42 protein-coding genes (1 of these 42 running past the window's edge) are annotated in these 57,671 nt (G+C 63.1%); 9 read left to right on the forward strand and 33 right to left on the reverse strand.

Annotation, left to right across the window (positions count from 1 at the left end):
• Window positions 1-192: 192 nt before the first annotated feature.
• The 10 genes from HX830_RS29315 to HX830_RS29360 all read right to left on the reverse strand — a co-directional run bounded on the left by HX830_RS29315 (window position 193) and on the right by HX830_RS29360 (window position 17,951).
• Window positions 193-1,224, reverse strand: coding sequence for a type II toxin-antitoxin system PemK/MazF family toxin (locus HX830_RS29315; protein ID WP_152741802.1), 1,032 nt, complete (start codon window positions 1,222-1,224; stop codon window positions 193-195).
• 103 nt (window positions 1,225-1,327) lie between these two features.
• A complete protein-coding gene (locus HX830_RS29320; protein WP_152741803.1) occupies window positions 1,328-1,588 on the reverse strand; it encodes a hypothetical protein in 261 nt (86 codons plus the stop codon).
• 547 nt (window positions 1,589-2,135) lie between these two features.
• Window positions 2,136-7,412 carry a dermonecrotic toxin domain-containing protein gene (locus tag HX830_RS29325; protein WP_177104168.1) on the reverse strand — a complete coding sequence of 1,759 codons (5,277 nt, stop codon included), beginning with the start codon at window positions 7,410-7,412 and terminating at the stop codon, window positions 2,136-2,138.
• 101 nt (window positions 7,413-7,513) lie between these two features.
• On the reverse strand, window positions 7,514-8,017 hold the full coding sequence (gene pgaD, locus HX830_RS29330) for a poly-beta-1,6-N-acetyl-D-glucosamine biosynthesis protein PgaD (RefSeq protein WP_152741805.1): 504 nt from the start codon (window positions 8,015-8,017) through the stop codon (window positions 7,514-7,516).
• Window positions 8,014-9,369 (reverse strand): poly-beta-1,6-N-acetyl-D-glucosamine synthase, encoded by a 1,356-nt coding sequence (gene pgaC / locus HX830_RS29335; protein ID WP_152741806.1) that lies wholly within the window; start codon window positions 9,367-9,369, stop codon window positions 8,014-8,016. The genes pgaD and pgaC overlap by 4 nt, the downstream gene beginning before the upstream one ends.
• Before the next feature lie 3 nt (window positions 9,370-9,372).
• A complete protein-coding gene (gene pgaB, locus HX830_RS29340; protein WP_152741807.1) occupies window positions 9,373-11,370 on the reverse strand; it encodes a poly-beta-1,6-N-acetyl-D-glucosamine N-deacetylase PgaB in 1,998 nt (665 codons plus the stop codon).
• Window positions 11,371-11,382: 12 nt separating this feature from the next.
• Complete coding sequence (gene pgaA / locus HX830_RS29345; RefSeq protein ID WP_152741808.1) at window positions 11,383-13,863, reverse strand: poly-beta-1,6 N-acetyl-D-glucosamine export porin PgaA; 2,481 nt, start codon at window positions 13,861-13,863, stop codon at window positions 11,383-11,385.
• Window positions 13,864-14,045: 182 nt separating this feature from the next.
• A complete protein-coding gene (locus tag HX830_RS29350) occupies window positions 14,046-16,355 on the reverse strand; it encodes a CHASE2 domain-containing protein (protein WP_177104170.1) in 2,310 nt (769 codons plus the stop codon).
• 18 nt (window positions 16,356-16,373) lie between these two features.
• Window positions 16,374-17,372: a FecR domain-containing protein gene (locus HX830_RS29355; RefSeq protein ID WP_177104172.1), complete on the reverse strand. Its 999-nt coding sequence runs from the start codon at window positions 17,370-17,372 to the stop codon at window positions 16,374-16,376.
• A gap of 327 nt (window positions 17,373-17,699) precedes the next feature.
• A complete protein-coding gene (locus HX830_RS29360; RefSeq protein ID WP_177104173.1) occupies window positions 17,700-17,951 on the reverse strand; it encodes a hypothetical protein in 252 nt (83 codons plus the stop codon).
• Between the two features lie 235 nt (window positions 17,952-18,186).
• Between HX830_RS29360 and HX830_RS29365 the strand changes: the two genes are divergently transcribed.
• Entirely contained in the window at window positions 18,187-18,900 is a 714-nt protein-coding gene (locus tag HX830_RS29365) for a response regulator transcription factor (protein WP_103496026.1), read from the forward strand.
• A gap of 7 nt (window positions 18,901-18,907) precedes the next feature.
• Here the strand turns inward: HX830_RS29365 and HX830_RS29370 are convergent, their stop codons facing one another.
• The 7 genes from HX830_RS29370 to HX830_RS29400 all read right to left on the reverse strand — a co-directional run bounded on the left by HX830_RS29370 (window position 18,908) and on the right by HX830_RS29400 (window position 26,523).
• Window positions 18,908-20,422 (reverse strand): YdgA family protein, encoded by a 1,515-nt coding sequence (locus HX830_RS29370; RefSeq protein WP_177104175.1) that lies wholly within the window; start codon window positions 20,420-20,422, stop codon window positions 18,908-18,910.
• A gap of 276 nt (window positions 20,423-20,698) precedes the next feature.
• Complete coding sequence (locus HX830_RS29375; RefSeq protein WP_152741813.1) at window positions 20,699-21,334, reverse strand: NADH:ubiquinone oxidoreductase subunit N; 636 nt, start codon at window positions 21,332-21,334, stop codon at window positions 20,699-20,701.
• 102 nt (window positions 21,335-21,436) lie between these two features.
• Window positions 21,437-22,885 carry an efflux transporter outer membrane subunit gene (locus HX830_RS29380; protein ID WP_177104177.1) on the reverse strand — a complete coding sequence of 483 codons (1,449 nt, stop codon included), beginning with the start codon at window positions 22,883-22,885 and terminating at the stop codon, window positions 21,437-21,439.
• On the reverse strand, window positions 22,882-23,781 hold the full coding sequence (locus tag HX830_RS29385) for an efflux RND transporter periplasmic adaptor subunit (protein ID WP_177104179.1): 900 nt from the start codon (window positions 23,779-23,781) through the stop codon (window positions 22,882-22,884). Before HX830_RS29385 ends, HX830_RS29380 begins: the two co-directional genes overlap by 4 nt.
• Window positions 23,778-23,987, reverse strand: coding sequence for a DUF1656 domain-containing protein (locus HX830_RS29390; RefSeq protein ID WP_103496031.1), 210 nt, complete (start codon window positions 23,985-23,987; stop codon window positions 23,778-23,780). The genes HX830_RS29385 and HX830_RS29390 overlap by 4 nt, the downstream gene beginning before the upstream one ends.
• Window positions 23,984-26,068 (reverse strand): FUSC family protein, encoded by a 2,085-nt coding sequence (locus tag HX830_RS29395; protein WP_177104181.1) that lies wholly within the window; start codon window positions 26,066-26,068, stop codon window positions 23,984-23,986. Before HX830_RS29395 ends, HX830_RS29390 begins: the two co-directional genes overlap by 4 nt.
• Complete coding sequence (locus tag HX830_RS29400; protein ID WP_177104183.1) at window positions 26,065-26,523, reverse strand: MarR family transcriptional regulator; 459 nt, start codon at window positions 26,521-26,523, stop codon at window positions 26,065-26,067. The genes HX830_RS29395 and HX830_RS29400 overlap by 4 nt, the downstream gene beginning before the upstream one ends.
• Before the next feature lie 289 nt (window positions 26,524-26,812).
• Between HX830_RS29400 and HX830_RS29405 the strand changes: the two genes are divergently transcribed.
• Entirely contained in the window at window positions 26,813-26,950 is a 138-nt protein-coding gene (locus tag HX830_RS29405) for a hypothetical protein (RefSeq protein WP_177104185.1), read from the forward strand.
• Between the two features lie 560 nt (window positions 26,951-27,510).
• Here HX830_RS29405 and HX830_RS29410 read toward each other — a convergent pair.
• On the reverse strand, window positions 27,511-27,756 hold the full coding sequence (locus tag HX830_RS29410) for a DUF2789 domain-containing protein (RefSeq protein WP_152741816.1): 246 nt from the start codon (window positions 27,754-27,756) through the stop codon (window positions 27,511-27,513).
• Between the two features lie 109 nt (window positions 27,757-27,865).
• A complete protein-coding gene (locus tag HX830_RS29415) occupies window positions 27,866-28,327 on the reverse strand; it encodes an aminoacyl-tRNA deacylase (RefSeq protein ID WP_152741817.1) in 462 nt (153 codons plus the stop codon).
• Between the two features lie 372 nt (window positions 28,328-28,699).
• Between HX830_RS29415 and HX830_RS29420 the strand changes: the two genes are divergently transcribed.
• Window positions 28,700-29,281: an NfeD family protein gene (locus HX830_RS29420; RefSeq protein WP_247263348.1), complete on the forward strand. Its 582-nt coding sequence runs from the start codon at window positions 28,700-28,702 to the stop codon at window positions 29,279-29,281.
• Window positions 29,282-29,283: 2 nt separating this feature from the next.
• Window positions 29,284-30,051 carry a slipin family protein gene (locus tag HX830_RS29425; RefSeq protein ID WP_103496037.1) on the forward strand — a complete coding sequence of 256 codons (768 nt, stop codon included), beginning with the start codon at window positions 29,284-29,286 and terminating at the stop codon, window positions 30,049-30,051.
• A gap of 6 nt (window positions 30,052-30,057) precedes the next feature.
• Here HX830_RS29425 and HX830_RS29430 read toward each other — a convergent pair whose 3' ends face one another.
• From HX830_RS29430 to HX830_RS29455, 6 genes are all read right to left on the reverse strand, one after another.
• A complete protein-coding gene (locus HX830_RS29430) occupies window positions 30,058-31,047 on the reverse strand; it encodes a sulfotransferase family protein (RefSeq protein WP_248764420.1) in 990 nt (329 codons plus the stop codon).
• On the reverse strand, window positions 31,035-31,823 hold the full coding sequence (locus HX830_RS29435) for an aspartyl/asparaginyl beta-hydroxylase domain-containing protein (protein ID WP_152741819.1): 789 nt from the start codon (window positions 31,821-31,823) through the stop codon (window positions 31,035-31,037). Before HX830_RS29435 ends, HX830_RS29430 begins: the two co-directional genes overlap by 13 nt.
• 91 nt (window positions 31,824-31,914) lie before the next feature.
• Complete coding sequence (locus tag HX830_RS29440; protein ID WP_177104201.1) at window positions 31,915-33,411, reverse strand: TolC family protein; 1,497 nt, start codon at window positions 33,409-33,411, stop codon at window positions 31,915-31,917.
• A gap of 94 nt (window positions 33,412-33,505) precedes the next feature.
• A complete protein-coding gene (locus tag HX830_RS29445) occupies window positions 33,506-39,496 on the reverse strand; it encodes an Ig-like domain-containing protein (protein WP_256350816.1) in 5,991 nt (1,996 codons plus the stop codon).
• A 121-nt stretch (window positions 39,497-39,617) separates the two neighbouring features.
• The gene (locus tag HX830_RS29450; RefSeq protein ID WP_177104187.1) at window positions 39,618-40,463 is read right to left on the reverse strand and encodes a sulfotransferase; all 846 of its coding nucleotides are present in this window, start codon (window positions 40,461-40,463) and stop codon (window positions 39,618-39,620) included.
• A gap of 166 nt (window positions 40,464-40,629) precedes the next feature.
• Window positions 40,630-42,216, reverse strand: a complete 1,587-nt coding sequence (locus HX830_RS29455) for a glycosyltransferase family 39 protein (protein ID WP_177104189.1) — start codon at window positions 42,214-42,216, stop codon at window positions 40,630-40,632.
• A gap of 240 nt (window positions 42,217-42,456) precedes the next feature.
• Here HX830_RS29455 and HX830_RS29460 point away from each other — a divergent pair, with 240 nt between their 5' ends.
• Together HX830_RS29460 and HX830_RS29465 are read left to right on the forward strand one after the other, a co-directional pair.
• Window positions 42,457-43,047: a phage tail protein gene (locus HX830_RS29460; protein ID WP_152741824.1), complete on the forward strand. Its 591-nt coding sequence runs from the start codon at window positions 42,457-42,459 to the stop codon at window positions 43,045-43,047.
• Window positions 43,048-43,244: 197 nt separating this feature from the next.
• Window positions 43,245-43,556: a DUF6916 family protein gene (locus HX830_RS29465; protein ID WP_152741825.1), complete on the forward strand. Its 312-nt coding sequence runs from the start codon at window positions 43,245-43,247 to the stop codon at window positions 43,554-43,556.
• On the opposite strand, the gene HX830_RS29470 is transcribed toward HX830_RS29465, so the two are convergent.
• Genes HX830_RS29470 through HX830_RS29485 form a run of 4 tightly spaced genes read right to left on the reverse strand, consistent with a single transcriptional unit; the run spans window position 43,549 to window position 48,276 of the window.
• Window positions 43,549-44,043 (reverse strand): GNAT family N-acetyltransferase, encoded by a 495-nt coding sequence (locus tag HX830_RS29470; RefSeq protein WP_152741826.1) that lies wholly within the window; start codon window positions 44,041-44,043, stop codon window positions 43,549-43,551. The genes HX830_RS29465 and HX830_RS29470 overlap by 8 nt on opposite strands.
• Before the next feature lie 29 nt (window positions 44,044-44,072).
• Window positions 44,073-46,169 (reverse strand): biotin/lipoyl-binding protein, encoded by a 2,097-nt coding sequence (locus HX830_RS29475; RefSeq protein WP_152741827.1) that lies wholly within the window; start codon window positions 46,167-46,169, stop codon window positions 44,073-44,075.
• Complete coding sequence (locus HX830_RS29480) at window positions 46,169-47,491, reverse strand: efflux RND transporter periplasmic adaptor subunit (RefSeq protein WP_152741828.1); 1,323 nt, start codon at window positions 47,489-47,491, stop codon at window positions 46,169-46,171. The genes HX830_RS29475 and HX830_RS29480 overlap by 1 nt, the downstream gene beginning before the upstream one ends.
• A complete protein-coding gene (locus HX830_RS29485; protein WP_152741829.1) occupies window positions 47,488-48,276 on the reverse strand; it encodes an efflux RND transporter periplasmic adaptor subunit in 789 nt (262 codons plus the stop codon). Before HX830_RS29485 ends, HX830_RS29480 begins: the two co-directional genes overlap by 4 nt.
• A 225-nt stretch (window positions 48,277-48,501) precedes the next feature.
• On the opposite strand from HX830_RS29485, the gene HX830_RS29490 reads away from it, so the two are divergent.
• The 3 genes from HX830_RS29490 to HX830_RS29500 all read left to right on the forward strand — a co-directional run bounded on the left by HX830_RS29490 (window position 48,502) and on the right by HX830_RS29500 (window position 52,107).
• Window positions 48,502-50,679: an outer membrane assembly lipoprotein YfiO gene (locus tag HX830_RS29490; RefSeq protein ID WP_152741830.1), complete on the forward strand. Its 2,178-nt coding sequence runs from the start codon at window positions 48,502-48,504 to the stop codon at window positions 50,677-50,679.
• 6 nt (window positions 50,680-50,685) lie between these two features.
• Window positions 50,686-51,399, forward strand: a complete 714-nt coding sequence (locus tag HX830_RS29495; RefSeq protein ID WP_177104191.1) for a DUF3142 domain-containing protein — start codon at window positions 50,686-50,688, stop codon at window positions 51,397-51,399.
• 327 nt (window positions 51,400-51,726) lie between these two features.
• Complete coding sequence (locus HX830_RS29500; protein ID WP_177104193.1) at window positions 51,727-52,107, forward strand: DUF6124 family protein; 381 nt, start codon at window positions 51,727-51,729, stop codon at window positions 52,105-52,107.
• Window positions 52,108-52,295: 188 nt separating this feature from the next.
• Here the strand turns inward: HX830_RS29500 and HX830_RS29505 are convergent, their stop codons facing one another.
• From HX830_RS29505 to HX830_RS29520, 4 genes are all read right to left on the reverse strand, one after another.
• Window positions 52,296-54,842, reverse strand: coding sequence for an EAL domain-containing protein (locus HX830_RS29505; protein WP_152741832.1), 2,547 nt, complete (start codon window positions 54,840-54,842; stop codon window positions 52,296-52,298).
• A gap of 282 nt (window positions 54,843-55,124) precedes the next feature.
• Entirely contained in the window at window positions 55,125-55,997 is an 873-nt protein-coding gene (locus HX830_RS29510; protein ID WP_103499538.1) for an ABC transporter permease, read from the reverse strand.
• A 19-nt stretch (window positions 55,998-56,016) separates the two neighbouring features.
• Entirely contained in the window at window positions 56,017-56,871 is an 855-nt protein-coding gene (locus tag HX830_RS29515) for an ABC transporter ATP-binding protein (RefSeq protein WP_152741833.1), read from the reverse strand.
• 5 nt (window positions 56,872-56,876) lie between these two features.
• On the reverse strand, window positions 56,877-57,671 hold the 3' portion of the coding sequence (locus tag HX830_RS29520; protein WP_177104195.1) for an ABC transporter substrate-binding protein. It continues 243 nt past the right edge of the window; only the last 795 of its 1,038 coding nucleotides appear in the window; its start codon lies beyond the right edge, outside the window; the stop codon is at window positions 56,877-56,879.

The raw sequence follows: 57,671 nt of genomic DNA on the forward strand, positions 1-57,671 counted from the left end.
ACTGCGTTTTCACACAGTCTGCTATAGGCGGTTTGTTGTTTACGTTTTCTTTTGCAGTATATGCCCATAGGCCGTCGCGAGGTTCCGGTACTGCTCCAGTGATCCCCGCCAATGAGATCAATGCTATCGAGGGGGGCACTTGCGTGTCAAGCCTGAATAAGTAACCTACGTAAGCGGAACGGAGCTATTGGCCTAGCCGCCAGCAGGCTCGCCTTCAATCTCGGAGTACAATTCACGCAGCTCATCCACTGCCTTCTGCAAGCAACCTCCCCCCATCCGCTTATCCCAGTCATTTGCAACCTCATTCACCAAGGCAAGCTCAGTCCTTTCAAGCTCCAACTGCGCAATTTTCGCGTTGGCTGCCTCCAGGGCAGCATGCATCGGCGCGAGTGTGGTTATCTGCTGCTGAGCCGCCGCCAGCCTATCTTTGGTCTGCTGGTAATCGGTCACACCAATGGTGTGGGTCAGACACCCTTTCAGCAATTCCTTTTCATCAGGAGTGAGGCGAAGCACGTAGTTGAGGTTGCGACCTTTGCGTTTCACTCCTCGCACCTCATAGTCTGTGATGGGAGGCAAAATCCTGCTGGCTGATACGGACTCAATCATGCTCGAAATCACCCAGCTTTGTTTTCCGCTGGAGCCCCACACGGTGAGCTGATCCAGGGTGTCACGAGATAGCTGGAAAGTAGTCTTGTCGTTGGGACTCTGGGGATCAGAAGTGACCGGAGCCACTTGAACGACGTTCCGGTTAACACGAACGACCACAGCCAAACGCCGCTTGTGCATTTCTCCCTTCTGCAAGGTATCCGAATAGCGTTTATTCGTTTTCAGCAACCCATCTTCCCGACCGATAGCCTGGATGAACCCGTAGTCAACTTCGACCACGGTGCCGCTCTGAATGATCTTGCTAAGGGATGACCCTCTTTTTGTCATTGTCTTCTGCAGATACTCCTCTGGGGGCCCTTGAAATATTTTGCTCAGGGTCACTGCGTAAACCACGGGTGACGCAGTTGGAAGTGACACCAAACACACACCCTCAACGTGCCAACGGTAGTTGTCCACACCAGTGAACTTCTTGATACAGAACACCTTGTGGGCAGCAGAACTTGGGAGCAAAACCTCAGAGATTGACTCGAGTGTCTCTTTACCTAATGGGGTCAGACAAACTGTACCAGAGAGCCCGGACTTAGCTTGCTGGTAATATCTGATGACAATGGTATCCATCTACGTCCCTGATCTATTCCGCTCTCACAAAGGGCGTCAACGAAAAACCCCGCACAAAATGCCAGGGCTTGCGCTCAAGTTTGTAATGGGTTGTGAACGCCGGCTATTCGTCAACCCGCCGCCTGACCACTTCCAGCAAATCCGCCCCCTCCCGGAGCAGCAGATACGCAGCACTGGTGAATCGGTACAAGTCGTTATCTTCAAGACAGGTGATGCTCACGGACGTGATGCTTTCCAGTAGATCGGTACCTGCCTTGATGCGCTGCTGCGCGCATTCCAACAACTGAGCTACGGGGACGTGACTGTCGATCAACAGGACAGGGCGGTTGGGAAGATTGGTTTGCAGCGAAATATATTGCGCCATATTACATAACTCCTGAATTGACGATCCGGCAAATTAAATAAACCGACAGACCTGAAGGTCTCCCGCACACAGTCACCATGAACTGCAATCGCCAGGGCCAATAGCACCCACGAAAAGACATGATACAACTGTGCCTAATTTGTTTCGGATCGCCAAATCCAGTCACTGGTTTGTGCAGCAACATGCTGAACTATAGGGGGCAAAATTCAAGGTATGCAAGCCGCCCAGGGTGAAGATTATAACTGGTTGTAACAGCCTGCCGTGACTCATCGGCCGCAGAAGACGGTTTTTGAGCTTACAGCCCCAAAGCCCATAGCGGAGCTTTACTCCATCGTGCCGAAGGAGGACAGAATCAGACCTAAACGACAGGCAAAATAAAGGCCGCTATAAGCGGCCTGAGTGCAACCAAGAAAACACTCGCCTGGATAACTTGTAACTCAGCCAGCGCATCAGTACTTTCTTGAGTCAGAGCCTACGCCATCCCCAAGGTCAAGATCAGGGTCATTCGTCATAGGGCAACAACCATGGCCGCAGCCCTCTGAACCCCCTAGACCACCCGAGTAAAATACACCGTGACCTGCCCGGTATCCCCCGAGCGCTGTAGCCCCGCGATCAGCTTCACCAGGCGCCCCTGCTCCATGGCCTCCTTGACCGGCTTGAGCAGCGCGCGCTGACCCAGCGGCCTCAAATCGAAATGTCGGTTGAACCAGCCATCCGTCAACTGTCGTGGGCCCCCTTGGTAGCGGGTCATGGGTATCGAACGCTTGTCGGTCCATTTGAGCATGATGTAGTAGAGATGCTCCGAGTTCGGGTGAGTACAGAACAGGTTGACCGTATTGAAGGACTGGGATTTCGGGACCTCGGTCACGACAAAGCCATGACGATGCAAGATGTCGATCACGGCGTTCTCGCTGTTCGAGGCCAACTCGGCAATACGGGCCGCCCCCCTGGCGTCGAAAAGCCGGGGATTAACGGCCTGGGGCGGATCGAAGTCCAACCGGGAAAAGCCCGCTGTATCGGCCGCACCACCGATGCGCAGGTAAGTCTGCCCCAGGGGCCGGGCATCGAGTTCGCGCAACAGCACATCCATGCGCACGCCCCGCGAGCTCCAGGCTTCCTGTGTGCGCTTGAGCGCGACCATCCGGGTCGCCGTGGCCGACGAATACTCCATATCGGTTCGCTCGATCAACCGACGGGCCGTCTTGCGCAGACTCACCGGCGTCATGCCCGCCAGGGGTTGCGCCAGGGACTGCTCCAGAGGCTCGTTGAACAAGGCGGAACGCACTGTCCAGCTCTGGCTGCGCGGATCAAAAGTAGCCGGTACCGGCTGTTCATCCAGACGCGTCCACCAAAGGTTGAAGTCGGCCTCGGCATGGGCAGACAACGGAACGGGACGTTTCAGAAAAACGATATCGGGATGAACCCCGGAACCATCGGGAAGCAGTTCGAAATAACGATCATCGATCTTCAGCAGTCGAACGTGTTCAGCCCCCCGCCGTGCATACAGCCCCCGGCTCGCCGACAACTCCACGACCTGGTCGCTTTCCAGGACCAATCCCCGGGTCTTCCAATCCACGGGCAACAAGGCCGGCCGGCGGGTCATCCATTCCAGTTGCAGCACGGGAGCACCGGCGGACTCCGGCAACGCAGGCCGCGTCCAGGGTTGCCACATCGCGCGACTGGGGCCCGGCTGCGGCTCGGGCGCATCGGCACGCAACAGGTGTTCGCCCGGCTCGCGGATATACAGAATCAGCTCATTGTCCTGTACGGCGGTTTTCTTCAAGCGCAAGGCACTCTCGCCCTTCGGCCGGTAGACCTCGTAGCCGGTGCTGCCATCGGTGATGAACTGCACGCCGTTTTTCGCGTAGCTGCCGGCATTGGCCGGACCGTGCAGGGCCACCGCATCGTCAGGGGGAATCTTCGCTTCATACCCCGGGAGCAAGGGCTTGGGCTTTGACGCAATCTTCGTTTTCAGGGCCATCGCGCCTTTCTGAGACAAGCCCTGCCGACGATCGAGGGTCCGCAAGGCCGCGCGCGACCAGCCTCCACGACCGACCCGTAGCGGCCGGGAGACCGCACCGACACCCTTGCTCAGCGGGTAGAAGGTCAACGCGGCGTCGACCAGCGTCATGTGCACCGCCTTGAAGAGTTCGAAGGCATCGCGCGGATCACCGCTACGGTGAAACTGACGCACAGCCACCGCCGTCTCCCGGACATTGACCGCAATACTGACCACGGGCACCACCGACAACACCCTGAGCCAGTAGGCCGAGCGCTGTTCGCGTTCACGCAACTCGCGCAGCTGGGACAATTGTCGAGCCGAATTCGACACCATCCGGGCCCGCTGCTGCGCCCGCAGGACAAAGGCATGCGCCAGCACCAGCGACAGGTCCCAGCGTTGGGTTTTCCTGAACCGCAACCAGCGTCCGGGATTTTCCGCGATCTCGCGCTTCACCTCCTTTTCCAACGCCGCGGAATCCGGCACGGGTTGCTCCGGCTCGCTCGTCCACCAGCTCTTGATGGCCTTGAACAGCAAAGTGGGTTTGACCATGGCAATCGGACCTGCCCCCAAAGGCGTCAGGCCGATTGGCCGCCGATCATCGCGCGCAGGCGCCAGGAGCCTTGAGCGCAGCGCCGGGTCTTGCTCGGCGGGATAACCCTCGATGACTTCCGCCTCCCAACCGGCCGCCAGCCTTTGCACAATGTCCGCCACCCGCTGCGGCGCCCGCTCGATATTGACCAGTGCCCGTTGCGCCGTCGCCAGGTCGGCGTGCTCGGTCAGCACCTGCTCATGGGGAGCGCCCGGCAAATAGATGAGCGTTCTTGCAGAAACCTTGTCGTGGATGGCCACGGCATTGCCCACATGCCGGGCCCAGGCAAAACCCCGGCCGGCAAAGGTGACAAAGTGCAATTCGAGTTCAAGCTGCTCGGTGCGCAGGTCGGCGGCAGACTCCGCATTCAGGGCCCTCTCGAAAGTCTCGGCGGCCCAGTCGCTGAGCCCCTGTTGCCGAGCGCTGAACAATTCCATTCGGGCCCGCTGCCTGACCAGCCGATACAACAGCACCTGATCGAATGCCCGTAGCGGTTCGAGCCTGGGATCATCGACGCCGTAAAAAGCCCGCTGGATCAGGGTGTCGTAGTGGCCGCCAAGATCGAGTGCCGAAATCGTCGCCATCAGATAATCCGGCGTCAGTCGCTGTTGCCAGGTGCGATCCAGTATTCGTCCATGCTGCAACCGACGTTTGGTCGCGGGCGCTTGCGGATCGAGGTTTTCCAGGGCCAGGCGCAAGAAGCTGTAGGTCGTGCGCCCCTCGCTGACCACCGTCTTCGGACCCGCCTCGCCCACCGTGCGTTCAGGATGCCCGGCCCACACCCGCTCGACGCTGTCGGGAAGGTCGAACAGCGGCTTGTCGATATCCAGTTCCGGGTAAAAACCATCGCGCTTGAGCTGCTCGATGATGCTCTCCCGGGCAAAGTCGTCCAGGTCCGGTAGCTGGAGTTTCAGCTTGAGCTCCTGGGCATGCATATTTCTCTGATAGCGGGCCAACAGTCGCGCGTACTGCTGGCGGACCGGGCGGGCTGCCGTCGGCAGCCAGTCGGGAAGGCCTTGCGCCTGCTTCGCACCGAGCTGCAGCAGCGCAATATTGTCCAGCGCGCGCTCGCGGGCATCGTGATCCGGAACGCCCAGGTTCTCCTCCAATTCATGGGCCAGCAGTTGCAGGGAACTGTGGGCGTCGCCAATTTCAGAGAACGGCCGCAAACCGCTCTCGACCAACCGGCAGACCCGCAGGTGGTCCTGGATCTGTTGCTGGAGTCCCTGTTGCAGGGCGTCCCTTTCAATCGCTTGATAGTGGATGGGAATCCGCTCGCCGTCAGGCCGTCCCCGCACCCAGCGACGGGCCTCGCCACGCCGGTCCCGGGCAATCAACGGCCAGAAGCTTTCGCACTCTGGGCTGCGCAGGCTGACGTCCAGCTGTTGCGAGAGACTGTCGAGGGTCATGAAGCGTTGCAGCCCGCCCAGACGTCCCGGCACAAACAGCAGTGCCGATACGCTCAAACGCGGATCGGCCAGCGCGGCTCGGGTGCTGATGACGCAGGCGCCCGTCAGCGACCACCCTGAGGCCGCCGGCCCCAGGCCGATCGCGGCGACCACTGTCTCACTGGCCAGACGCACATCCGCCACAGGCTGTGGCAGCACATCAAGCAGGCGCGCCCGTTCCTCCTGATCGAGCAGCCCGAGCTGATGCTGCATCTTCGCCTCGTGCAAAAGCCCCTGGCAGCGCCCGCTGAGCAACTTGTCTGAAAGATCGTTCCCCGTCTGGTCCCGGGCGTTCCAGAATTCGGCCTGGCCGTATCGGTCCCTGTCCTGAAGCAGGCCCTGGACATAAACCACCAGTTGTCGCCAAAGAGTGTGGCGTGTCAGCAACTCGCCATAGGCCGGCGTGTCGCGCCCGGGGTCCTGTTCATCGAGCAACTTGAGGAGGCCAAGCTCCTGCTGCCGAACCTTGCCCTGGCGCAGGCGCACGGGAAGATCAGCGGCCAGGTGGCCGAAGCTGATTTCCAGCCTCCGACGACGCTCATCATGTCGAAGCCTTTGTGCAAGCATCGTCCTCAGGGGCGGCAAGCCGGCCAGCGCCGCACGCGACTCCTGCATGGCGTCCACCGCCTGCAGCGGCGTCAGGCGCCCGACATCGATCACCCTGTCGGGCAGCATATACGCCCTGTTGAGCAACAACGCGGCGGCCCACTCGTTGGCCAACTGGGTATCCAGCCGGCTAAGGGCACTGTGGGCCAGGGCATCGCCGCCAAGCTCGGTCCCCCCCTGGAAGCGGTAGGCCAGGGCTGGGCCATCCGGTTGGGGGAACAACTGATGGCGCTCTTGCAGCGCAAGCAACTGCCAGGGCCGATAATTCCCCGGTTCGTTGAACAGCTCCGCGAGCCGGTGTTGCATCTCGGCGTGGCTGGCAAACTCGAAAAACTCCTCCAACACCCCAGGCACGAAAATCAGCTGCCTCCCCCGCTCGGCGCTACCGGAACCCCGCAGGTGCAAAGCGCCGCTCAAGACCACCGTTGCCGCCCCCGTTCCCGGCCAGACCAGCTCCGACACCCTGAGTCGCCCCCAGCGGCCGCCGGCAAGCGCCCGCGCTTGCGGGGTCGGAGCGTCCAGCAGGCCCATCAGCATGTTGAATCCGGCAGCGGACAAGGCATCGGTGCCATAGGCCAACAGGGCCTTGTCGTGAAACTGCAGCTTGTGCAGCTCGATCAGGCGCTCGCGCCGTGACAGAGGGCTATCGCACGCCGGCTCATGCCAATAGCCGCGCAGGGCCGTGTCGAAACGGGAAGACAACCCTAAGCGCTTCAGACGTGCCAGCACCTGCTCCGGGTCCAGTGCCAAAAGCCTCTCCGGTTCGTCAGCCAGACTCAGGCGCACGGCATGACCCGGCACCAGGGACAGGAACGGATTGCGCAACAGCGACATGGCCACCTGCGCCAGGGTCCGCGCCGTTTGGCCGTCGCCGGAATGCAACGGCGGGGCGAACACCAGTTGGTGCGGATCGTGTCCGAAGGCCTCGGTCAGGATCTGCTTGAGCAATGCACCGATCCGCGGCGCTTGCGCGAAGAGCTTCCTGAGTTGATGCTGACTATCGAGCCCACGCACCAGCGCCGCCTGGAGCCGGTTGAGCAACAAGCTGGGGCGCTCCGCGGTCGCAATACGTTCATCGAGTTTCTCAGCGAGGCGCTCCAGGGTGGCGCCACGGGGATCGGGTAAAACCGCTACCGGCTCGACGGGCTCCCCGGGAGGGTCCGCTACGGAGGTTTTCATAGGATTTCCCTTGTTCCATGGAAAAAGGGAAAAGCGTAGAGCGCGAAACGACGTCCCCGTGCACTAGATAGTTAAGGTGCGGGCCTCACCGCGAACCGGCGCTACAGCGACGGGCGATTGCCGTCATCCTCCGATGGCAGCTGGATGATCGCAGGCGCGGCCAGCGGCAGCTCCTGCGGTTCAACGCGATACAGCGGCGTAATCACTTCAAGCACCCCGCCATGCTCATCGTGATGCACGATCATCGTCGCCGACTGGCGCATCCGCGCGAAGTTGTCCTCGCTGAGCTTGAAACTGCGGCTCAAGCCCTCATCCCCGACCACCGGCGCGGGCAAACGGCGCCGACTGAAACCACGGCTCTTGCGCTGCTGATAACGCGCCCAGGCAATCAATACCGCCGCATTCAGCAGGCCGACCCACAGATAAACCTCCAGGGTATTGACGGCGTCGAAGAACGAGATATCGATCCGCGGCCCCGTATGCCCGTCGAACAATGGTATCAACCCCTGGATCAACAGGTACCACAGCCCGGCCCAGGCCAGCACGGTCAGGACCACATCCACCAGCACCATGAACGGCCGCTGGCGGGTTCTGATGATTTTCATGACCGCACCTTCTGCTTGTCGTCATCGACGGGCTTGATCCCCCGGTCCGGACTGACCCAGCGCGCCCGCTTGCCGCTCTGGCGGAACAGCACCTGGGGAAAGCTGACCAGGGTGGTGAAGAAGCTGATGAGCCAGAACACCAGTGGATACCAGACCACCCAGAACATGATTTTCCACAGGTCTTTTTCGTAGCGGCGGTCGATCAGCAGGCTGACCGCGAACTGCCCCAGGCAGACCATTGCCAGCAGCAACCCGGTAAAGGCCGGCGGCACGATGCGGTGCACGGCAATCGAGGCCGGCATTTCGATAAACAGCCCCATGCAGTAGAAAACAATCGACAACAGCAGGGTGAAGGCCCAGCCGGTCGACAGGCAGTACTCGAACAACAGCGGCCACAGGTAACGATGGTTCCACTGCCAGATGCCCCGGATGTTCTTGAACAGGACCTCCGCGCCACCCCGGGCCCAGCGCAACCGCTGTTTCCACAGCCCACGCAGGGTCTCCGGCATGAGGATCCAGCACAGCGCCCGCGGCTCGTAGAAAATGCTCCAGTGATCCAGTTGCAGCTTCCAGCTGATATCGATGTCTTCGGTGATCATGTCCGGGCTCCAGTAGCCCACCCGGTCCAGCGCCGTACGGCGGAAGGCGCAGATCACCCCGGAGATGGTGAAAATCCGCCCGAAGACCCGCTGCGTGCGCTTGATCAAACCGATGATCGAGGAAAATTCACCGACCTGGACCCGTCCGACCAGGGTCGAGCGGGTGCGGATCCGCGGATTGCCGGTGACGGCGCCGAGGCGCACGTTCTGCAACAGCGGCGCCACCAGGTAGGCCGCCGTGTGCGGTGCCAGCAAGGCGTCGCCGTCGATGCACACCAGGTACTCGCTGCGGGCCGCCACGGCGCCCATGCGCAGGGCCACCGCCTTGCCCTGGTTCTGCGCCAGATGAATCACCCGCAAACGCGGGTCGAGCAGTGCCAGGCTGTCGAGCAACGGGCCGGTGTTGTCGCTGGAACCATCATTGATGGCGATCACTTCGATGTTGGGGTAATGCTGGGCCAGCGCGGCCTCGATGGTCTCGGCAACATTGTCCCCTTCGTTGAAGCAAGGGATCAGGATCGAAATCAGCGGCTCACCCGCCAGCGCCGGGGGCAAGGTATCGGCTTCCCAGGGCCAGTGGCGTTCCCAGTGCAGCCAGAAGTACAAACCGCCGGCCATCCACAAACCCGACATGAACAACGGGTAGAAAAATACGAAGTCCATCAGGAATTGCCCGGTGACCAGAAAAATCACGCCGAGGGGAAACCCCAGGACGAGCGCCAGGACGACCAGAGCCAGGATTCGATCCATCATGATCTAGGGATTCCACTTGTTGGACAGTGCCGGGCGCACGGCCTGCACAGCCGGGCGGCCATCCAGGAAGTTGTCCGGGTAATAACCGAAACTGCTGGCGCCCTGGCGCTTGAGCCGTCCCATCCAGTCAGCCAGCAGTTCACCGTCGAGGTCCGTCGCCGGCTTCTGCCGCCAGTCCCGAGCCTGCAACTCGAACACCGTGCGATCCAGCGCGCCGGGGCGTTGCTTGACCTTGCCGACCAGGCCCTCCAGCCAGTCGCCCGCCTGTTTCTCGCTCTGCCCTTCCATCAGCGGCATGGCCATGGGCACGGTCCAGTCGTAGCTGGCGAGGAAGTCGTCGAGGTTCTGGGCGAACCAGGTTTCACTCTGAGGATCGATCACCGGCTCCGTGAACAGGTTGCGCGCTGTCTGTACCTGCGGGCCGCGAATGGCGCGGACCCTCGCGGTGAGTTCGGCGGTGAAATCGATCAGGTAGCGGCTCTTGAACCGAGTCCAGCGTTGCAGTGTCGCCGGATCACCGCGCAGGGCACCGAGGGTGCCCGGCAGGCCATTGGCGGCGTAGGTCCGTAGTGCCTGCGGGCTAGCATCCTCGAAGTCGGACAGCACGGCATCGTCGTGGTAGAGAATGCCGTCGACCGAGGTCAGCCGGGCCACGTCTTCGTAGATCTCACCAATGATCCGCCGCACGTTCGGATCGAACGGCGACAGGCGCTTGTATTGTTTCGGGTCCACCGAGGCCTGCCCGCTGGCCGGATCCCAGCGCGTCACCCGGGGCAGTTTTTCATCCAGGGCAAAACTCAGCACCGGCATCCAGGCGAAGACCTTGACGTGGGCCCGGGTGTGCAGTTGCCAGGCAACGCGATTGAACAGGTCGGCGCGCATCGGCAGATGGCGGTTGGGGAAGTACAGCGAACGCGCCAGGCCGTCCCCCGCCGGATCGGCGAACGCTTGCAGGAACACGGTATTGGCGCCCATATCCGCCACGTGCTGGACCAGCATGCCGAGGTTGGCTTCCTGCTGGGCCGGGTTCGGGTCGTAGACATTATCCAGGTCGACATGCACCACGCGCATTGGCAAACGGTTCTGCACCGCGACAACAGCACTGGCGTAGTGCGCCCCATCCGGGTCCGCCGCCACCAGCAGGCGCGGGCTGTTCATCAGTTGGTCGAGGCTGTCGATACCGTCGTCCAGGGTCAGCGCGATCTGGTAGCCCTGCTCCTTGATGACTTTCAATGCAGTGCCATCGGCGGTGCCGTAAGGCCAGATCCAGACCCGCGGCGAATAACCGGTGGCCGCACGAATCTTCGCCGAGATGGCCAGCACATCCGCGCGCGTGCGAGCCTCGAAATCGGCCTCGCTTTCATAACGACCGGTCGCCGAATCGTAGCGCCGGGTCGCCGCCGCCGGTTGCAGGTTGCCCTGGGGATTGGCGAGCATGCCGTGATGGTTGGCGTTGGTGTGCGCGACGATTTCCACCAGTCCCGAGGACGCTACTTCCTTGATCTGCGCCCAGTTCAGAAACATGGAGCGCGGGCGCATGTCACCGGCAAAATCCACCGGTTTATCCGCCGGGGTATCCATCCAGACGCCGACCGGGGCCAGCAAGGCCGGCCATTGATAGCTCCTGAGCAGCGGCATCACGCGGGTGTAGAAACTCGCGTAACCGTCATCGAAGGTCAGCAAAATCGCCCTTGGCGGTAACTCGGGCCCACCCTTGCGCGCCGCCAGGATCTGGTCCACGGTCACCGGCCGATAGCCATTCTCCCGGAGCCACGCCAGCTGCTCGAGCAAGCGTTCGGTGCGCACGGCAACCACCGCCTGGTCCGGGTCGCGGTCCTCAATGTCATGGTAGGTCAGGCTGAGAAAATGATTTTTCGGCCAGGGTGCTTCATTGATCGGCACGCTACGCTGCGCGGGCGCGACAAATTCGACCGGCTTCTGGGCACAGGCACCGATCAGCAAGGCTCCCAGCAACAGGATGCAACGCGTGATCCAAGGCATCATCATCCCCTTCTAGAAACGGTAGGTCAGATCGACGGTCAGCCGCACGTCGCGTTCGCGGTCACCGTCATAGGGCCGACTGATCCAGCTCAGGTTGGCTCCGGCCTCCAGCACATCGTTCCAGCTCACCCGCTGGCCATACCCCAGCAGCGCAACGGCACCTGTCGAATAATCGCGCTGGCTGTAGGTCCCGGCACCGACCTGGAATTGCTGGCTCCACTGGGTTTCGTAGCGGCTATAAAGCACATGATTGACGTTCACCGTCGGCAGCACGCTGAAGTCGGACTTGGGGTTGAAGTACGGCACGTCTTCGCTCTTGCTGTTGTGGCTGGTGCCGACCTCCAGGCCCAGGTCCACCTGCACATGGGCCGTGCTGTAGATACCTTCGCGTCCGGTAAGCAGGGCCTCGGTACGATTGTTGCCGTCGCTGAAATGCGAGGGCGTGACCGCCAGCTTCCACTCGCGGCTTTCGTCGGCGCGCCAACGCAGGAATGCACTCGCCGAATTGGCGCTGATGTCGCTGTTCAAGGCGCGCAACGGCGTCGCCGCCGACAGCCGTTCGAGGCTGCCGCCGTATTGCCAGTGATCGTTGATATCGAAGGCCGCCGCCAGGCGCGCGCCGAGTTTGTCGCCATAGCCGTAGGACTGGTTGGAGACCTCGGCCTGCAGGGTCATGTCACGGGTCCGATCTTCGATACCAAGCCGCTGCCAGCGCCGTCGGGCGTCTCCTTCGGTGAAGCGGCCAAAGGCGTAACCGGCCCCGGCGAACAGCCGCCAGTCCTCATTGATCGGCGGACTGTAGAGCGTGCTTTCAATGCCGTAGTCGCGACTGCCGGTCACCGCACCGGCACCGGCGGCGCCGCCACCGAAACTCTTGCCGGTATAGGCCTCGACCCGCAACTCGGCCATGTCATGGACTTCGCGCAGACGCTCCAGGCGCTGGACCTGCAGGCTCTCGGCAAACCGTGCGGCAACGTCGTCGGTGAGCACATCGAGCTGGCGCCACTCCTGCAACGCCAGGGCGGTGTTGGCCTGCGCCACTTCCAACCCCAGGTCGCGCGGCGCCTCGCTTTCGGTTTCCTTGTTCAAGGCCTCGGCACGCCGTGGCCACTCACGGGCCAGGTACATATCGGCCTGGGCCACCCGCAAGCCGACCTCGCCTGGCGCCTGTGCCACCAGCGCCTCCAGACCTTGCTCGCTGGCGGGCAGATCGCCGTTGTGCTGCCCCATCTGCGCCGCCAACTGCTGGGCGTCCAGCCAGGCATCGTTGGGAACACCGCCCGGCACGCCCTTGAGCTGCAATCGCGGCGGTACGGTGAGCGCCAGCGCGTCCGCCAACGCGCGGGCTTCTTCCGGCTGGTCGCTTTCAACCAGGGCATAGACCAGCGCCGAGGTATCGCCCGCCTGGTCGATGGGGTCCGCGCTGGGTGCCGCGAGAATCTGCCGATACAACGCCACGGCCTTCTCCGGTTCGCGCACCGCGAGGTAAGCCGAGGCAATCCAGCGCTGGGCATAGGGTGGGATCGTCACCCCTTCATCGATCAGTTTTTGCGCCTCGCTCAGCACCTCGGCATTGCGCGAGCGGGCCTTGAGCGCACCCAGGCGATCGATGCGCCAGTGCACCACATCATCATGGGCCTGCGGGTCCGCGGACCAGGCCGCGAGCAAGCGGTCGTAGTCGGCCAGGGCACGATCGGCGACGACAAAACGTTCCTGTTCGGTTCGGGTCGGCAGCTCGGCCAGGCGGACCCGCTCGGCGGCCAGCTCGCCTTCAAGGCGCCGGGTCGCGGCCGCGTCGATCAGCCCGGGATGCCGCTGGGCCAGGCGCAGGGCCGGTTCCGGCAGGCGCGTGCGCTCCAGGGCGAACAGGTATTCACGCATCACTTCGGGTTTATCCGACGCCCGGATAAAAGCCTGGTCGTACTCGAACAAAGCATCACTGTTAGCGCCCGAGCGGGTCAGCGCATACCCCAGGGCCATGCGTCGGGCCGGGTCGTTGGGTTGTTTGTCGACCTGTTCCCGCGCCCGGCGCACCGCATCCTGCGGGTCACCGCCATCGGCCTCGGTAATGGCCAGGCCCAGTTGCAGGTCGGCATTCTGCGGTTCGCGCTCCAGGGCCTGGCGATACAGGCGCTCGGCCTCATCCCAGCGTTTCAGGTTGCGATAGGCGCGGGCGACGGCGGTCAGGGCCTGGGTCGGCAAGACCCGCTGGGCACCCTGGGTTTCATAGACACTGACCACTTCGGCGTCCAGCCCGGCCCAGCTGGCGATCTGCAAGTGATCGCTGATCTGGCCGGCGGATTGTTGCGAGGCGGGCAGCTGGCGCAAGAGCACCAGTGCCGGGGTGTAACTGCCGTCACGGGCCTGTCGGATAAGCTGGTCGTAGGCGGCATCGGCGAAGGCATTGAGGGGCCAGAGCAACTGGCTGCACAACGCCACTCCCAGCAACGTGTGCAATCTGCCCCCGAGGCAGAGTTGAGCATTACGCGGCATATCGTCCATTTCCCCAATGACAGCCGGAGTTCAATGCTCCTGCCTGATGCAGACACACAGGGGAGCCTAGCGACAGCAGTCGAAAACGTCGCCCGCCTGTCGTTCTCGAAGGGTAGACCAAAAAAACAAGCTCAATACGTATTCAGTCGGTACTCACTAAAAAGACCTGGGGCAACGCGCGGTCAGTCCTGCCAGAGAGGCAGGCACAGCGTGAACGTCGTGCCCTGGCCCTCGACGCTGGCGCAGTGAATACGCCCCTCATGCCGGTCGATCACCGCCTTGACCATCGACAGTCCCAGCCCCAGGCCTTCGGTGTTGTCAGGGCCGGCAAAGCGTTTGTACGGCTCAAAAAGCTGCGGCAATGCCGATGCGCTGATGCCTCGCCCCTGATCGCCAATGCTGCAGGTCAGTTCATGCTCCGCTACCGTTACATCGAGGCTTACGATGGTGCCGGAAGGGCTGTACTTGATGGCGTTTTCCAGCAGGTTGAACAGCGCCCGGGTCAGCAGCGAGGCATCGGCCCGCACCAGGCTTTCATCGACCTCGTCGAGCCGATGGCGCAGCTCGATGCCCTTGAGCTGGGCCAAAGGGGCCACCTGGTCGAAGGCATCCAGCACCAGCATGGCGAACAGCACCGGCGCGAAGGTGTAAGCCTCCGACTCGGCCTTCGCCAACTGCACGAAGGCCTCGGTCAGACCCAGGGCCCGGCGCACTTGCTGTTCGATCTGGCGATAGAGCGGCGCATCGTCGTGCTGCGCGCGCTGCACTTCCAGCAGTGCCAGGATCGCCGAGTGCGGCGCCCGCAGGTCATGGGACAGAAAGCGCAACAAGGTCGCCCGTTGCTGCTCGGCCTCACGTGCAAGACTCAGGTCCGCCAGGCTGAACAGCCAGCCGACGGTGACTTCATCTTCCGTTGACCGCAGCGGTGCCAGGTCCAGGTGCAGGGTGCGCTGGCGACTGTCGCGAAACTCCTGGCTCGGCAGTTCGGCCAATGCTGGCCGCACTGGCCCGCCAACACCGGGAAAGCCAAGGCCCGCCAGGCAATCGAGCCAGTCCTCACCGACCAGCATGGGTCCCAGCAGGTCACGCGCGCTGCGGTTGGCGAGCAGCACCTGGCCCTGGGTGTCGGTGATCAACGTTGCCACGGGCAGGCATTCCAGGCCATCGGCCATAAACCGCCGGGTATCGCGAGTACGCCCGAGGGCCTGTTCCAACGCCGCGATGCGACCTTGCAACACATCACCCTTGGGCACCACGACCCGGCGCCGTTCGGGCAGCACCCTGGGCTCGTCGTTCAGACGGGCCAATTCCCAGCCGAAGTAAGCCAGTACCGCACTCAGGCGCCGCCAGTTCCAGATCAGGTAAGCCAGCAAAAAACCGCTCAGGCTGGCGGCCGGCGACCACCACAGGCCGAACCGCAACAACCCCCAGGCCGCCAGCAGCACCGCCGCCATGCTGCCGAGCGTCAGCCACAACGCATAACGCGCACGCAACAGCAGCCCACCCAGCAGGAGGGCCACCGCCAACACCGACAACAGCATGCCCGGCAGTGGCGCCAGCTCGACAATGCTGCGCTGCTGCAACAGGCTATTGAGCAGGTTCGCCTGGATCTCCACCCCGGCGGTGGTGCCGGCCTGCTCGGACACCGGCGTGACATAGCGATCCCCCAGGCCCGGTGCGGTCGCGCCCACCAGAATCAGCCGATCACGCAACAGCGTCGCCGGCACCTCACCGCGCAGCACGCTGATATAGGGCACGCTGGGGAAGCCGCCAGCCGCCGCGATAAAGGGCACCAAGATGGCGTTCTGCCGTTGCCATCCGTGGAGCTCGGAAACACTTCCGGCACCGGGCATCGGTTGCCGCTCAGCCTCCGGCAGCGCCATCTCATAGGCCAGCCAGGCCAATTGCTCACGGGGCTGGTGGACCGGACCTTCGCGCAGGAATACCCCGCGCACCACGCCGTCGTTATCCGCTTCGACATTGATATGGCCGACCGCCCTGGCGCAACGTCGCAGCGGTTCGATCGGCCCGACTTCGCCCAGCGCCGTGGCAAAGCGCGGAACGCCTTCGCGCAACAGCGGCAAGACCACATTGCCGGCGCGGCACAGGGCCTGGGCCAGGCGTTCGTCGCCGCTGCCGGAGGCCTCCGGCTCGCTGAAAATCACATCGAACAGCACACCCCGGGGCTGCACGGCGCTCAAGCGCTCGAGCATTTCGGCATGCACGCTGCGCGGCCAGGGCCAGCGCCCCAGGGCCTCAAGACTGCGGTCATCGATGGTCACCAGGAGGATCCGTGGATCGACCGGCAAAGGGCTCAGGCGGCTCAACCGGTCATAGAGAAAATGGCTGAACGCCAGGTTCTGGCTCAAGGAGAGCATGGCGGTCAGCGGCAGCAACAACAGGCCCACCAGCAGCCATTCGCGCAACAAACCACGAAACAGCCGTTGTGCCTGCGTCGGCTCGCGTCCCTCGTGCCGTCGCCACAACCTCATGGACGCCGGATACCGCAGCTATTGCTCATGAACCGTCCTGGGCCAGTAGTAGATATCGTAGACCCCAGTCTGGCCCTCAAGTCCCTGCTCGTCGAATGCCGACAGCCGCACATGGTAGAACGCCGCCTGCAAACCACTGAAACGGATATCCGGGGTGCTGGAAAAACGTTCCTGCTTGATATTGAGAAACGCCGCGTCGGTGGCGACCTGCGCCCGATAGCGCCGGGCGCCGTCGAGGGGCTGGAGAAAAAGTTGCCAGATCGGCTTGTCGCCACGCTGGCCGTCCTGCCCGAGCAGGCGTGGAGCCGCCAGCAGGTCGACCGGCTTGAGCTCGCCCTGGTCCTGGATCTTCAGGCCCTGTCGGGCGTTGACCCTGACCGCGGGCTCAGCCGCAACGGGCAGTTTGTCCCGCGCCTTGTTGCCGGGTGCCGGCGACGCTTCGGCGCGACTCACCGCGACCTGGCCGTCGAGCACTTCAACCAGCGACTGCCCCTCTTCGCTACGGGTGCGAAAGTGCGTACCGCGCACCCCGAGCACGCCGACCGAGGTGCGAATCTGGAAGCGATCATGTTCGCTGATGCGCTTGATCACATAGGACTCGACCTGACCCTGTTCGAGCTGTATCTGCGGGATCGACTGCGTCTCGTCCAGCTCCAGCCGCACCTGCGAGTTGGAGGGCAGGACGATCCGCGAACCGTCGCCCAGTACCAGGCTGACAAAGGCATCGCCCGAGGTTCTCACCCCTTCGTGTTCCTCCAGGCTCATCCCTTCTTCCAGCGCCAGCGGCTTGCCCTTGGCATCCAGCTTCCAGGCCTCGCCCGCCAGGTGCAGCACCATCGCCGGAAAAGGCTGCGGACGGCATTGTTGTTCGCGATCAAGGTAAGGCGCGCGCAGGGCCGGTGGAGCCGCCAGGGCAGTGTGGCCGATCAGGCAGAAGACAGCGCCGAGCAGCAGGCGCAGGCTCGGACGGGACGGGAAAGCAGGAAAATACGGGTGCGAAAGAAAGCGTTCGCTCATGGGCTTGGCCGCTCAGGCTCTGGAGGGAGCAGGATCGAAGAAAAGGAACGACGGCACACAACCATCCGGGCCCATCATGCCACAGCGCCCCAGTCAGCCTGGCCACACTGTGTTGCTTTGTATGAATGCACACCGGGGCCTGACGGAAAAATGGCCAAGGGAAGGCATCCTGGCTTCCCTTGGCGGCGGTCCGTGTGGATCCGAACCGCCACCCGTCCGTGGGTCGGACTTGCTCCAAAGTGCCCCTTTTAGTGCTGGAGCTACTCTATGGGTAAAACGGCGGTGCTCGGCGAATCTGTCAGATTTGTTCAGAATTGCCCTTGCCGGTCAGAACACCCAGCGCGGCTGCTCCCGTGGGGTGATGACCTCACCGGTGGTCCATAGCGTCGGTGCGGAGAATGGCGCTATCCAGCTGCCCTCGGGCACCACGGGTAAACGGTCGGCAACCAGCGAGGGACGGGCAGCCCCGTAATGGAACAGCCCGACGACAAAACCGAAACCAAGACACAGGCTCAAACCGGATAACAGCCCGAGCGCCGCCCAGGATGGCAAAGCGCTGAAACGAAAGGGACTGCCCATGGATCCTTCTCCTTGACCGTGCAAATCGTTACCCTGCGCCTGCCCCCACAAAGGCCGCGGCACGCCGGGTAAAAGCCATTTGACATCAGCCTAGCCAGCCGTCACCGGTCCTTGAGGAAATCGCCAGAATTGTTCAGATTTGACAGCCGACTTACAGACCTTCGCGTAGGAAATAGCCTGTAGAGTCCCCTTTTGAGAGACACATCCGCCGTTAAGCTAGGAGAACGCTCCAGACATGCGTGTCGCCATACTCGACGACGAACCCGCCGAACTGCGCCGGGTCGAACAGACCCTGGGCCAGATGGCCGGTGTCGGGGAAGCCCCCTGGACCCTGCACGGTTTCGAGCGCGGCGAGGACCTGTTGCGTCAGTTGCGCCGGGAAACCTTCGACCTGCTGATTCTCGACTGGCAGGTGCCGGACCTCAGCGGCCTGGCGCTGTTGCGCTGGACCCGTGAGCACATGGAAGTACCGCCGCCGGTGATCATGCTCACCAGCCGCGATGCCGAGAGCGATATCGTCCTGGCCCTGGGCAGTGGCGCCGACGATTACGTGAGCAAACCGTTCCGCGCCAATGAACTCAAGGCGCGGGTCAATGCGGTACTGCGCCGGCATGCCGGACAGCGCGGCAATACCAGCGAAATCGCCATCTTCAATGATTTGAGTTTCGACGATGCCGAACTGACCGTGACCCGCTCAGGCCGCCCGGTCAACCTGACCGAGCGTGAGTATCGCCTGGCCCGCTGCCTGTTCAGCAACCTCGGGCGGCCGCTGTCGCGCGAGTACCTCTATGAGCGCTTCTGGCCCCATGAGGAAATACTCTCCTCGCGGCCCCTCGATACCCATATCTATCGCCTGCGCAACAAGCTGGGCCTGACCGCCGAACACGGCTGGCAATTGCTGACGATCTACGGCTATGGGTATCGACTGGAAAGCGTCACCTCTGGCTGAGCGCCGCTTAAGGCTGCTCGCCGCCGCTCGCACCACCGAACTTGGTCAGCAGCAAGGTGATGAAATCTTCCACCGGCATTTTCTGCCCGTTGAAGTCCACCTGGCCATTGGCGTAGTGCAGCGTCGAGATGATATCGCTGCCTTGCACCGTCGCCATCTCCGTGGACAAGGCCATGGTGCCGGCCATTTCACTGGCCATCGAGGCTTGCTGGGTGATCGCCTTGGGGTCGGTCTGACCCTGGATCTGCGCTTGCAGGCCCGCCAGGTCGGCGATCATCGGCTTGGACAACGACACCTTGGCATCCAGTTGCGAAACCAGTTGCTTGCCCAGTTCCACCGGTGGCAGGTCGGTGGAAGACGGGTTGGTCAGATCCAGCACCAGGCTGGCGCGGCTCTCGCCGTTGGCGGTCTTGATCGAGAAGTTTTCCAGGGCGATCTGCGGCTTGCCGGTCAACACTTGCTTGATGTCCGCTTCGGCCTGGGTCTGCTGGGCCGGGGTCAGTTCCGGAACCGCCGCCTCTGGGTCTTCAGCCCCGGCCGCCTGGGCCTTTTGCAAGGCTTCCAACTGGACCTGATACAGCTTGATCAGCGATTGCATCGCCGGGAAATCCAGGTTCTTCGCCGTCCAGCTCATCTGGGCACTGCCCACCGGCTTGTCGTTGTAGTCGATCGAGGCGATGTTATAGGCCAGGCGTCCGGCGAGCACATTGCCCTGCGCTTGCGTCGAGTCTTTCTGCTCGAAGCCCTTGATGGTGACCACCGCCGGCTTGACCCCAAAGCCCAGCTTGGTCTCGCTCAACTCGAGGGTGTTCTGCCCAAGGTAGAAACCCAGGTCGCTCTTGGTCAGGTCGCTGGCCAGGGTCAGGCCGCTCAATTCGACCTGCACCGGCCCCTGCTCAGGGGTGACCGTGGAGACCTTGAGGTTATCCATATAGCCGTTGAGCTTGATCTTGGCCGCCTGGTCGCTGGCGGTCACCGCAAGGTTCAGCCCGGAGAATTTCAGGCTGCTGGTGGCGTTCGGCGCGAAGTCCAGCGGCACCAGTTCGACATTGCCGTCCACCGAACGGTTGTAGCCCAGGGCAACCTGGCCCTTGAGCGGCGCGGCGCCCTTGGCGGCATCGAACCACTTGGCGGTGGCGTCGTTCTTTTCCAGCTCGTAGTTGCTGTTGACCATCACCGGCGCCAGATTGAACGCCTTGAGACGCGACCACGGCAACGGCCCGTGCTCGATATGGTCGACGAACAGCAGCTCGAGGTCTTTCTTCTCCGCGCCGGCCTGTAGGTTCTGGAACTTGACGCGGTAGTGCGCGGTGCTGGTGAACAGATGGCGATCCAGCGATACCAGCTCGATCTGCGCGCTGCCGCCGGCACTGGCCAGGGCGGTCTTCAGCTGTTGGTTGGCGTCCTGGATCGAAGTGTTCAGCACCCCTTCCAGCTGATTACCGGTGTACCACGCGCCGACGGTGCTCACCGCACCGACCACCACGACAAAACCTAAAAGCAAGCCCGCTGATTTATTCATGAATTGACCCGATCGATGTCCGTTAAATGGAGAAATGCTGGTCTTCCTGACCCCTGACCGGAGCCGGCTCGACAATGCCCGAAGGGACGCAGGGTAGCATTTGCCGGAGCAGGCCCCAAGGCTTTGCCCGCAAGGCCATTGGCCACCACCTCATCCTACGAACAAAAGCGAAATGACTGACAGCGCAGTACGGGAATCGTGCGTTCGGCAGCGCCTATTGGCGTCCCGCGCACGTTTGCGGCGGATCAACAACCGCCGGGCAGGAACAGCAATGACTCAGGAATACTGGACTTCCATCTCATCCAGTTGATGGTCGAAGGTCTTCAAACGCGCGGTCCAGGTGTACACCAGCACCTCGAAGTCGCGGTTGATCACCACGCCGTCCGCCGAGTCATTGCGCGGGTCGCAGACGTCCAGTTGATGCCGCTCACGGGCCATGGCCGTGGCCACATCGGACAATTCGCGGGCATTGGTCAACCAGTGGCGTTCGTCATGGGCCACTTCGCGGTCGAGTTTCAGACATTGGATCTTGAGCATCTCAAGGCTTTTTTCCAGCGGCGTACCGGTGAGTTCGCCCATGACTTCCTGGAAGGTCCGACCGGGTTGCCAGTAGCTGCCCCAGAAATAGCGGTCGAAGACCGTTTCGACCCGGCGCAGGGCGACTTTGGTATCCCAGACCAGCACCAGGGTCTTGCTCTGGGAAAGCTGGCGTTTCTTCACCTGCTGCCCCTGGTAGCTGGCCCAGGCCACCACGGCGATGGACATCACCGCGATCAAGGCCGTGGCACTGTCGAGAAAGACCAGGGCCTTGTCGATCTGGTGCGCCAGCATCACGCCATAGAAGTAGGTCGCCGAAAGCAGGACAAGCGCCACCACCGCACACCAGAAACCAGGAGCATAAGGGTTTTTCATTATTAGAATCCCCATCGGGCCACGCTGACCACGATGGTTAGGATTCACCCAGTGCTCCCCACCAGCGGCGACCAGCCGATAGTTCAAAGCATAGCAACGGACTCAGGGTTTCGCGTGTTCGGCAGGTGGCGTTCGTCCGCTTTCCCAACCGCCGCCCAGGGCCAGGAACAAATCGATCTGGCTCATCGCGACCTGGGTATTGGCCGAGGCCAGTTGGGCGCGCACATCGGTGTAGGTGCGGGTCGCCTGCAGGTCGGCGAGGAACGAGGCGCGACCGGCCTTGAAGAAGCGGTGCGTCTGGTCCGCCGCCAGCCTGGCCGACTGCTCGGCATCGGCCAGGGCATCGCGGCGATCAAGCTGCGCGGTGTACTGGGCCAGGCTGGTCTGGGTTTCGCGGATGGCATTGAGCACCACACCGTCGAAGTGCGCCAGGGCACCCTGGGTGCCGGCCTCGGCTTCGCGGATGCGGGCACGGGCGCCGTTGGTAGGCACGGTCCAACTGATGGCCGGGCCGAAGCCCCAACGGTTGGTCGACGGTTCGCCCAGATCCTTGAGAATACCGACCGTCCCCACCGTGGCACCGATGCTGATGTTCGGGTAGAGCTCGCCCGTGGCCACGCCGATGCTGGCCGTCGCTGCCGCGAGCCGGCGTTCGGCCTGGCGGATATCCGGACGGCGCTTGAGCAACTCGGCACCGTCGCCCACCGGCAACAATTGAGTGATATGCGGCAGCGCGGCGCAATCGGCAACACCGCCCGGCAGTTGGTCCAGGGGTTTGGCCAACAGCATCGACAGGCGATACAAACCCGCCTGGCGCGCGGCCTGGTAGCGCGGCAGTTCGGCGCGCAGGGATTTGAATTGGGTCTGGGACCGGGTGACCTGGGTTTCGTCGCCACGCCCGGCATCGCGCAGACGCTTGGTCAGCTCGGTGCTCTGGGATTGCAGCGCGAGGGACTCCTCGGCAATCCCGCGCTCTTCGTTGGCCGCGCAGATCTGGGTGTAGGAGCGCACCACATCCGCCACCAAGGTGATACGGGCCACATCGCCCGCCGCCTGGGTAGCGTCGGCATTGGCTTTGGCCGCCTCGATGCCGCGCTGCAAGGTGCCCCACAGGTCGAACTGATAGGACGCGGAAAGCGCGATTTCACCGATATTGGCCACCGGGACCTTTTCCGGCAGCAGGAAGGCCTGGCCGGACTCCTGCAAGCGCTGGGCCCCGGCTTTCACCCCAGCACTGAAACCGCCGGCCGCCTCGGCCTCTTCCACCTGGGCCCGGGCCCGTGACAGGCTAGCCGCCGCGACCCGCAGATCGGTGTTGGACGCCAGGGCCTGGCGTACCAGCTCGTCCAGGCGCGGGTCCTGGTACAGCCGCCACCAATCGGTCGGCACCGGCGCCGACACCACATTGTCGCCCTCACCGGCGAGCGTCCCTTGCAGGTCCTTGCGTTGCATCGCCGAGTCGGCCGGCAGGTGATAATCCGGGCCGACCATCGAGCACGCCGACAGCATCAGGCCAAGGCCCAGGGTCGCGACTTGCGCCAGCGGTTTCATTGCGCGGCCTCTTTCTTCGGCGCGGCCTTGGCGTCATCGATGATCGACACCGTGGCCGTGCGTCCGGCGATCATGCGGAAGTCCGCCGGCACGTCGTCGAAGGCGATGCGCACCGGAATCCGCTGGGCCAGGCGCACCCAGCTGAACGCCGGGTTGACGTTGGGCAGCAGGTTCGTGCCGCTGGTGCGGTCACGGTCCTCGATCCCGGCGACGATGCTTTCGACATGCCCGCGCAACCGCGCGTTGTCACCGATCACCCGGATGTCCACGGCCTGGCCGATATGAATGCCGTCGAGCTTGGTTTCCTCGAAATAACCGTCGATATGGAAGGAGCTGCTGTCCACCACCGCCAGCACCGGCCGGCCGGCCGTGACGAACTCCCGCTCACGGGGCGCGCGGTCGTTGACATAACCGTCCACCGGGCTGCGGATCACCGAGCGGTCGAGGTTCAACTGCGCGGCGTCCACCGCCACCTGGGCTTCGGCCAGGGCCAGTTCGGCACGGGCGACCCGCGACTGGCTTTCTTCCAGTTGCTCGCCAGCCACCAGGTTACCCAGACCCCGGTTGCGCTTGTTCTCGCGCTGGGCCTGGGCCAGGGTTTCCTGGCGGTCGGCGACGGCGGCCTTGGCCTGGCGCAGCGCCAGCTTGAAGCGATCCTGGTCGATGCTGAACAGCACCTGGCCGCGGCTCACCGGCTGGTTGTCGCGCACCTGCACCTGCTGGATCAGGCCGGACACGTCCGGGGCGATCTGCACGATATCGGCGCGGATATGCCCGTCCCGGGTCCAGGGCGCGAACATGTAGTACATCACCATGCGCCAGACCACCAGGCAGGCGAAGATCACCACCAGCAAAGTCAGGACTACACGGCCAATGGTCAAAAGAGGTTTTTTCATGTCATCAGGTATCGACTGAACGAATCCACAACGCCCAGCAACAAAGCGTAGAGACCGACGTTGAACAAGGCCCGGTGCCAGACCAGGCGGTAGAAGTGGACGCGCGTCAACAGCCCGTGCACCACCAGGTACAGCGCATACGTAATGCCCATCAGCACCAGCAGCGTGGGCAGGAACACCCCGCTGATATCCAGCTCACCGATCATAACGGCACTCCATTGATCCCATACGGAACGCTCTCCGGCTGATCGCCGCTATCGACAAACTCGACGCCGGGCAACAACGCCAGGCGCAGGCCACTCAAGGCGTGCAACAGGTGCAGGCGGGTTTCGCCATCGTCCAGGCCCTGGGAACTCAAGGCCCGGCGCGTGCGGTCCATCGTCATCAGCAAAGGCGCTGGAGCCGGCAGGCGCTCGCGGGCCTCGAGGCAGGCGCGGAAGTACTCGCCGACCTCTTCCACCACCTGTTTGAGCAGCACATTCGCCACCCCCAACACGCGTGGGGTGTAGGCCAACAGGTCGAGCAGGTTGAGCGCGACCCGCAACTCCCGCAGCGCCGCGCCGGTGTCCTGGCCGGTCATGGCCAGGCGCGGCAGGTGCTGCATCAGCCGGTCGAGCATCTGCGCGCCCATATGTCGGTGCTCGGCCAGGGTCGCCGGCTCGGTCAGCTTGACGATGTCGTGCCAACTGAACCGGGTCAGGCGCTTGGCCGCCAGCTCGGCGCCGAAGGGGCGGGCCACCAGGGTCCAGACAAAGGCGAACAGCAAGCCCAGGGGGCCGGCCAGGTTGGCGTTGGAAAAGTTCAGGAAGTCCGCGTCATAGGCCCCTGAAATGCTGATAAAGGACGAGGTGTTGACGATGGTCAGCAAGGTCCCGAGGTAGAAACGCGGCTGCACGGTGAGGGTGCCGACGCAGATAAAGGGCACGGCGAAGGCCAGCACCAGCATCGGGAAATCATGCAGGTTGGGTAGCACCACGAACAGGTAGAGGCTGGCGAAAATCACCGACATCGCGGTCCAGAAAAAGAACCGGTAGATCTGTGGCGCCGGGTCGTCCATCGCCGCGAAAAAGCTGCAGGCCACCGCCGCGAGGATCACCGCGCTGGCCCCGTCGGTCCAGCCGAGCAGGATCCACAGCACCGAAGCGACGATGATCGCCAGCACCGTCGAGCCCGCCGAATAGAGCATCAGGCCACGGTCGAGAAACGGCGTCAGGCGGCCCAGGCGCCAGTGGCGATAGACCGCGCGCCAGCTGTCCTGGCTTTCGCACTGGATGGCATATTGCAGGCTGCGCAGGTCCTGCCACAGGTCAATCCATTCGCCGAGGCGGTAGAGGGCGTTGGAGAACAGCAACTGGCGTCGGTCATCCAGCTCGAGCGGGCTCGGTTGCAGGCTCTCGATCTCGGCCCGCAGGCTTTGCCAGCGTTCGACCGGCGCTCCTTTTGTGGTGCTTTCCAGCCATTCGCGGGTGGCCACGAGCAAGGGTTCGAAACGCGCCACCAGCTCCGGCGTGCGCCGCTCCATCGCGTAAAGAGCATCGTCCAGGGCATCGACCACCGGCAACAGGTGAATCATCCGCCCGCGCAACTCCTTGGTGTTGCGCACGGTCTGCGGCCGGGCACCTTCGTGGGGCAACTGGCCGATCATCAATTCAAGGCTGTTGAAGGTCGCCACCATCGCCGAACGCAGCGCGCTGACTTCATCGGCCTGCACGTTGCGCGAAAGGAAACGCAGGCTGTAGGTCGAGGCATCGCCGAACCATTTGCCCGCCGCGTCGATAAACACCGGGGCTAGGCGCCGGGGCCAGAACATGCTGCCGACCACCGCCGCCACGGCGATGCCGAGAAAGATCTCCTCGGTCCGCGACACCGCCACATCGAACACACCGAGGGGGTTGTCGACCACCGGCAGGGCGATCATCGGCATGGTGTAGCCGGCGAGCATCAGCGCGTAGCTGTTGGCGGTGCGCAGATGCAGCGAGAGAAACAACAGGATGCCGGTCCAGAGCGCGATCGCCACCACCAGCAGATAGGGTGTCTGCACGAACAGCGGGACGAACAGCACCGCCGCCGAGGCGCCGAGAAAAGTACCGACCGCGCGGTACAGGGCCTTGGAGCTGGTGGGACCGACAAAGGGGCTGGAAACGATGTAGACGGTGGCCATGGCCCAGTACGGACGCGGCATTTCCATCAGCAAGGCGATATACAGCGCGATCATCGAGGCGGCGAAGGTACGTACACCGTAGAACCAGTCGCGGGCGGGGGGCATGCCGGTCCAGAAACCGTTCACGGATTCGCCACTCCCAGGTTCCGCCCGGCCGCTTCGAAGGCGCGGATGACTCGCAGCGCCGCTTCCAGATCAGCGGGAGCGATGCCGTCGAGCACTTCACTACGCAGGCGGATCAACTGGATTTCGATGTCCTGCATCAAGTGCTCGCCGGCCTCGGTCAGGCTCAGGCATTTGGCCCGGCGGTCACTCGGGTCTTCGCTGCGCAGCACATAGCCGGCATTGCACAACTGGTCGAGCAGGCGCACCAGCGACGGGCTTTCCATGCCCGCTTCCTGGGCCACGGTGACCTGGCGCACGCCCGGCCCCATACGGCCGATCAACAGCAACGGCATGGCGCAGGCTTCGGAGATCCCATAGTTGACCAGCGTGGTCTGGCACACCCGGCGCCAATGGCGCGAGGCGACGACGAGGCCGGCACTGATGTGCTTGTGCAGCTGTTCGAGGTGCTTGGACACGGGGAGATTCGCATTGTTAGTTTGCTAACTATCAATATCTCGCATCAGTTGGGGGCTCGTCAAGTTTTGAAACAATTACTTCATTCGACCGGGTAACGACTGGGGACAGGGTAGCCCGGCTGAACTCAAGCCTAGTTCACGGGTGATGAGGTGCTTGGGGAATCGTCGGGCTTGAATCGTAGCGTGATGTAAAAATTCTGCTGTTTTGGCTTGGGAAACTTCAGCGTTCTTGCACCGTTGCTCCGTGCCCGTGGACGGCGCTGCCCGCCACAATGGGAACGAGCAGCGATTGGGTGAAAGCCACGCGTCACGCTTGCAATGGGGTTTCCCGGGGGAGACGGAACTGGATCCGGTCGAGAATATCCAGGCCATCCTGCAGCAGCAGGTAAGCCCCGTTGGTCAGCCGGTACAGATCGGCGTCGTGTGACCGAGGTGAGGGTTTCCAGTTGCGCGGTACCCGCACGGATGCGGGCGCAGGCGGTTTCGTGGAGCAGGCGTAGCGGGGCTTGGGTGTCGATCAGCAGGACTGGGGTGCCGGCGGGGTTAGTGGTTAACGGGTGATATGTCGTCATGACTATGGCTCCAAAGTTATAGACCTAAAGCCATGGTTGATCGGATCGCCAAATCCGCTGTCAGCAGGTGCCGACGGGTCAAACTATAGAGTTGAAAAATCAAGGGACACAACAGAGGCAAAATGCCCAAGGCCGAATAAAGCGTTACCAAGCATGACGCCGATCCAGAAGACAACGAGTGACTGTGGGAGCGGAGCTTGCCCGCGAAGCTTTTAGCGGTTTCAGGGACCTCTTCGCGAGCAAGCTCTGCTCCCACAGTTTCTTGTCAGACTTGGGATCGTTCTTAACTGAACGACACTAGGACAATCTCGCTGGCCACACGACCACAGAAAAAACTGACTAACGCGATTAAAGCCCAGATTTTTTTACTCTTCCCCAGATTTTTTTACATTTAGGGCATTTTCCACATTTTTTTTTACACCCCTCTCCCCTTCCTCAACAACACATCCAACTGATCCACCACTTCCGCCCAGTCGGCATCGTCCAGGATCTCGGTACGCAGAAAATCCGCCTGGCTCTTGCTCCAGAAAAACGCGTCCGCCAGGTGCAGCTCCGGCTTAAGTGGCGAATGGGTGGCGATGAATCGGTCGATGCCGGCCGGGTCATCGGGCAGGCCCAATTGCTTGAACAGGGATGGCAGACTGTGGTCAGGCGATTCCATGGAGGTCTCCGGTACAAGGAAAAGGGCGATGCTGGTCAGACAGCTTCGCGAGCAAGCGCGTTCCCGCTGTGAAGCACCGCGTGAGTCGAAAACAGACAGCGCCCGGGTCTTAGTGACAGACCTCGCACACCTCGGCATGGGGCACCAGCTTCAGGTACTGGTCCATCTGCATATGCACCAGGTTGTGGTGGTTGCCGGCTTCCAGGTAGATGTCGTGTTGGCGGGTCAGTTGCGGGTCGACCACCATCTTCAAGCCATAGGACTCACCCAGCGCCGGCACCGCCCCGCGTTCGCAATCCTGGAACAGATAGGCCAGGGTGCTTTCCCGGGTGATCTGCCAGGTACTGGCGCCACGGACCTTGCTCAGGTCCAGGTGCTGGCTGGCGGGCAGGACCGCCATCAGGTAGTGGCCGTGCTGGTCGTCGAGCACCACCGATTTGGCCATGCGTTCGGCCGGGATCCCCGCCAGGCGGGCAGTTTCCAGGCTGCTGGACGAATGCGGATGAGCGACGAGGTCGAATTCGCAGTGCGCCTGTTCCAGGCTGCGCTGCACGGTTTTTGCCATGCGCATGATGCACCTCCGGGCCCTGTCGAATGCCCCAGGGCGATGGGTTTGCTGCATTCCTTGAGTAAGAGTCTAGGCAGTTCGCCGTGGAGCGTCGGCTTAACGTCAGTAACCGTTCTCGCTATCACAGGTCCTCGATAGTCGAGTCGGGTCTAAAGCTTCGAGTCCACAAATTCGGCCATACGCGGAATCTTGAGCCGACAAGGAACCTGTAGGAGCAGGGCTTACCCGCGAAAGGGGCCTTGAGATCGCTAAAAGCTTCGCGGGCAAGCCCTGCTCCTACAGGTTCCGTGGGGCTCTAAGCCTGCGTTTATCCGGCGGGGCGCCCTCACTCGACTAAGCTTCTAGATGGGGGTAACGAACTCGCGGAGAATACAAGTGAGCGGTCGTTGCTGGTGGCGTTGGTTGTTGATCGGGTGGCTGATCGTCTGGCCCGTCGGGCACCAGCTTGCCGAAGGCGCCGACTCCGTCGTGACCCTGATCGTGTTGCCCCTCGACGACTCCGGTTCCGGGCTGATCCTGCTGGGTATCGCCCTGATCGTCGCCGAGACGCTCCTGCCCAGCTTCGGCGTGATCGGCTTCGGTGGCCTGGTCGCCGTCGTGGCGGGCACATTGGTCCTGTTCGACCCACAGCTGTTCGACGACAACACCGCACGGCCGTTGAAACTCACCCTGATGCTGATCGGGCTGCTCCTGCTGGTCGGCTTGATCGTCGCGGCCCTCAAGGCCCGCCAGCGCCAGGTGGTCAGTGGCGATGCCGGACTGGAAGGCAGCCTGACCCCGGTGACCGCCCTGAAAGCCGGCGATGCCTATGCCGGTTGGGTGCAACTGCAAGGCGAAAACTGGCAGGTCCTCAGCCCCACGCCGCTGCATCCCGGCCAACAGGTCCGGGTCATCGCACGCAAGGGCCTGCTCCTGGAAGTGAAAGCCGTTGACGACCCGCCAAGGCGAGGAGATTGATCATGGTCCTGCAATTGGGCTCCGGCGCGCTGCTCGCGCTTCTGCTGCTGATGCTGCTGGCATCGACCTTTCGCATCCTGCGTGAATACGAACGCGGCGTGGTGTTCCAGCTCGGACGCTTCTGGCAGGTCAAGGGACCGGGGCTGATCATCTTGATTCCGCTGGTGCAGCAGATGGTCCGGGTGGACCTGCGCACCGTGGTCCACGATGTCCCACCGCAAGACGTGATCACCCGCGACAACGTCTCGGTAAAGGTCAATGCGGTGCTGTATTTCCGCGTGCTCGACCCGCAGAAGGCAATTATCCAGGTGGAGAATTTTCTCGCCGCCACCAGCCAGCTGGCGCAGACCACATTGCGCGCGGTGCTCGGTAAGCACGAACTGGATGAGCTGCTGGCCGAGCGGGAAAAGCTCAATTCCGATGTCCAGCAGGTGCTCGATGCCCAGACCGATGCCTGGGGGATCAAGGTGGCCAATGTCGAGATCAAGCATGTGGACCTCAACGAGTCGATGATCCGCGCCATCGCCAAGCAGGCCGAGGCCGAGCGGGAACGGCGGGCCAAGGTGATTCACGCCGAAGGGGAATTGCAGGCCTCCGAAAAATTGATGCAGGCCGCCGAAATGCTCGGGCGCCAGCCGGGGGCCATGCAGTTGCGGTATATGCAGACGTTGTCGTCGATTGCCGGGGACAAGAGTTCGACCATCGTGTTTCCGCTGCCGATCGAGTTGTTGAAGGGGATGGCGGATCTGTCACAGAAAGATAAGACCTGACGCGCGTTAGCGTTGACGTCCATTGCGCGCGATCAAGAGACGGCCGGATGTTCCTGGAGGATTGCGTTCGGCCCGCAAGGTTTCCAATGCCTGATAAGGCCCCTCGGCCCAGAACGCCACCCGCTCCTTGAGCCGCTCCGATGCCTCCCGGTGCTTGTCCTGGCTATCCGGCACAAACACCTGGTCTGGCTGCTTGGCGTGTTGTCGGGCCACGGAAAACACCTGGTCGCGTTGCTCCGCGTCGAGTCCGAAGAACTCCCCCAGATGCCCTTCCAGCGCCCCCGGCAACTCGCTGTAGTTGACCGGCAAACCGCCAAAAGCCACGCAGTGCTCCCAACCCTTCTGAAGGATCCGCCCGAGGCGCGCCGCGATATAGTCCTCCCGCGAGTCATCCTGCCCCGGGGTGTCCAATACGCTATGACCAATCATCCCCGGCACCATATGCAGTCCGGCCCGGCGCACATGGGACACGGCTATTTCCAGCGGATCGCGGTACAGGAACAGCCAGGGCGTCTCGGGAAAACACTCGCGCAGCAACGGCAACTCGCCGATATTCCAGGCGTCCAGCTTGATCACCAGGGCCTGCTCGCCGCCACTGCGTCGCTGACCATAGGCCGCCAACAAACCCTGCAGGGCCGCACGCCGCCCCTGCGGATCGAGGTCATCACGCAACAGGCGGTCGAGGGGCGGCGGCTCGCTGATCACGATATGGCTGTCCAACTGCGCGAGCATCTGACCGATCAGCGTCGAACCACAGCGCGAGGCGTGATAGATAAAGGCGCTCGGCGCCACCGCCGGCAATTGCCACTCGCTGAGCACCGCCAGCGGTGTCTCACGCCGAAAGACCTGGTTGAACGGCAGCTGCAGGGCCGCGTCCACCGAATCGCCAAAGAACGGCAGATCCAGACGACGCTCGCCGAACCAGCACCAATCGACACGCCAATAGGCGTCTTCGCGCCAGACGCGAATCGGCAACCAGTCCTTCAGACCGTCCATGGTGGATTCCAACGCCGGCCCCGGGTCATGGCCGCGCGCAGGTCCTCATGGGCGAAGTGCAAGCCATGGGCGGCGGCCCGCTCCAGGGTCCGGGCGATAAAAGCCTCGCTGTCGGTTTGCGCTTGCAGCTCACGGCACAGCTGCGGGTCACGCTCCAGCCATTGGCGAAATTGTTCGAGCGCCATGGCCGCCCGCCCCAGGCCGGGCGCCGGAGTACTCGGCAGGCCCGCGGCGATCTGCTGTTCCAGCCAGGCACTTGGGCGACAGTCGAGCACCAGATGAACCCGCTCGCTATCACCCCAGTTGTCGACGCTGTGGGGCCGCGCCAGATCGAGAAACCAGCACTCGCCGGCCCTCATGGGAATGCACTGCCCGTCGAGCATGAACTCCACGTCGGGCGGGCTGAGCAGGGGAATATGCAGGCGCCGGTCGGCGTCCGGAGGACTGAGGTCGTAATCACGGTGTTCATGAATTCGCCCACCCGGCCCCAGCCGCAACAGGCGCGCCGAGCGGATTTCCAACGGCAGGCCCTGCAAGCCATAGGACCAGCGCGAGTCCTCCAGCCAAGGCTTGCGCGCAACCGCCTCGCCCTTGCCCGGCGCCAGTTCGCCCGGGGCATCGTTGGCGGACACCAACGCCACCCCGCTCCACTCGCCGGTGAAATAATCGCGATTGAAATGCGCTACCCAGGCGCTGTCGCCCACCTGCGCCAGGGCCTGGCGCAGCAGCGGCAGGTCCACGGCGACCGGCAGGCGGGAAAACGCCGGCCGGCTCAAGGAATCACTCCGCCCGCGCCCAGCCTGTCGAGCAAGTGTTCGACACAGGCCTCGCGCCGGCTGGCGCTGATGGACCCCGTGGACAGGTCGGTCATTTCGCTTGAGCAGGCCTCACAGGGTCATCGATCTTACCCGCGGCCCAGTCGGATTCACGGGTGGCCAAGGCCCCGGCAATCGCCTGGATCTTGGTCGAAGAGACTTCCGGCGGCAGCGGATCAAGCCCGGCACTGGCAAAGATCTGCCCATAGGCGTTGCGCAGGTCGGCATAGGCCAGGTCGCGGCGCAGGTCGGCCTGCAAGGTGTTGAGCTCGCCCTGGATCAGGTCCAGTTCACCGAGCCCCGCGGCCTTGTAGCGGTTGCGCAACTGACCGGCGATCTGCCCGTCAATATTCGACAGTTGCTGGCTGGTCTTGAACTGGCGCACGGCTTCGTTGAAGTTGGCATTGGCCACGTAGAGCTGGGCCAGCACCGCGATGGACATGGCCTGGCGGCGTGCCGTGGCGACTTCTTCACCGGCCTTGGCGACGTCGATGGCCGCCGGGGCGGAGATCATGTTGAACAGGTTCCAGGTGACCTTGACGCCGTAGTCGGCCCACTTGTCGTTGACCAGGAAGGAGTTGCTGTCGTAATGGCCGCCGGCGGAGAATTCCAGGCCCGGCAGCAGGCGCAGCATGGCCTTGCGGGTTTCGTTGGCGCTGATGCGGGTCTGGTAGTCCTGCTCGCGCAGTTCCGGACGGTTGGCCAGGGCTTCCTGCTCCAGCTTGCCCATGTCGACCTTGAGTTCCGGAATCTCGTAGTTTTCCGGGGTCGCCAGGGTCAGCTCGGTGCCCATGGGCAGGTTGATCAGGGTCGCCAGCTCGGTCTTGGCCAGGGTCAGCGCCTTGCGTTGTTCTTCCAACTGGCGCGTGGCGACGATCAAAGCGCGCTGGTAACCCAGGGCCTGGATCGGGTCGCCGATACGCTGGTCGCTCATTTTCTCGCTGTTGCCCTGGGCCTGCTCGACCCGCGCCATCAGGCTGTCGATCTGCTTGAGCAGGCGCTCGGCGGCCACGGCGCGCCAGTAGGCCGACCGCACGTCCTGGACGATGGTGTTGACCACCTTGCGCCGACGTTCCTGGACGATCAGCCGTTGGTCGCCCTGTTGCTTGGCGTTGATGTAACTCACGCCGAAGTCGAGCACGTTCCAGACCATGGTCAGGTCGCCGACACGACGGTCGCGGTCCTGGGAGGTCGAAGGGACCAGGGACTGCTCGCCGGTCTGGACGTTCTGGCTACTGGAGGCGCTGACGTTGTTGCGCCCGGCATAGCCGGCGGACAGCGCCATGCGTGGCAGCATGTCGAAGCTGGCGAGGTCGAGTTGGCGCTTGGCCAGGGCCTCTTCCATGATCTTGAGGCGGCCTTCAAGGTTGTACTTCACCGCTCGGGCCATGGCCTGGTGCAAGGTCAGCGGGCCATTCAGCGGCTCCTGATCCTTGAACATGGTCTGCATGTCGCTCTTGGCACGTTGTTCACTGACACTACGATCGATCGGCTGGCTGGTGACGGCACAACCACTAACTACCAGCGCCAGCAAGCTGACGCTGAACAACTTATGACCTCTTCTCATCCCTTGCACCGCCCCTGACTACTGCATTCTTTTTTTATAGGCGTCGACCAGCGTCGGCGCAGCTTCCCAATAGTGCTCAGGCCGACATTTCGCTGATGCCGACTTGTTCCAATGCCCAGGCTAGTTCATGCAGCTGTTTCTGCTCTCCGTCTTTGATTTTCTGCAATTGCTGCCCCAGGGTCGGCGCGCCGAAAATACCGCGCGCGCCCTGTGCCGGCTCGCCCAGGCCCTTGCCATTACGGTCGAAGACCTGATTGGCCGAGGTGTCGCTGTTGCCCGACTCGCGATTGAAGATGCTCGACATGGTGCTGCTGCCGAACACCCCGCCATCGCCGCCGCCGAAACCGAGGAAACCACTGGTACTGCCCGTGGCACCGCTGTCGCTGCTGAACACCTGGGCGATAAAGCTCGGCGCCAGCACGTTCGGATTGATAAAGATATTGCCCAACGGTGGCAGGCCATCTCCCGAGCTGCGCTGTTCGAACAACGGCGGGAAGCCCAGCGGCGAGCCGAGGTTGCCGGTCGGAGCGACGCTGATCTGTGGCTGCAGCGGTTGGTTCGGCGCATCCGGCCGCGCCACGGGCGTGTCCACGCGGAACTGCGGATCGCCGCCCAACGCGACCGTATTGACCGCAAAGTTGTTGGAGTTGGCGAAGCCGGTCCCGGCGTTGCCGGCCAGGTCCGTGACCAGGCTGTTATCCAGGGTGATGAAGTTGCTCGGGTCGGTGACGTTCGCCGTCGGGGTCAGGGTCGCGGTCCAGGTCTTGCCACCGTCGGCGCTGGCCAGGTTGGACAGCACGCCGTTGGCCACGCTCAACTCCGAAAGGTCGAAGTTGCTGACTTTCTCGCTGAAGGTGAAGGTCACCACGGTGGTCTGGCCGGCGGTCAGGTTCGGGTTGGCGACGCTGATGGTCGCGGTCGGCCGGGTGGCATCGACGGCGTAGTTGTTGGAAATTGCGATGCCGGACCCGGCATTGCCGGCGGTATCGCTGACCAGGCTGGTGTCCAGCACGATCAGGTTGGTGGCATCGGTGACGGCGGCCGTCGGGGTCAGGGTCGCGGTCCAGGTCTTGCCGCCATCGGCGCTGGCCAGGTTGGACAGGGTGCCGTTGGGGACACTGAGCTCGGACAGGTTGAAGCCGGTCACCACTTCGCTGAAGGCGATGGTCACCGTTGTGGTCTGGCCGATCCCCAGGTTGTTGTTCGCCACGGAGATGGTCGCGGTCGGACGCTGGGTGTCGATGCTGTAGGTATTGGAGTTGGTGCTGCCGCTGCCGACGTTGCCCGCCGCATCCTGTACGCCACTGTTGTCCAGGGTGATCACGTTGCTGCTGTTGGTGATGTTGCTGGTCGGGGTGAAGGTCGCCGTCCAGGTGATGCCGCCGTCGCTGCTCTGCACCGCGCTCAGGGTGCCGCCATCGATAATCGTCAGGTCGGCGTTGCTGAAGCCGGTCACGGCTTCGCTGAAGGTGATGGTCACCAGCGAGGTTTCTCCGATCTTCAGGGCGTTATCCGCCACCACGATGGTCGCGGTCGGGCGCACGGTGTCGATGGTGAAGTTGCCCGAGTTGGTGATGCCGGTGCCGGCGTTGCCCGCCCCATCCTGCACGCCGCTGTTGTTCAGGCTGATGACGTTGGCGGTGTCGTGAACGCCGTCGGTCGGGGTGAAGGTCGCTGTCCAGGTGATGCCTCCGTCGCTGGTACTGACTGCCGTCAGGATACCGTTGGGCACGCTCAGGTCGCTGTTGTCGAAGCCGGTCACCGCCTCGCTGAAGGTGATGGTCACCAATGAACTCTGCCCGGCCGCCAGGGTCGGGCTGGCAACCACGATGGTTGCCGTCGGGCGCACGCTGTCGATGTCGTAGGCGTTCGAGCTGGTGGTCCCGCTACCGCTGTTGCCGGCACCGTCGATCACCGTGCTGTTGTCCAGGACGATGTGATTGTTGTTCTGAGTGATGCCCGCCACTGGCGTCAGGGTCGCGGTATAGGTGATGTTGTCGCTGGTACTCAAGCCGCTGAGGGTGCCGTTGTCGGTCGTCAGGTCGGCCAGGGTCATACCGCTCACCGCCTCGCTGAAGGTAATGGTCACCGTGGAGGTGCCACCGATACCCAGGTGATCGTTCGACACGACGACAGTGGCGGTCGGGCGCTGGGTGTCGATGGCCATGTCGTTGGACGTGGTGATGCCGCTGCCGGCGTTACCCGCCGTATCCTGGACCCCGGTGTTGTCCAGAGTGATGTGGTTGCTCGGGCTGGCGATACCCGCCGCTGGGGTAAAGGTCGCGGTCCAGGTGGTGCCACCGTCGCTAGTGCTCACCGCACTCAGGGTGCCATTGGACACCGTCAGGTCGGCGTTGGTGAACCCGGTCACGGCTTCGCTGAAGGTGATGGTCACCAGCGAGGTCTGGCCGATCCCCAGGTTGGTGTTGGCGAACACGATGCTGGCGGTCGGCCGCAGGGTGTCAACAGCATAGGCGTTGGAGTTGGTGGTGCCGCTGCCGGCGTTGCCCGCAACGTCACTGAAAACCGTGTTGTTCAGGGTGATCATATCGCCGGTATGGGAGACCCCGCCGGTCGCGGTCAGGGTCGCGGTCCAGGTGATACCGCCGTCGCTGCTGCTCAAGCCGCTCAGGGCACCGTCGGCGACCGTGAAGGCGCCGGCGGTGAGCCCGGTGACCGCCTCGCTGAAGGTAATGGTCACCAGGGACGTGTTACCGGCGATGTTCAGCGCCGTGTCGGACACCACGATGGTCGCGGTCGGCCGCTGGGTGTCGATGGCGTAGTTGTTGGAGTTGGTGCTACCGGTCCCGGCGTTGCCGCTGGTGTCGGTGTAGCCGGTATTGTCCAGGGTAATGAGGTTGGTGGCGGCGGTGGTGCTCGCCGACGGGGTGAAGGTCGCGGTCCAGGTGACGCCGCCGTCACTGGTCTGCACCGCGCTCAGGGTGCCGTTGGCGATGGTCAGGTCGGCGTTGGTGAAACCGACCACGGCTTCGCTGAAGGTGATGGTCACCAACGAGGTATCGCCGATCTTCAGGGCGTTGTCCGCCACCACGATGGTCGCGGTGGGGCGTACGCCGTCGATGGCCACGTTGTTCGACGTGGTGCTGCCGCTGCCGGCGTTGCCCGCCATGTCCTGGACCCCGGTGTTGTCCAGGGTGATGTGGTTGCTCGCACTGACAATCGCCGCCGTCGGGGTGAAGGTCGCGGTCCAGGTGACGCCGCCGTCACTAGTCTGCACCGCGCTCAGGGTGCCATTGGACACCGCCAGGTCGGCGTTGGTGAAACCGGTCACGGCTTCGCTGAAGGTGATGGTCACCAGCGAAGTCTGGCCGATGCCCAGGTTGGTGTTGGCGAACACGACGGTGGCGGTCGGCCGCTGGGTATCGACGGCATAGGCGTTGGAGTTGGTGCTGCCGCTGCCGGCGTTACCCGCGCCGTCACTGACCACGGTGTTGTTCAAGGCGATGACATCGCCGGTATGGGTGACCCCGGCGGTCGCCGTCAGGGTAGCGGTCCAGGTGATACCGCCGTCGCTGCTGCTCAAGCCGCTCAGGACACCGTCGGCGACCGTGAAGGCGGCGGCGGTGAGCCCGGTGACCGCCTCGCTGAAGGTGATGGTCACCAGGGACGTGTTACCGCCGATGTTCAGCGCCGTGTTGGACACCGCGATGGTCGCGGTCGGCCGCACGGTATCGACAACATAGGTGTTCGAGGTGCTAGTGCCGGTGCCGGCGTTGGTCGCGGTATCGGTATAGAGGGTGTTGTCCAGGGTGATGACGTTGCCGCTGCTGTTGTTGCTGGCGCTCGGCGTCAGGGTCGCGGTCCAGTGGATATTGTCGCTGGTAGTCAGGTTGCTCAGGGTGCCATTGGACGCCGTCATGTCGGCCAGGCTGAAACCGCTCACCGCTTCGCTGAAGGTAATGTTCACCGTCGAGTTGACCGTGGTGCTCAGCGTAGGCGCGACCACCGAGACGGTCGCGGTCGGACGCACGGTATCGATGGCATAGTTGTTGGACGAGGTGGTGCCGGTTCCCGGTGTACCCGTCGACGTGGAGGTGACGCCGGTATTGTCGAGGACAATATGGTTGGTGGCGCTGGTCACGCTCGAGTTCGGTGTAAAGGTCGCGGTGTAGGTGATGTTGTCGCTGGTATTCAGGGTGCCCAGGATACCGTTGCTAATTGTCAGGTCGGCGCTGGTAAAGCCGGTCACTGCCTGGTTGAAGGTAATGGTCACCAGCGAGGTGCTGCCGATATGCTGCGCGGTGTTGGTCACCACGATGGTCGCGGTCGGCGCCGGCGCATAGGCGGTGTTGAGCGTACCGCCGTCGTTGAAGATATTGTTCACCGCCGCCACGCTGGCGCCGGTACCGCCACCGCCCAGCGCCGGACCACCGGAGCCGCTGCCACCGACGTTGCCGGTCATCGCCGCGAAGTTGGCGGCGGTCATCAACAACGTGCCTTTGTTCCAGATCGCGCCGACGCCTTTGCCGGCCGCGCCACCGGAGTCGGCGGAGCCGCCCAGGCCACCGCCGCCGCCACCACCGCCGCCAGCCGCGATGTTGCCGGAAATCACCGAAGTACCGACGATGGTCAGGGTACCGGTGCTGGCGTTGTAGATACCGCCGCTGGCCGATGCGCCGGCCCGGCCAGGCTTGTCCCAACCGGAGCCACCACCGCCGCCGCCAATCGAGATGGTGCCGTTGTTCGCCGTGCCGCCGGCCCCACCGTTACTGTAGTTGGCGGCGCCTATACCGCCCGCGCCGCCGGTGCTGCTCCCCCCCTTGCCACCCATGTAGCTGGGGTTGTAGCCGCCGCCGGTACCGCCATGGTTGGCGGTGCCGGAGGTACCGCCATAGACCCCCGTACCGAAGCCCGAGCTACCACCATGACCACCATTTTGTCCGCCAAGAGCACCACCGCCGCCGCCGCCGCCACCAACCGCGCCGCCGACGTAGGGCGCCGTGACCCCGCCGCCGCCGCCGCCGCCCGAGGCCGCGTTGCTGGTCACCGTGACATTGTTCAGGGTCAGGTTACCGGCGTTGACAATACCGCCGCCCATCGCCGCGGTGCCGTCGACCCCGGCCGCCGCGCCATTGCCCACCGCCAACCCCTGGGTAATGACCAGCCCGTCCAGGGTCGCGGTGATCCCGGAATTGACCATGAGCACCTGGGTCTTGTATTGCCCGCTGAGGATCACATCGGGTGTGCCGTTGTGGTCCAGGTCGCCTTCGATGGTGAGGTTCTTGCTGATGACCAGTTGCGAATTCAGGTTGACCGTCATGCTGGCGTTGAAGGTAATGATATCGCCCGCCACCGCACTGCTCAGGGCCGAACGCAGTGAACCGACGCCACTGTCAGCGTTGCTGGTCACGGTAATGGTCGACAGGGCGTACTGGTACGCGGCCATGGCGTCGGCCGAGAGCACGTTGTGGCTTTCGATGACCCCGGTGGAAATTTCCAGGGTCCAGTCGCCGCCCAGGCCGGTACGGTCGTTGGACGCGGCGATATCGCGCCCGGTGTATTGCGCCAGGGAGTCGACAAAGCCCAGGCCGGTGGCACCCTCGGCGGTATTACAGGCGTAGATCAGGATATCGCCGCCGACATTCATGTCATTGCCGATGCGCGCCAATACGTCGGCCCGCGCCGCGACGTTGGTCGACGAAAGGTAGGTGCTGCCCAGCCACAGGTCGCCCGAGTTGCCGTGGGCGATGATTTCCACGGTGCTCACACCCTGATGGGTGTCCAGGTAATCAGCGATCTGTTGCAGGCCGTCCTTGCCGGCCTGCAACACCACCACCTGGGTGCCAGGGGCGACGCCCTTGAGCAGGCTGTCGAAATCCTGCACCCGCGAGTCGACGAAAACCACCGACTGGCCCGGTACAGCGGCTGGCGCCGGGGTCGGTGTGGCATCGGATTGCGGGTGGGCATCGGCGGGCGCGGTCGCGTGATCGGTGGCCGGGGCCTTCGCCGCATCGGTGGTGGCGTGGCTGGCCGGCTGCGCGGCTTCGGCCACGGTGGCGGCCACGGCACCGTCGAACAGCATGCGCGGCTCGAGCGGAATGATCATGGGTGAAACCAGGGTTCTCACGCCTTCAGCCCGCGATTTCTGTTTGCTCCACCACATGCTTCACCTGCACTCGAGCGCTCACACGCCCAAAGGATTTTTTTGTTGGAATAAAAAACCGCGATCAACTGACCGCGGCATTGGTTTTCATGCGAATAACATTGGCGGCGCTGGCTGAACCATCGTTCCAGAACGACAGCGTCGCATATTTTTCGAACAGGTCCGGCGGCAGAATCGTACGCCGTGGCTCCATCGCCACCTTGGGCTTGACCTTATGCAGGCCGGCAACCCCGAGGGCCTGGTCAAATGCCGGGGCGTCATACACCAGATGGTCGAAATCGTGCTCGAACCAAGGTTCACCGATAAAGTCGTAGACCAACCGCAATACCCGCTCCGGCGCCTGGGACAACAGGTCGTAGTCGACCAGCAGCACGGAGTCGGCGTGCTCGCCGTAATAGGCTTCCTTGAGCGCGGTCCAGGAGAACCCCACCAGGCGATTGCGCTGGGCCAGGGTTTCGCAACGGCTATAGACCGTGTTGCGCTCGATCTCGTCGTTGAACAGCTTGGTGTTCTCGAAAGGGTTGGCACGGTACAGCCGCTCGAGGCTGTCCATGACCCAGGCGACATTGCGCACGCAGGCGATGACCTTGGACTGGGGGAACAGGTCCATCAGCGCGGGCAGGCGCGCGGTCCACTGGCGATTGGTATCGAAGACCACCGATTGCCCGGTTTTGTCGGCGTAATAGGATTCGAACAGCCCGCGCAACAAGCGGCGGCGCATATCGGTGTCGATCACCGCGCCGAACTCGCTGCCGGCGCTGCACTGCTCGAGCACGCTGTTGAACAGGGTGCCGACCGGGCTGCTCATGCCGGCATGAAAGCGGGGATTCTGGAGAAGAATGGCGGACAGCAGGGTTGACCCTGAGCGCGGTAAACCGGAGATAAAGTGAAAACTACGCAATCCCTTCACCCTAAACGGAAGTCCATTTGTAGGACAAAGCGTAGCTTAAAGGGAATAATTCACACTAGTAGTATTTTGATATCAACCATCAGCGTTTTAAGTCTAAAAGAACCATAGACAGAGAAACTTATGGCCTTAAAAACGACTTGGCAGCTCTAAGTCAAGCCTATAGCGGTTAGTCATCACTGCACGAAGGATGACAGACCTCATATAAAACCGCTTGGGTGTCGCCTCCGGCATGCTGGTCAATTTTTCGCCAATTGTCCGGAATAAACGGGAACTCATCCGGTGCCACCCGGCTCATCACCAACCAGACCCGACCATTGCCCTGGGGCAGGTCGTCCAGATGATCGAGGTAGACGCCGGCGTTTTCATCGATCAGCGTACCGAAACCATAGTTATTGGGCCGGGTCGGTACACCCTTGGCAGTGGGCGGCGTGTACAGCCGCGGCGCGGTGGCGCTCTTGTCGTAGTAGCCCCAGGTGAGCAGCCAGAACATATCGCCCAGCACCACCTGGTCGCCGGCGACGCTGTGCTGGTTCATGTACTCGACCATATTGTTGAACTGATCGCCGGCGTCGACGGTGTAGTTGTTCTTCAGGCCCACGCCCTCCACCGCCAGGACCGCCAGCAGCAGCAACACGGCCAGGACCTTGAAGCGCCGCGCCAGGCGGTCGATGGCCAGGGCCAGGATAATCGGCAGGCCGAGCGCCGGCACGGTCAGGTAACGCTCGATAAACACCGGCGAGGCAAACGAAATGGCGAACACCAGCAGCAATGGCAGGGCGCTGTAGATCACCAGCAGCGTGTCGAAGCGGTAGCGGCTGCGATCACTCCAGACAAGGAATGTCATCACGGCCGCCATCACGCCCGGCAAGGTGACGAACAGCCACAGCGGCATGCCTTCGCCGTCGTCCTGGGCCATCAGTTGCCAGAGCATCGACGGCAGCGAGCGCAAGGTGACCGGCGGCTCCCAGCCGACATCGCCACCGACCTTCAACTCCTCCATATGCCGCACCAGGTCGATCAGCCCCGGCAGCCAGGGCAGGAACAACAGCACGATCGCCACATTGGCCAACCACCACTCGCGGCGCGCGATGTGACGGTGTGCACTGCCGGGCTGCGGGCGGATCACCAGCAGATAGAGCCAGTGCGACAACACACACAACGCCGAAAAGTAGTGGGTATAGAAGGAGGCCGCCATCAGCAGCGCATAGATCACCAGATAACGCTGGCGCGCGGGCTCACGAACCCAATACACCAGGGCAATGGTGGCCCCCAGCAGCCACACGCCCATCAGCGAATACATGCGTATTTCCTGGCTGTAGCGTACGGCCGTGGGCAGCAGGGTCAGCAGCAGGCAGGTCAGCATCGTGACCCGCCGGTTGGCGACCAGGTGCGCCAGCCAGGTACCGAGCAGCACCGTGATCACCCCGGGCACCGCACTCATCATGCGGATCGACAGGATCGAGTTGCCGAACAGGCCGATCCAGACATGCAGCAGCATGAAATACAGCGGCGGATGGACATCGTGGGACGCATGGGACCAGATGCCGGCCAGCGGGAACTGGGCCAGCAGCAGGCTGGAGCCTTCGTCGCCCCAGATCGCCGAGGCCGTCAGTTCATAAAGACGTAACGCCACGGCCAATAGCAGGAGGGCTATCAGCCAGGGTTCGCGAAGCAACTGGACAAGGGATTGCGGATGCGTGACAGGCTGACCGTAAAGTCGTTTTGCTACTTCATCATTGCTCGGAACGCCCATCACCATCCTCTAGAAATCGACAACTGCACCCGCTGGGGGTATGACGCGGTGATTGTAGGCTAGAACGATACCGCCTTGCCTGACTGTTCCCATCACGACCTTGAGCATGCAAAAAACCCGGCGCTGGCCAGGACAGCGTCTACGCTTCAAGACGGTGCACAGCAGACCCGGACCGGCGGCCTACGCAGCCCGTCCAACGGGCAAGGCACTTCACTTAACACAGCTGAAGGATAAGGATCTATGGACGTATTTCTCGGCAGTATCCAGATGTTCGGCTTCAACTTCGCCCCTAACGGTTGGGCGCTCTGCAACGGCCAGTTGCTCAATATCCAGCAGTACAATGCGTTGTTCGCCTTGTTGGGAACGACCTACGGTGGCAATGGCCAGCAGAGCTTCGGCCTGCCCAACCTGCAAAGCCGCCTGCCCATTGCCCAGGGCACCGGACCGGGCCTGACGACCCGGGTGATGGGTGAAGCCAGCGGCACCGAACACGTCTCCATCCTGGGCAGCAACCTGCCGCCGCAAGCGATCCCCACCACCGGCCTGACCGTCAGCACCACCATCAACCTGGCGAGCGTCGCCAGCAATCCGGTCACCGCACCGACCACCACCAATGCCTATATCGGTGCATCCGTCCCTGGCGGGCCGCCCTCGGCCGCGATCTACTCCGACGCGCAAGGCACCTCGCCGGTCGCCCTGAAAGGCGCCACCACCACCATTGGCGGAACCCTGGCCATACCCGGCAGCGGCGTGCCCGTGGGAACGATGAATCCGTATCTGGTGGTGAACTTCAGCATCGCCCTGCAAGGGCTGTTCCCTTCCCGTAACTGATCAGGAACCTGCGCTTGAACGCGCCGCGAAACCTGTAGGAGCCGGGCCTGTCAGGTCGCCGTACGCCGCGAAGCTTTTGGTGCTCTCACGGGCCTCTTCGCGAGCAAGCTCTGCTCCTACAGGGACCGTGTTTGGCCTTGACTGAGCGGTGTTGAGCCAAATGCCCTGATTCTTGCCGCGTATGACGGAGAATATCGATGCTGCAACAAGTTTCAAGTGAACACTTCCAGTTGCTGATGAAACAGCACTGCCCGCTGCACCTGCCCGACGGCAGCCTGCTGCCGATCGAGATCGAGTCGATCGCGCTGCGCCCGCAATCGCGCCTGCCGGAGAGCAGCCGGATTCCCTTCAACGTGGTGTTGCGCAGCCTGGGACCGACGGAGTTCGTCGACGGCCTGTGCGCCCTGGAGTTACCGCAGTTGGGCCGCGTAGACGCCGTCTTCGTGTCCCGCGAGCCGCCCCTGGGCCGTGATCCGGCCCTGGGTTATTTCAATATCGCTTTCAACTGAACCCCGGGTACCAGATCAAGCGCTCAGCCCCTGGCGAGCTCTCTTCGACCCGAAACCCCAGCGCCAGGTAATGCTGGCGCGCCTGGGGATTACTCGCCCAGACCACCGTCGCCACCGGGCAGCGCACCTGCTCGGCGGCCTTCTGCACCCCTTGCAGCACGCTACGACCAAACCCCTTGCCACGGGCCGCCGGGATAAACGCCAGGTACAGCACGCGGATTTCGTTGGGGCCGAAGTCGGCGCTGAGCACGCCGATGGGGATGTCGAGCTTTTCCACCACGTAGTGCATCGCATCGGGGAAGTGCTCGCCGATCCCATGCTCCTGCACCTGGAATTGCTGGGCGACCACCTGTTCGACCACCTCGGGATCGGCGTCGATCCACTGCAACTCGGGCCGGGCCGACTTATAGAGACTCTGCAGAAAAGGCCCGTCGGTAGGCCGTGAGGGCCGCATGGACAAACCGGCGGCAGACGCATTGTTCAACATCGGTTGTACTCCCTGAACCGTTGTACTGACTAGAAACCACTCTCCCGCACGCCCAGGGCGGCCATGCGCCGCCAGGCCGTGCCCAACAGTGACTCACTGCGTCCCTGCAACACCGCTACACCGCGCAGTGGATGGCTGGGCGTCGGCATATCCTCGAGCAACCGCAAGCGGGCGCCGTACTGCGCCTGCACCGGCTCCGGACGACGGTTTTCGTCGCGGCGCACGGCAATCGGGCCGTGATGATCGGAGGTCAGCGCCTCCTGGTCGATGGCTGCCACACCGTTGGCGTCGACGTCCAGCAACTCCACCGGCCAGGCCGGGCGCATCGGGTCATCCGCGACAAAACGCCCTTTCGCCCCCGGCGCAACTCGCCACAAGTCCTCTTCGGCCAGATAACCACGCATACGGGTGCCACCCTCGACCACCCGCGCCAGCGGCTCCTTGGTCGAAACCCAGCGCCCGACCGCCAATTGCGGCATCAGGTCGCGCACCTGGCCGGCCTGGGGCGCCTTCAGCAACAAACGCTCACGACGGGCCTGCAACCCCCGGTATTCGGCGACGGCCTCCGCCAGCCGTTGTTCGAGAATACCGACATCCGCCGCGGTCTCGCTGCGTCCGGCCTGGCGGCGCATCTGCAATTGGAGGATATCGATTTCACGGCGCACGATGATCAACCGCGAATCGACGTCCGGCGACTCCAGCTCCACCAGCACCGTGCCCGCCTCGATCATCTGCCCATCATGCACATTGACCTGCTTGACCCGCGCGGCAACCGGCGCGTGCAGGGCCGTGACCCGCCCGGCTTCCAGCATCACCGGTATTTCCACGCTGCTGCGCCAGGGCACCACCACCAGTAACAGCAGCGCCAGCAGACCCAGGCCGCTGAGCAACACCCGTGGGGTATGCGCCTGCTCACGTCGCGACCACCATTCGCGGGTCTCCTTGAAAATCGGCAGGAAGATGAACCAACCCAGTTCCACCATCATCAGGAAGATGCCCAGCAATTTGAAGAAGAGGTGGTAGACCGCCAGGGCGATCCCGAAAAACAGCGCCGCGCGCCACAACCAGGAGAGGAAGCCCCACCACAGCAGGCGTCGGCGCATCGCCGGCGGCCAGGGTTCCGGGGCCGGCTCGTCATAGCCGAACAAGGCCTCGCGCAAGCGCCAGCGGCACAGGGCAAAGGCCCGGCCCTGAAGGTTGTCGATTTCCCAGAAGTCGCTGAGCAGAAAATAACCATCGAAACGCATGAACGGGTTGAGGTTGACCGCCAGGGTGGTCAGCCAGGTGGCGCTGGCGAGCATGAACGCCGCCGTGCGCGCCGGCCCATCCGGTAACAGCGACCAGGCCAGCAGGGCGATACAGGCCAACAGCATCTCGGCCATGACCCCGCCGGCCCCGATCAATAATCGCGCCTTGCGGTCGTTGATCCGCCAGGCGTCGCTGACGTCGGTGTAGAACAGCGGCAGCATGACCATGAAGGCCACGCCCATGCTCTGCACCCGACACCCCGCGCGCTTGGCCATGAAGGCATGGCCGAACTCGTGGCAGAGCTTGGCGAAGAACAGCGCGATGCCAAAGGCCATGGCCCCGCCGAGGCTGAACAGGTGCGGGAAGGTCGAGAGAAAACGCTCCCAGTCCCGCGAAACCAGGAATACCCCGAGCCCCAGGGTGGCCGGCAAACCGTAGCGCAGCAGGCGCGGGCCGAAGCGTTGCAGCCAGGGCCAGGCGCGATTGAGGAAGGCATCCGGGCGCCACAGGGGAATGCGGAAAAACAGATATTGATGCAGCGCCATCTGCCACAGGCTCTGGCGCGACGCGGCGGCTTTCCAGGCATAGCTGGCACGCTGTTGCGGGTCCAGCGAGGCGATCAGGTCATGGGAACGCAAAAAGCCCAGCAACTGCTCCAGCTCCGGGTCGCCCAGGGGCAGGCCCGGTTCGCGGTTCGCCGCTTGCAGCACCTGCGTCGGATCACCCAGCGACCAATGCCGCAGCAAACGCATGGCCTGGACACCGAGCTTGAAATAACGCCCGCGCACCGGGTCGGCCAGGGTCCAGCGCGGCGAGCCATCCAACGCCGGGGCGGCCGCGGTGAGCTGCAGATCCGCACGCAGGCTGGGCAAGTTCATTACAGCCCGACGCTCTGGCGCAGCCCGGCCAAGGGCCGGCGCAGCAGGTACAAGGCCAGCGGCGCGCGCTGGCCGAAGAGTTTCGCCGTGCCGCGCAAGCCGATACGCGGTACCGAGGTATCGGTGAAGCTGGCATCCAGGCGATAGGCCAACTGCCCGGCCGGGGTCGATTGCGCCTCGTAGGCCACCCGCTCCAGCTTGGCCGAGTAACGCTGCAAGGGGTCGCTGTCGAGGAACAAGGCGACTTCGGCGTCGGACGTCAGGGCAATGGCGTCGCCGACCGCCAGTTCGATGCGCAGTTCGGCCTGGCTCGGGTCGGCGATTTCCATCAGCCGCTCACCGGTCTGCACCGGCTTGCCGGTCCAGCGTTCGGCGTCGGCGAACACCGCGATACCGTCACGCTCGGCGCGCACTTCGCTGCGTTTGAGCAATTCGGCGGCGTAATCGCGCTCGGCGCGCTTCTGCTCGACCCGCGCCGCCAGTAAATCGATCTTCGAACTCGACTCTGCATCGGCAAAAGCCCGCTGGGCATTGGCCTTCAATTCGGCTTCGGCCACGCCCAGGGCGCGCTGGGCCACATCGGCCTGGGCCTTGAGGGTGGTGCTTTCGAAACGTACCAGCAGGTCGCCGCTCTTCACTGTCTGGTTCGGCTTGACCAGGAACTCGGCAATCACCCCGTCCAGCGGGGCTGCCACCACCCGGCCGGCCAGCGGCACGACTTCCGCCGGCGCCAGCACCGACTGGCGCACTGGAATCAACAGGCTCAGCAGCGCCAGGACCACTAGCAACGCCTGGCGCTTGCGGGTGAAACGCAAACGCCACGGCCGGCGGGGCTGCAGGGCGAGCCAGGCATGGCTGTAGGTGTCGCCCAATTGCGCCAGCAGCACCTGTTCGGAAGGACTCCAGGGATTGTCGCGAGCCAGCCAGAGGCCGCCGAAGACCTCGCCCTTGTGATCGAGCAGCGGCAGCCAGAACACCTGGGGCGCCGACAGGCTCTGCCAGTCCTCACGCACCGAGGTGGTGAAGGCATCCATCGGCACCACGGTCGCCGGCTTGGCCCGTTCCAGCTTGAAAATCTGCGCCACGGCGTGTTCGACGAAGGCGACAAACGGCGCATTCGGTTCCACCGAGCTGACCCCGGTCACCGCCCGCACCTTACCGGCGATCAGCAGGGCAGCGTGGCGAAAGCCAAACAGCGCCTGGCCGTCGTTGACCAGGCTGTAGGCCAGCTGTTCGGTGGTGCGGGCAGCGCGGGTCAGGCGTTCAAGGTCGAGGAACTGGGCGAACACCCGTTCCACGGCACCCGCTACCGGTGCGTTCATTTCAGTGCCTCGAAATGCGCGGTGCCGCTCATACCCGCCAGCAGGCCGTCGGCCTTGGGCAGGCTGGCCACCAGCAACAGCGTCTGGCTGCCTTCATCGATCCGCGCGCCCAGGCGTTTGATGGTGGCAGTCAGTGGCTGCCCGGTTTCATCCGGGACAAAACTGAAAGTCTGGCCGGCCTTGAGCTTGCCCATCCAGCGCGACGGCACCAGCAGGTGGATTTCCAGGGTACGGTTGTCGACGATCTCCAGCATCGGCGACCCGGCCGAGACGCTTTCATAGCGCTGGACCTTGCGCTGCACGACCTGGCCGTCATAGGGCGCGATCACGCTGCAACGCTTGACCTGCACCTGGTAGACCTGGGACTGGGCCTGGGTTTCGGCGAGCTTGGCCTCGGCGCGGGCCACTTCGAAGCGGCCGACGGAGTTCAACGAAGCCAACTGTTTATTGTGGGCCAGCTCTTCACCGGCACCGCGGCTGGCGGCCTGGGCGGCATTGAGCTGGGCCTGATAGGCCGAGCAGTCGAACCGTGCCAGGGTGTCGCCCTGCTTGAAGGTTTCACCTTCACTGAACGGCAACTCGACAATACGCCCCGACAGCTCGCTGGCGAGCATCGCCTGGTCACGGGCGCGCAACACGCCACGGGCCTCGCTCGCGGCGACGGCATGGGTCGCTGCAGCATTATTATTGTTATCCAACAGCGGGTCAGTCTCGGCCGGCGTCTGCGCCTGAGCCAGGCACGCCATGCAGGACAACCCAAACAAACCCATCCGCAAACACCACATATACAGGGACTCCTTGTCGGACAATCGCGAGTCTACGGCAGCCGTATCAAGCGTAAAGCCAATTGCCACTATGCTTATCGAGCGACCGGGAGGTTGCCGATGTGCGGCAGATCACAGGCTGCAGCGTCGTGCTGGGTACAAGCATAGGTGCTGCGGCCCGGCTTCGGTATTATTTGCACCACTTCCGGCCTCGGTGCCGCTCGTTTACGGAATTAGGGACAATTCATGCGTATCGGTCTTCTGACATCTCTGGCCCTGGCGGTGAGCGCCGGCTTCTGCTCACAGGCCTTGGCCAGTTCCGACGACACCTGCTACCCGCGTTGGTCAATGCTCAAGTACAGCCTCGACGGCTGCAGTAACCTCGCCTTCCTCAACCCGGGCAACGACAGCCGGGTCAACCTGCGCCTGTTGCTCGCCGACCAGAGCGCTTTGCCCCTGGCGCCCAACCCGTTGAGCAACGACGACCTGGGCGCGGGCTTCGGCCCGGTACCGTTCGCCACGACCCGCCTCGACGCCGCCCCTGAGCCGGTCGTCGGTGCAGAACCAGGCAAGCCCGTCGCCGCCCCGCTGGATGAGGCCCTGGGAAAACTCGGTATCACCCGCGAAAACGCCGACACCGCCGTCAGTTCGCTGCTGTCCGGCGAGGGTGGCCGCTGCCGCAGCAACGACACCGACAGCGCCACGACCTTTATCAACCAGTTGCTGGGCAGCAGCGAACTGCCCGACCCCGAGCGCCAGGCCCTGGCCCGCGCTCGCGTGCAGATGCTCGGCACCTGCGCCTGGGAGCCGGCGCAGCAAGCAAGCCTGGTGCCCGCCGTGCAATCGGCCCAGGGCCAGGCATTTGCCAGCTACCTGAACGGTGCCATCAGCTTCTATAGCGGGCGCTTCGCCGACGCCGCCCAGGCCTTCGCCAGCCTGGGCGAAAGCCCGCAACCCTGGCTGAAGGAAACCGCGCAGTACATGCAGGCGCGCACCGCCCTCAACCTGGCGCAACAGAACACCTTCGACAGCGACGGCATGCCGACCAAGGAAGAGGCCGACGCGGCCCAGCTGAAACTGGCCGAAGAAGGTTTCCAGCATTACCTCGGCACCTGGCCCGAGGGCCTCTATGCGACCTCCGCCCGCGGCCTGCTGCGCCGGGTCTACTGGTTGGCGGGGAATGCCGAAAAACAGGCGACCGAATACCTCTGGCAACTGGGCCAGGCCAAGGCCGAACAGCGCAACGTGACGCCTGACGAGCTGGTGCAGGAGATCGACAACAAGATGCTGTTCGGCGGCGGCAAGGTCGAGCAACCCTTGTTCCAGGCCCTCGACGACCTGATGGGCATGCGCCCCGGATACGGCGAGAACGCCACGCCCAAGCTGACCCTGGAAATCCTCCAGGCGCAGAAACCGATCTTCGCCGCGCAACCGGCGCTGTATGACTATTTGCAGGCGGCGTTCCAGCTGTATGTCGCGAAAAACCCGGAGCTGGCGCTCAAGAGCCTGCCGACCGAGATCCCGGCGAAACTCGACTACCTCGCCTTCAGCCAGCAGATGCTGCGCGGCCTGGCCCTGGACGCAAAACAGGACGTGAACGGTGCCGAGGCCCTCTGGCTGCAATTGCTGCCGCAAGTCCATCAGCCGCTGCAACGCGAGCAGGTCGAACTGGCCCTGGCCAATCACTACGAGCGCAACCAGCAGGTGGCCAAGGTCTTTGCCGCCGACTCGCCGATCAAGACCGCGCAGGTGCGCGCCATCCTGTTGCGGCATATCGCCGATGCCGGGCTGTTGCGTCAGGTCGCCCAGGGCGAAGCCTCCACCGAGCGGGATACAGCCCTGTTCGTATTGCTCTACAAGGACCTGCGCCTGGGCCATTACGCCGATTTCACCGCCGACCTCAAGCAGTTGCCGGCCGAGCCGTCCGACACCAAGTTGGGCGCCTCGTTGGGTTACACCTACAGTGGCGGCCAGCCGCTCAAGCTGTTCCGTTGGAGCGGTGCCAAGGCCGAGTCCGGCTATGCCTGCCCGACCATTGGCGAGACGGCGACGACCTTGCAAGCCGACGCGAAGCAGCCCCAGGCGCTGAACTGCCTGGGGGAATTCATCCTGCGCAACAGCCTGGACGGCATGCCGCTGGATAGCCAGCGCAGCGCGGATGAACTGGGCGGGACCGCGTCCTTGTTCAAGGGCACGACCTTCTCGCGTCTCGACGGTTACCAGAGCGTGATCGGCGATGCCAAAGCGTCGTCCACCGACAAGGCCTACGCACTGTTCCGCGCCATCAACTGCTATGCGCCCTCGGGCTACAACAGTTGCGGCGGGAAGGAAGTGACACCGGCGCAGCGCAAGGCCTGGTTCAAACAGCTTAAAACCAGCTATGCCAGCACCCAGTGGGGCAAGTCGCTGCAGTACTACTGGTAAGTGGCCGTGGGTCGCTGGCGCTGGCTGTTGCTGGCCGGGCTGCTGGCGTTGGCCGATGCCCGGGCGGCGGTCGATGCGCGGGACTACGACAGTTTCTGGCTGTGGAGCGGCGTCGCCCCGCAGCCGGTGCTGAGCCGGGCCAAGAGCCTTTACATCCTGCAAGGCCAGGTCAGCGAGTCGCGGCGCTCGCCGCAGCGGACGGTCAACTTTATCGCCCAGGGCATTGCCATTCCACGCCTGACCCGGGGCGAGGTCTGGGTGGTCTATCGCGCCCACACCCTGCGTTGGCCGGAGTCGGTCTATCAGCAGTTGCTTGGCCAGGTGAAACGCTGGCAACAGGCGGGCAATCCGGTGGTCGGCATCCAGATCGACTTCGATGCCCGCACCCGCTATCTCGACGAATATGCCGCTTTTTTGCGCGACCTGCGCCAGCGACTGCCGGCGGAGTTGCGCCTGAGCATCACCGGACTGATGGACTGGAGCAGCAATGCCGACCCGGCGGCCATCGCCCAACTCAAGGGCGTGGTGGATGAGGTGGTGGTGCAGACGTATCAGGGGCGGCACAGCATTCCCGATTACGCCGCGTATCTGCCACGGATGAACCGGCTGGGCGTGCCGTTCAAGGTCGGTTTGATCCAGGGCGGCGAGTGGCAGGCACCGGGGTATTTGAAGGGGAATGAGTGGTTTCGGGGGTATGTGGTGTTTCTCCAGAACCCTTAGCGACCGGACAATTCCCTTTCCCTTGCCTGAAGTTTCCTAGAAAATCCTTTCGCCTTGCGCCTGCTGGAAGCGGTCACTAGTCTTCGTCCTATCGCTGCAAAATCAGCGATCGGGCGTGAGAACCCGTGCTCAGTAAGCGCATCAGCGCCACTTTCGTTACGAACGCCTTTTCATCAGAAAACGCTTCATGGCGGCTGTGCGCAGGCAGACTTCGGTCTGGCCGGTTGCCTACTGTCCGGTATTCTCACCCTGTGTACAGCTGCCACCCTTTGCCGCGTGAGAACGGCAAACGATGGCCCCTCATTACAGACATGTAGGAGCTGGACCATGGATAAAAGACTGACACCCGACCCGCCGATCACTTTCCCGGCATCACGTCGCGCAAAGACCGGAAAACCTCATTTCGATGCCGCTGCCGAACGCGCCTTTGCGCACTACGGGCTGCCGATGAGCGACGATCCGCTTAGACCTCACCCGACCTTCTCGCCCTCGCCCGCCCGTATCCCGTCGTTACTCAGCGTGGAAGACAAGCTGGTCAACGCACTGTCGATCCTGCAATCGGCGGCGGCCACGGCTTATGAGTCCGCCGACCAACTCGACGGGGCGAAGCGCAAGTTGGCGATGGGGACGGTGCATTTGATCGAGTTGGCGCAGTCGTGGGTGGACTCGGTGATCGATGAGACGTCGACAATGGGGACTACGGGCTGATCCAAAGTCTGTGGCGCCTGTCCCGCCGCCTTCGCGGGCAAGCCCTGCTCCTACAGTTTCGAGTCGGTCACAGATTTTGCGTACGACACAAACCTGTAGGAGCAGGGCTTGCCCGCGAAGACGGCGGGACAGGCACCACAAAATCAACGGGTGTTCATCACCTGCCGAGTGATGTCGACGACAGGACCTCAGGCATTGAGCCGAAAACTCTCCAGCCAGGCACCCAGCTCGGCCGCCCGCATCGGTTTGGAAATCAGAAACCCCTGCGCCACCTCATAGCCCTGGGCCTGGAGGATTTTTTGCTGGCCAAGGGTTTCCACCCCCTCGGCCACCACCCGCAACTCCAGGCTCTCGCCGATGCGAATCACAGCCTCGCTCAAGGCCTGGCTGGTCTCGTCGGTTTCCAGGTCGTGGACAAAACTGCGATCGAGCTTGAGCTCCTGGATCGGCAACCGCCGCAGGTAGCTCAAACTCGAATAGCCCGTGCCGAAGTCATCCATGGCCAGACGGACCCCAAGGGCATGAATCTCATCGATCGTGCACAAGGTATCCGGGTTGTTGTCCATCAACACACTCTCGGTGATCTCCACCGTCAGGTCCGCCGCCACCAGTCCGTTCTGCGACAAGGCCCGACTGATAAAACGTGGCAGATCACGGTTGTGGAAATTGGTCGGCGAGAGATTCACCGAAATGCTCGGCACCTTCAGGTGCTGACGACGCCAGCTCGCCAGCTGCCGACAAGCCTCACGCACCGACCATTGGCCGAACTCGCCGATCAGGCCGCACTCCTCGGCCATGGGAATGAATGTGCAGGGTGATACCTCGCCGAATTGCGGATGACTCCAACGCGCCAAGGCTTCGATGCCGCACAGGTCCTGATGGTTGAGATCGACCTGCGGCTGATACACCAGATGCAGCTGTTTGCGATCAATCGCCTCACGCAGAGCGGTTTCCAGGCTCAGCCGCCCCTTGGCCATCTGATCCAGCCCGTGACTGAAGAAACTGACGCTGCCCCGTGCGCTGGTCTTGGCCTGGTACATGGCAATGTCGGCCCGTTGCAGCAGGACCTCCATGGTCCGGCCATCCTCGGGAAACATACTGACGCCAATGCTGGCGGACGGCCTGAGGGTCACCCCGGCGATCTGGCACGGGACGCTCAGGCAGCTTTTGAGACTGACGAGAAGATCGGTCACTTGCTCCAGCGAGCATTGCGGCAATACCAGCACAAACTCATCGCCGGACAGCCGACAGACAATATCCTGCTTGCGTCGCCGCTCCTGCAAACGCCGGGCGATCATGCACAGGAACTCATCGCCCGCCGCATGCCCAAGGGAGTCGTTGACCTGCTTGAAGCGGTCCAGGTCAATGAAGACCACGGCCAGGCTGCTCTTGCTCCGCACCGAATCGGCAATCGCCTGGTCGGCCTTGGCGTGCAGCATATTGCGATTGGGCAGCCCGGTCAGGTCATCGTAAAACGCCAACTGACGAATATGCGCGCGGGACTCTTCGCGCTCCAGGGCCAGCGCACAGAGGTGGATCGTGGCATTCACCAGCAGTTGATCCAGCGGGCTCGGCTCGCGCCTCTCCCGGTAGTAGAACGCGAAGGTCCCGAGCACCCGGCCAGAACTGGATTTGATCGGCGTCGACCAACAGGCCTTGAGCCCCAACGGAATCACCTTGTCGCGAAAACCTTCCCAGAACGGGTGATGAGCAATGTCCGCCACAACCACCGGCTCACCGCTGAACGCCGCCGTACCGCAAGACCCCACTTGCGGCCCGATGCGCAAGCCATCCAGCGCATTGGAGTAATGTTCAGGCAAGCTGGGGGCGGCCAGGGGGTGCAAGGTGCCCCCTTCGTCCACCCGCAGAATCGAAGCAATCACGTCAGGGGCAATCCGCTCGACTTCACGGCAGACCAACATCATCAAGGCCGCCAGTGATTCCTCTCGAACCATCGCTTCGAGCACTTTGTGCCGCAGGACTTCCGGCATTCGCGAATGAGTCACGTCAATCAGCACGCTGACGGTATGGGTCAGGTGACCGAGGCTATCGAGCACCGGATAGGTAGTGACATTGCACCAGACACGACGGCCATCATGGCGATAACCGAATTCCTGTGAGTGATATGCCTCACCGCGCCCCAACTGAGCACGGATGGCGGCGATATCTCCCACCTCGAAATAGGGGGCAATCAGGCTGATGGGCGTTCGTCCCACCACGGCGGCTTCGTCATAGCCGAACATCTCGGTGAACCCACCGTTGACGTAGCGGATCTGCCATTGGGCATCCGTGACGATGATTGCGTTTTCGGTGCTGTCGACCACCAGTGACAGTAGATACAGGCGTTCGCGCTCTTCATGCTGGACCGTGATGTCCTTGATGAAGGCGGTGTACATCAACTGGCCGTCGCTCTTGACCTTGGAGATGGACATCGCCCCCCAACGCCGGGCGCCGTCTTTGCGCTCGATCAGCACGTCGCGACTGGTGCCGACGATCTTGTTGAGGCCGCTGCGACGATTGGCATCGATGTAGCCGTCGTGCTCCGCACGGATCAACTGTGGCACCAGGATACTGACGTTCTGCCCGATCACCTCCTCCCGGCTGTACCCCCACAAGGCTTCGGCGGCAGCGTTGAACAGGATGACCCTGTTCTGGCTATCAATGACCACAACACTGTCGATGCTCTGCTCTAGGGTCTGGATGAAAACCTGGGAAAGATCCTGAATGTCAGGCATGGCGGTAGCCCACTCACGGGAAGGAAGACAAACACGGTGTCGGGCTCCTTCCCGGTGCTTCAGGACTTTGTTGATCGCCGCCCCACTCTTGCAGAGATCAGAGGGGGGTTGAATGGCCCTCCCTATCGATGCGCGACAGTAGTAAGGTCGTCATGTAAACACTAATATCAATATGCCTCCATCCGATCATCGGACTATTGACCCGCATCAAAGAACCCCAAAGGACAGATGTAATATCTTCGTCGCGACCCCGCGACGTAGGCGTTCTCAAAAGCATTCTCATTAGCTATAGCGCTGCATCCCCCAACGCTTCACCGTGATTCGCTCCAGGGTGTCGAACACCAGGTTCTCCACCAGCAGGCCGATCAGGATCACCACCGCCAGGCCAGCGAATACCTTGTCGGTGTAGAGCTCGTTGCGGTTCTGGAAGATGTACCAGCCCAACCCGCCCTTGCCGCTGGTGGCGCCGAACACCAATTCGGCCGCGATCAGGGTGCGCCAGGCAAACGCCCAGCCGATCTTCAACCCCGCGAGAATCGACGGCAACGCCGCCGGAATCAGGATGAACAGCACAAAACGCAAACCCTTCAAACCATAATTACGCCCCGCCATGCGCAAGGTCTCCGACACCCCGAGAAACCCGGCATAGGTATTCAGCGCCAACGCCCAGAGCACCGAGTGCACCAGCACGAAAATCAAACTGTTCTGCCCCAATCCGAACCAGAGCAACGCCAGCGGCAGCAACGCAATCGCCGGCAACGGGTTGAACATCGACGTCAGGGTACTCAGCAGGTCCCGTCCAAACTGGGTCGACACCGCCAATGTGGTCAAGGCGAACGCCAGGACGATCCCCAGCACATAGCCCTTGAGCAGCACCACCAGGGAAATCCCGACCTTGCTCAGCAACTCACCACTGATCAGGCCGTCGTACAACGCACTCGTCGTCTGCAGAAAACTCGGCAGCAACAGATCGTTGTTCTGATACCGCGCCGCGGCCTCCCAAAGCACCGCCAGCAAGATCAGGATCAGGCTCTTGCGTAACCAGCCCTGTTGCCACAACCGTTGCCCCAGAGGCAGTTCGCGCTCCAGCGGGACCTCGAGCAACGGCTCCAGGACCACTTCATATTCTTCACGCACAGGGGATGAAAGACTCATCGGGCATTCCTCCAGCCGCTCAATAGGCGATGCGGATATCGGCGAAATTCAGTTCGGTTTCAGCCTGCGGGGTTTCGTCGAACAGCAGCCGGTGGATCCGTCGCGCCGACGCCTGGAACTCGACGCCGCCCAGGCTGTGCAGGTTGTACTGATGGCTGTGGATCTCCGCCCGTACCCGACCCGGATGGGGTGACAACAGCAGAATGCGGTTGCCCACCACCAGCGCCTCTTCAATCGAGTGGGTGACGAACAGCAGGGTGAAGCGCACCTCCTCCCAGAGCTGCAGCAACTCCTCCTGCATCTTGCGCCGGGTCAAGGCGTCGAGGGCGGCGAAGGGCTCGTCCATCAGCAGGACTTTGGGTTGCATCGCCAGGGCCCGGGCAATCGCCACCCGGGCTTTCATACCGCCGGACAAGGTGTGCGGATAGGCATCGGCAAAGGCCGACAACCCGACCTTCTCCAGATAATGCAGCGCCCGCTCCTCCGCCTCCCGACGCTTGAGGCTGCCGGACGCCAGCAGCGGAAACATCACGTTCTGCTTGACGGTTTTCCAGGGCGGCAACTGGTCGAATTCCTGGAACACCACGATACGGTCCGGGCCCGGCTCGGTGACGGCCTGGCCTTGCAGGCGGATCTCGCCTTCACAGGGCCGGAGAAACCCGGCTACCGCCTTGAGCAAGGTCGACTTGCCACAGCCCGAAGGCCCGAGCAGCACAAAACGATCTTCACGGTCGACTTCAAAACTGACCTGATGCGTCGCCCGCACCACCCGCGCCGGCGTGCGGTATTCCAGGCTGACCTGGTCGACCGCCAGCAACGCCGGGGTGGCGACGCTCGGGTTGCTGGCCGTGTGGCCTTGCAAGGGGGCATTCATGTCGGTCAGCTCCCCTGCAACAGTTTGGCGTCCTCGAAGAAGTAGTCCTTCCACGATTCCGGCTTGTGCTTGATGGCGCCCACACGATAGAGGAACTCGGCCAGGGGGTAGGTGTTCTTCGGCGTCACGCTGAATTCGAACTGCGGGTTGTCGATGATTTTCAGCAGCGCCGCACGGTCGATCTTGGCCTTGGTCACCCGCAGGTAGGTGTCCGCCGCCGCGCCTTTGTCCTTCTGCGCGAACTCGGCCGCTTCGGCCAGGGCGTCAACGAAAGCCTTGTAGGTTTTCGGGTTGTCGTTGCGGAATTTCTCCGTGGCGAACAACACCGTCGGCGAGTTCGGCCCGAGCAGGTCGTAGCTGTTGAGCACCACATGCACGTTGGGGTTTTCCAGCGCCTGTTCCTGGAACGGCGGGTTGGAGAAGTGCCCGGTCAATTCGGTGCCGCCGGCGATCAGCGCCGCCGTGGCGTCGGGATGCGGGACGGCGACGGTGTATTTGTCCAGGCGATTGAATTCCTTGTCGCCCCACTGCTTGGCCGCGGCGTATTGCAGGAAGCGCGACTGCACGGAAACGCCAACCGCCGGCAAGGCGATGCGGTCCTGGTCGGTGAAGTCGGCGATGGTCTTGACCTTCGGGTTGTTGCTCACCAGGTAGTAGGGAAAGTTGCCCAGGGAAGCGACCGCCTTGACGTTCTGCTTGCCATAGGTGCGATCCCAGATGGTCAGCAAGGGCCCGACACCCGCACCGGCGATATCCACCGAGCCGGAAAGCAGCGCGTCATTGATCGCCGCGCCGCCGGA

It is taken from the genome of Pseudomonas gingeri (assembly GCF_013385425.1).
Taxonomy (GTDB): domain Bacteria; phylum Pseudomonadota; class Gammaproteobacteria; order Pseudomonadales; family Pseudomonadaceae; genus Aquipseudomonas; species Aquipseudomonas gingeri_D.

Excerpts from the sequence above, each read along its gene's own strand:
- HX830_RS29315 (WP_152741802.1), bottom strand. The coding sequence starts at position 1,224 with ATGGATACCATTGTCATCAGATATTACCAGCAAGCTAAGTCCGGGCTC.
- HX830_RS29320 (WP_152741803.1), bottom strand. The coding sequence starts at position 1,588 with ATGGCGCAATATATTTCGCTGCAAACCAATCTTCCCAACCGCCCTGTC.
- HX830_RS29325 (WP_177104168.1), bottom strand. The coding sequence starts at position 7,412 with ATGAAAACCTCCGTAGCGGACCCTCCCGGGGAGCCCGTCGAGCCGGTA.
- pgaD (WP_152741805.1), bottom strand. The coding sequence starts at position 8,017 with ATGAAAATCATCAGAACCCGCCAGCGGCCGTTCATGGTGCTGGTGGAT.
- pgaC (WP_152741806.1), bottom strand. The coding sequence starts at position 9,369 with ATGATGGATCGAATCCTGGCTCTGGTCGTCCTGGCGCTCGTCCTGGGG.
- pgaB (WP_152741807.1), bottom strand. The coding sequence starts at position 11,370 with ATGCCTTGGATCACGCGTTGCATCCTGTTGCTGGGAGCCTTGCTGATC.
- pgaA (WP_152741808.1), bottom strand. The coding sequence starts at position 13,863 with ATGCCGCGTAATGCTCAACTCTGCCTCGGGGGCAGATTGCACACGTTG.
- HX830_RS29350 (WP_177104170.1), bottom strand. The coding sequence starts at position 16,355 with ATGAGGTTGTGGCGACGGCACGAGGGACGCGAGCCGACGCAGGCACAA.
- HX830_RS29355 (WP_177104172.1), bottom strand. The coding sequence starts at position 17,372 with ATGAGCGAACGCTTTCTTTCGCACCCGTATTTTCCTGCTTTCCCGTCC.
- HX830_RS29360 (WP_177104173.1), bottom strand. The coding sequence starts at position 17,951 with ATGGGCAGTCCCTTTCGTTTCAGCGCTTTGCCATCCTGGGCGGCGCTC.
- HX830_RS29365 (WP_103496026.1), top strand. The coding sequence starts at position 18,187 with ATGCGTGTCGCCATACTCGACGACGAACCCGCCGAACTGCGCCGGGTC.
- HX830_RS29370 (WP_177104175.1), bottom strand. The coding sequence starts at position 20,422 with ATGAATAAATCAGCGGGCTTGCTTTTAGGTTTTGTCGTGGTGGTCGGT.
- HX830_RS29375 (WP_152741813.1), bottom strand. The coding sequence starts at position 21,334 with ATGAAAAACCCTTATGCTCCTGGTTTCTGGTGTGCGGTGGTGGCGCTT.
- HX830_RS29380 (WP_177104177.1), bottom strand. The coding sequence starts at position 22,885 with ATGAAACCGCTGGCGCAAGTCGCGACCCTGGGCCTTGGCCTGATGCTG.
- HX830_RS29385 (WP_177104179.1), bottom strand. The coding sequence starts at position 23,781 with ATGAAAAAACCTCTTTTGACCATTGGCCGTGTAGTCCTGACTTTGCTG.
- HX830_RS29390 (WP_103496031.1), bottom strand. The coding sequence starts at position 23,987 with ATGATCGGTGAGCTGGATATCAGCGGGGTGTTCCTGCCCACGCTGCTG.
- HX830_RS29410 (WP_152741816.1), bottom strand. The coding sequence starts at position 27,756 with ATGGAATCGCCTGACCACAGTCTGCCATCCCTGTTCAAGCAATTGGGC.
- HX830_RS29415 (WP_152741817.1), bottom strand. The coding sequence starts at position 28,327 with ATGCGCATGGCAAAAACCGTGCAGCGCAGCCTGGAACAGGCGCACTGC.
- HX830_RS29425 (WP_103496037.1), top strand. The coding sequence starts at position 29,284 with ATGGTCCTGCAATTGGGCTCCGGCGCGCTGCTCGCGCTTCTGCTGCTG.
- HX830_RS29430 (WP_248764420.1), bottom strand. The coding sequence starts at position 31,047 with ATGGACGGTCTGAAGGACTGGTTGCCGATTCGCGTCTGGCGCGAAGAC.
- HX830_RS29445 (WP_256350816.1), bottom strand. The coding sequence starts at position 39,496 with ATGATCATTCCGCTCGAGCCGCGCATGCTGTTCGACGGTGCCGTGGCC.
- HX830_RS29455 (WP_177104189.1), bottom strand. The coding sequence starts at position 42,216 with ATGGGCGTTCCGAGCAATGATGAAGTAGCAAAACGACTTTACGGTCAG.
- HX830_RS29460 (WP_152741824.1), top strand. The coding sequence starts at position 42,457 with ATGGACGTATTTCTCGGCAGTATCCAGATGTTCGGCTTCAACTTCGCC.
- HX830_RS29465 (WP_152741825.1), top strand. The coding sequence starts at position 43,245 with ATGCTGCAACAAGTTTCAAGTGAACACTTCCAGTTGCTGATGAAACAG.
- HX830_RS29470 (WP_152741826.1), bottom strand. The coding sequence starts at position 44,043 with ATGTTGAACAATGCGTCTGCCGCCGGTTTGTCCATGCGGCCCTCACGG.
- HX830_RS29475 (WP_152741827.1), bottom strand. The coding sequence starts at position 46,169 with ATGAACTTGCCCAGCCTGCGTGCGGATCTGCAGCTCACCGCGGCCGCC.
- HX830_RS29480 (WP_152741828.1), bottom strand. The coding sequence starts at position 47,491 with ATGAACGCACCGGTAGCGGGTGCCGTGGAACGGGTGTTCGCCCAGTTC.
- HX830_RS29485 (WP_152741829.1), bottom strand. The coding sequence starts at position 48,276 with ATGTGGTGTTTGCGGATGGGTTTGTTTGGGTTGTCCTGCATGGCGTGC.
- HX830_RS29490 (WP_152741830.1), top strand. The coding sequence starts at position 48,502 with ATGCGTATCGGTCTTCTGACATCTCTGGCCCTGGCGGTGAGCGCCGGC.
- HX830_RS29500 (WP_177104193.1), top strand. The coding sequence starts at position 51,727 with ATGGATAAAAGACTGACACCCGACCCGCCGATCACTTTCCCGGCATCA.
- HX830_RS29505 (WP_152741832.1), bottom strand. The coding sequence starts at position 54,842 with ATGCCTGACATTCAGGATCTTTCCCAGGTTTTCATCCAGACCCTAGAG.
- HX830_RS29510 (WP_103499538.1), bottom strand. The coding sequence starts at position 55,997 with ATGAGTCTTTCATCCCCTGTGCGTGAAGAATATGAAGTGGTCCTGGAG.
- HX830_RS29515 (WP_152741833.1), bottom strand. The coding sequence starts at position 56,871 with ATGAATGCCCCCTTGCAAGGCCACACGGCCAGCAACCCGAGCGTCGCC.